Source organism: Salinispora sp. CH2A1_6 (assembly GCF_056820975.1).
In genome coordinates, this window is record NZ_JBXEDG010000001.1 from 961380 (window position 1) to 1019050 (window position 57671).

The window sequence follows — 57671 nt, forward strand, 5'->3', positions numbered from 1 at the left end:
CCGGCCACCCACCGTTGTTCGGGCCAGCACGCTGCCGGGTCTGACCGGAGGCGTGTCTGCCTGCCGGCGGGCCGGCGGTACGTGCAGTGTCGAGATTCGGAAGATCCGGGTAGTGCGTTCCGGTACTCGTGCGCCCCAATAGTCGACGTGAGGCGAGCTATTCGGGGAGTTCGCGCGACCCATTCGATGGGCGCGCCGGTCTATCGGGACTGGCGAAGATCCTGCAAAGGCTGTGCCCTGGCTGAGGGGTTCTGGCCCCTGGCCCTGGGAACGAGAGTAGGGCGCGACCATTCCGGATGCCCCGGTACGTGACCCTTAAATCAATGTGGGTGTCAGCAATGCTGGGGCGGATGCCGAACTGGACCGGGGCTGGCTTCTCGGCCACCTCACAGACGGCTGCGGTCAAGGCATGGTAGAGATGTCGACATCAAGTGGGGAGTTCACCCTTGTGGTGCGGAGCGCAAACATTGGGTGACCAGTGAGGAGCGTGCTGCCCCGCTCGTTCTGATTTGGTGGGCGCTCCTTGTCGAACGTTCCGGACGTGACGTACTCCCTGCGCAGCAGGGAGACTGTGCGATGTGGGGTTGGGGAATCGACTGTCCGGGTGTGTGGAGGAGTGCTCCGTAGTTTCACGGTACGGTGGCTGTTGGTCCCCGATACAGAGATCCCGGAGGCCGCCGAGCACGCCCTGGATGGTCACTGGCCATGAGGTTGGTGGCGCCCCTCGTCGGTATACCTCGGGTTGGCGGCAGTGCCGTGGTCGGACCTCCCACGCCCTGCGTCACCAGGTTCCGCCAGTTCCGGCCCGCTGGTCGGGCCGCAGGTGGCCTGCTGGGGGCCGACGAGGCCTCCCCGCCCGCTCCGCGGCCTCCGCCTCGGGTTGTCCCGGCCGGCGTCGTTCCGACCGTTACGGAGAGAGGGCGCGGCACCCGCGGCCAGTAATCCCGGCCGGCGCCACGATGTAGGGTCCCGGAATGTGTTGCGGCACTCGGTTCTGAAGGCGCCGGTGGTGGCACCGGCGCGCTGACAGTGATGTGTCATTCCCCTAACTGGTCGACAATATCTGTAGTTTTGGCGGCGGTGGTCGACCGAACGGGCGAGGCGCGGCATCCAACCTGCTTCTTGGCTTGCGTCCTCCACTGCTCACTTGCATAGTCGCTTTACGGTTTTGCGCCGCATTGTTAAGGGGGAAGACATGGTAAATATTCGTTTTTCGTCATGACCGGGAACGGGCTGGATGCCGGCGCTAACGCGGTGTCGCTCGTCCGGCATGTGACTCACGTGGTGTCCGCCAGTCACGCGGTGCGGCGGCGGTCGCACAGCTCTGCCTGCATCGGGATGAAGCCGGAAGTATCGTTGGCCTGTCGCCGAACATCGGGACGGCAGGGCGAAAGAGTTCTGATTGGCGTCGCCGTGTGGTGGCAGGTGACCAACGCTCCGTTAACTAACCGTCGTGAACGGTAGACCGTGGCGATTGGCGATCTTGAGGCTCGTTGTAACTTGCACCGGTAGGGAGGGTGGAATCGATGGGGCGGTTGCGCTTTCCGGAGGTGGCCGCCGGCGCTGTCACCCCGCCGTCGAAGGTGTACAGGGTCACCTCCGAGGCGCAGGCGAGCGAGCTTGCCCACCGGTTGCTGACGCCGGGGCGAGGGTGGCCGGTCGCGGTGCTCACCCTGCCCACCGGCTATGACGAGCCGTTCGGTGATCCCGACGCGCTGAAGGAGGCGGTCGGGGACCTGGCTGAGGTGGTGCTCATGCCCACGAGCGATGTCTCATGGGCATTCTCGCGGGTGATGCCGCCGATGACCCAGGTCTACGGCGGTGCGGGCCGGGTGTACCCGGTCGATCACGGCTGGGTGCTTGACCCTGTCCGCAGCAGGTTGCGGTTCGCCTACTCCCCCCAGGACCGTCGCCGCATCACCGAACAGTTGATCAGCGACGCGCTGCAGGCGGCGCTCTCGGCCGGACTGGTCGAACCACGCCCCCGTCCCGGGGCTCAGCTTCGGTCGGGCCGGGTGCAGGGCCTGATCGGATCTCGCGCGCTGGTGACGTTGGACGACCTGGCGGTGGCGACCGTCTGGGAGGAGTTGACGGTCCCCGGTGTCGCCCTGGATCAGCTACTCACCAAGGGTCAGCCGGTTACGGGCAGCTATGACCAGGTCTCGCGTCGTCTGGACCTGCGAGCGGCGCTGCGTTTCGTCGACAGCGCCAGCGCCCTGGCAGCCGTTGGCGAGGCGTACCAGATTGATGATGTGGTGCTGGTTGAGGTGGTGGTGGTGGCCGACGAGGCTGTCACCGTGCGGCTACTGCCGGGGCTGACCGTCGAGGTCGGCCGGGAGGCGGTCACCTCCAACCCGAACGACCGGCTCAGTGGTCTGTTCAGTGTGGGGGAGGTCGTCGCCGGTCGTCTCGTCACCCTCAAGCCGCTGTCGCTGCGGTTCGACGACATCGACGATGCGGAGACGGCGAAGCCTGCACCGAGTCTGCTCCCCGACGGGCCTCCCTGGCTACGTCCGCCCGACCCGCGGCCCGCAGCGGTACCGACGCCTCGACCACCGGAGCCCTCGCTGCCACCGGCCGCGTCACCGCAGCCGGTCGTACGGCGGGTGCCGTCGCGGCAGCCGACGCCGCTGGACGTGGCCCGACGGATTCCCCCGGTTCAGCAACCGGCGCTGGCGCGCCCAGCCGACACTGTGCCAGCGGCGGCGCAGGACCAGGTCGCGCAGCTGAGCAGGGAGTTGGCAGTCGAGCGGGCGACTCGCAGGTCGATCGCCGACGAGTCGACGGCTCTGCGTTTCCGAGCTGCCGAGCTGGAGGCCGACCTGGCCCGGGCGACTGGAGTGATCGAGCAGCTACAGACCCGCTACCGCGGTGCCGACCTGGCTCGGCAGCGGCTGGTCAAGCAGCTCCGGAGCGCGCAGGACCGCGCCGATCAGCCGCCAGCCGCGGAGGCGGCACTCTTCCTCGATCCGGAGGAACAGTTCCGCTATGAGGTCACCTGTGAGTGGACGCAGCGCGTTCCCGCCGCGGAGAAGGCCGACCGGCGGCTCGCCCCGTACGTTCTGGCTCCCGGCTTCCTGGAATCCCTGGAACAGCTGGAGGGCATCAGTCGGACGAAGGTCGTGACCGTCGTGGTCGAGGTGCTCACCGGTCAGGTCCAGCACCTTGCCGGGCGTGACCTGCACCAGATCCGCACCGGCCGGGCCGGCAGCCGCTACGCGCGCCGCGCTGACGGTGCGACCAGCTGGCGGGTGGCCCTGCAACGGGAGTCGGCCGCCGCGCGTCGCCTGCACTACTGGCGTACCCAGAGCGGCTACGAGCTCTCCCGCGTCGTTCACCACGATGACTACCGCCCCTGACGAACCCGCTCGCCACCCTGCGGCGATCGACCGGGCCGGAGAGCCGGCGGTCTCGACCGCGCCGGGGAGATTCCCACGCCCCGTTCGCGGGGGCTGGGTCGGGGCGTGGGACTCGCGGAGTCGGTCAGCGCCCGGTGGCGGTCGGCTGCCGGTAGTTGCCCCGCGGCGGAGTGGACCAGGGGGTCTCGCCACCGGTCTGCTGGGGTAGTGCTTCGGACGGGTCGGACCTCGGGTTGCCCAGGACCGGCTCGGTGCTGTCCCGCTCCGGTGTCGGCGGCCAGTCGCCGAGCGGGGTGTCCGACGGGTTCGGGTTCTCCGCCGTTCTCGGTTCCGCCTCGGTCGTCGGCCACTGCCGCCACCGTTGGCCGCTGAAGCCGGCGACCAGCAGCAGGAGGCCGATCAGGAAGAGCGTCCCGTTCTCCAGCGGCAGCCGTAGCGGTAGCGGGTCGCCGAGGACCTCCCAGTCGGCCGGGATGCGGTTGCGGACGGCGAAGGGACTGACGGCCAATACCAGGTACGGGGTGGCGAGCAGCAGCCCGGCGACGATCGGGCCGATCGGTGAGACGCGCAGAGTGCCGAGGAGTCCGAGCAGGACACCGCCGACGAACAGCCAGACCGCGGGCTCGATCAGATTGGCCGAGTTGAACCGATCGATCTCCACCCAGCGATCAACGGTACGCGCCGATCCATCCTGACCGAGAGTAACCAGGATCCACGTGACGGGTGCCACCACGAGACCCGCGAGGAAGCTCCATAGATGTCGCATCCGCGCACCGTACCGTCTCCGATATGAGTGAGTACCCCGCCACCACCGCACCGGGCCGGCCGACCGCATACTCCAGGGTCACGCTGAGTCGAATCATGACTGCCGTCGATGTGAACCTCTACGGCACCGTGCACGGCGGGGTGTTGATGAAGTTCGTGGACGATGTCGCCGGGGCCGCCGCCGCCCGGCACAGTGGCGGGACGGCGGTGACCGCGGCGATCGACGAGATCGTTTTCTCCGAGGCGGTGCGGGTCGGAGACCTGGTGCACGCCTACGCCCAGGTCAACTGGGCCGGGCAAACCTCGATGGAGGTCGGGGTGCGGGTAACCGCCGAACGGTGGGACTCGGCCGAGGGGACGCCGGTGCGGGTCGCCACGGCGTACCTCGTCTTCGTCGGTGTAGATGTCGGCGGCAGCCCACGGCCCGTCCCACCGGTGTCCCCGGAGACCGTCGCGGACCAGCGGCGCTTCCGGGAGGCGGAGATCCGGCGGGCGCACCGACTCGCCCGCCGGCGGGCGATCCAGGCGCACCGGCACGGCTGAGTCGTCGCCTTCCCGATCGGTGGAAAGCGATGGCGGCGCAGCGCGGCGCCAAGTCCCCGTGCCGGCGATCGTCCGGGCCCGGGTTGCGGCGTCGGCACCCCGGGGTAGGGCAAGATGGCGCCACGGCCGGACAGCGTTGTGCCGGGCCGAGGGAGGGTGGAGCGATGGGTGAGGTGCTGTGGACGCCGCCAGCGGACGTGCGTGAGCGGTCCCGGATCGGGACCTACCTGCGTTGGCTGAGCACACATCGGGGGCTTGACTTCGCCGACTACGACGAACTGTGGCGCTGGTCGGTCACCGACCTGCCCGCCTTCTGGCAGTCGATCTGGGACCACTTCGAGGTCGTGTCGCACACCCCGGCCACGGCCACGCTCGCCGAGCGAACCATGCCCGGTGCCCGCTGGTTCCCCGGCGCCACCCTGAACTATGCGGAGAACGTGCTACGGACGCCAGGCCGGGGCGACGCCGACCCGGTGGTGATCGCCCACGGGCAGACCCGGCCGCCGGTCACCCTCTCCGCCGCCGAGCTGCGGGAGCAGGTCCGTCGGGTCGCCGCCGGGCTACGCCGGCTCGGCGTCGGCGCGGGCGATCGGGTGGCCGCGTACGCGCCGAACATTCCCGAGACGTACGTGCTGTTGCTGGCCACCGCCAGCCTCGGCGCGATCTTCTCCTCCTGCGCACCGGAGTTCGGCACCCGGAGCGTGACCGACCGCTGGCAGCAGATCGAGCCGAAGGTCCTGGTCGCCGTTGACGGCTACCGCTATGGCCAGAAGCCGATTGACCGGCGGGCCGAGGTGGCCGCCATCCGCGCCGCACTGCCGTCGCTGTCGCACACCGTCGGCATCGCGTACCTCGATCCGGCCGGCCCTCCGCCGGCGGACACGATCGCCTGGGCCGATGTCGCCGCGCCCACCGACGAGCCACTCACCTTCACCCCGGTGCCCTTCGATCACCCGCTCTACGTGCTCTACTCCTCCGGCACGACGGGCCTGCCCAAGCCGATCGTGCACGGCCACGGCGGCATCCTGCTCGAGCATCTGAAGATGCTCGCCCTGCACCACGACCTGGGCCCGGCGGACCGGTTCTTCTGGTTCACCACGACCGGCTGGATGATGTGGAACTTCCTCGTCTCCGGGCCGGCCGTGGGGGCGGCGATCGTGCTCTTCGACGGCGACCCGGGCTATCCCGACCTGGGCACGCTGTGGCGGCTGGCGGAGCGCACCGGCACCACCTACCTCGGTACCTCGGCGCCGTTCCTGCTGGCCTGCCGCAAAGCCGGGCTGGTTCCCACCGAGTTCGCCGACCTGTCCGCCCTGCGTGCGGTCGGCTCCACCGGCGCGCCCCTGCCCCCCGAGGGCTTTCACTGGGTCTACCGGAACGTCGGTGCCGCCCTCCAGCTCCAGTCGCTCTCCGGCGGAACCGATGTCTGCACCGGCTTCGTCGGCGGGACGCCGCTGCTGCCGGTGCGGGCGGGCGAGATCGCCTGCCGGGCGCTCGGGGCGAAGGTGGAGGCGCGCTCCGGCGACGGCACCCCGGTCACCGGTGCGCTGGGCGAGCTGGTGATCACTGAACCGATGCCGAGTATGCCGGTCGGGTTCTGGGGCGACACCGACGGCAGCCGCTACCGGGAGGCGTACTTCGACCGCTACCCCGGCGTCTGGCGACACGGCGACTGGATCACGATCAACTCGTGGGGCGGCTGCGTCATCACCGGCCGCTCCGACGCGACGTTGAACCGGGGTGGGGTTCGCCTCGGCACCGCCGAGTTCTATTCCGTCGTGGAAGGGCTGGACGAGGTTGTCGACTCCCTCGTCGTGCACCTGGAGGACGCCGAGGGCGGCGCTGGTGAGCTGCTCCTGTTCGTGGTGCTCGCCGGGGGCGTGGAGTGGGATGACGCGCTGCGGACGCGGATCTGCCGGGAACTGCGGACCGCCCTGTCGCCCCGGCACGTGCCCGACGAGATCCATCCGGTCGGAGCCGTACCGCGGACCCTGTCGGCGAAGAAACTCGAGGTACCGGTCAAGAAGATCCTGACCGGTACCCCGGTCGACTCGGCGGCGGCCCGGGGTGCGCTGGCCAACCCGGAGTCGCTGACCGCATTCGCCGGTCTGGCCCAGCGCCGAGCCAGCCACGACGACACCGCCGGCGGGCGAGCCCGGTGACGGCGGCCCCCGGCTGGGGCTAAGGCCCGGACGGCACCGACCGTGGGATCAGGGCAGGGTGAGGGTGGTCCGCTCGGCGACGGCCCGGGCGCCGAGGCGACTGGTGTCGGCGTGTGCGACCAGGACCGTGGAGGCGTTCGCGGTCAGCGGGGCCAGGAGCCAGTCGATCGGGTCCGGGTAACGGTCAACGTCGATCAGGACCCGCGTGCCGGGGGTGAGCCCGAGGTCCGCGGCGCGCGCCGCCGCCCGGGCGGCCAAGTCCGCCTGGATCGGCCCACCGGGTGCGGGCGCCCCGAAGTGGTCGCCGTGCGTCCGTACCTCGGACGCGAAGTCGGCGTACCCCGGTGGTACCTCCCGCAGCGGCCGGGCGAAGGGGTCCAGCGCGAGTAGGTAGCGGTCCCCGGCGTCGATGCGGTCCGCCTCGGCCAGCCGGCCGGTGGCGACGAAGAGAACGTCCACGTCGTCCGGCGGGTCAGCCACCGTGAGGCCAGCCGACCAGCAACCGAGCAGCACGGCGGCGGTCTGCCAGTGCGGGGGCAGGAGCGCGCCGGCGGTATCGCCGGGTGCGAGTCCCACCCCGTCGACCAGCAGGTTGGCGGTCTTGGCCACCCAGTTCGCGCAGGTCGCGCCGGAGAGTTCGGTACGTTCGCCGGTGTCGTCGTCGTACCAGGTGAGCAGCGGTCGGGTCGGATCGGGTGCGATCGCGTCGGCGAGGACCCGGGCAAGGTTGTCGGCCATCAGCGCGAACGATACGCGCCCACCGCCCGGGGCCGGGGCGACGACGACTTGGCTCGGCGCCGGGTCGCAGTCACCGCCCGGGCGTGGGTGCGGCGTAGGCTTACGGCGAAAGTGTCGTACCCCACACCCCCGAGTGCAAGGAGTCGCCCCTTGACTGCCGGCAGCCCGCCCCGTGTGCTCATTGACGCCACGAGTGTTCCCGCCGATCGTGGCGGCGTCGGTAGATACGTCGACGGCCTCCTCGGCGCGCTCGGGAAGGTCTGCGGCACCGGCGTTGACCTGGTCGTGGTGAGCCTTCGGACGGACCTTGAGCGCTATACCCGGATGTTGCCCGGTGCCGAGATCATTCCCGCCCCGGCCGCGGTGGCGCACCGACCCGCGCGGCTCGCCTGGGAGCAGACCGGCCTGCCGCTGCTCGTCCAGCAGGTCGGCGCCCAGGTGCTGCATTCGCCCTTCTACACCTGTCCGCTGCGGGCGGGCTGTCCGGTCACCGTGACCGTGCACGACGCCACCTTCTTCACCGAGCCGGAGCACTACGACAAGTCACGTCGCACCTTTTTCCGCAGCGCCATCCGGACGTCGCTGCGCCGCGCCGACCGGTTGATCGTGCCCAGCAAAGCCACCCGGGACGAGCTGATCCGACTGCTGGACGCCGACCCGACCCGGATCGATGTCGCCTACCACGGGGTTGATCACGCCGCCTTCCATGCCCCGAGCGCCGAGGAGAAGGCCCGGGTCCGGGCCCGGCTGGGGCTTGGCAGCCAGAGCTACATCGCGTTCCTCGGTGCCAAGGAGCCCCGCAAGAACGTTCCGAACCTCATTCGGGGCTGGGCGCGGGCCGTGGCGGACCGGCACCAACCGCCGGCCCTGGTGATCGCCGGGGGGCAGGGGCACGACGACGAGATCGATCGCGCGGTCGCCGAGGTGCCGTCGCACCTGCGTCTGCTCCGCCCCGGCTACCTGCGCTACGCCGACCTGCCGGGCTTCCTCGGTGGGGCCCTGGTCGCCGCCTACCCGTCGTACGGCGAGGGGTTCGGCCTGCCGATCCTGGAGGCGATGGCCTGCGCCGCCCCGGTGCTGACCACGCCCCGGCTCTCCCTGCCCGAGGTGGGCGGCGAGGCGGTCGCGTACACCAGCGAGGCGTCGGATCAGATCGCCGCCGACCTGGTCGCGTTGCTCGACGACGAGCACCGCCGGCTGGCGCTGGCCCAGGCCGGTTTCGACCGGGCCAAGGAGTTCACCTGGCAGTCCAGCGCCGAGGTGCACCTCGCCGCCTGGTCGAGGGCCCGGTCGTGAACGCGGCGCCTGTTCGGCTAACCCTGCGGCCTCAGTCGATCGATTCAGGCAGAATGTGCGGGTGATCTACGCCGTCATCCCGGCGGGTGGCAGCGGCACCAGGTTGTGGCCGTTGTCCCGCGCCGGGCATCCAAAGTTTCTTCACCAGCTCACCGGCTCCACCGCGTCGCTGCTACAGGCGACCGTGGAGCGGCTCGGTCCGCTGGCAACACCGGAACACACCTTTGTGGTCACGGGCACGGCACACGCCACCGCGGTGGCCCGCCAACTGGCTCGGTTGCCGGAGCAGAACATCCTGGTCGAGCCATCCCCGCGGGACTCGTGCGCGGCGATAGCACTGGCTGCCGCGGTGATCGCCCGCCAGGAGCCGACCGCGGTGATGGGTTCGTTCGCGGCGGACCACCTGATCGGTGACCCGGCCGCGTGGCGGGATACGGTGCGCCAGGCAGCCCGGGGCGCCGAGCAGGGGCTGTTGATGACGGTGGGGATCACCCCGGCGTGGGCGGAGACCGGCTACGGCTACCTGGAAACCGGCGAGCCGACCGGGGACGGGTCGCCGCGGCCGGTGGTCGAGTTCAAGGAGAAGCCGGACGCCGATGTGGCGGAGGCGTACCTTCGGTCCGGGCGGCACCTCTGGAACGCCAGCATGTTCGTGTGGCGGGTGGATGTCTTCCTCGCCGAGTTGGCCCGACAGCAACCGGCGCTACACGCGGGCGTACTCGAGATCGCCGCCGCCTGGGGCACCGAGGAACAGGACGAGGTGCTCGGCACGGTGTGGCCGACGCTGCCGAAGATCTCGGTCGACTACGCGGTGATGGAGGGGGCGGCGACCGCGGGCCGAGTGGCGACGGTCCCCGGCGACTTCGGCTGGAACGACGTCGGCGACTTTCATACCCTCGGCGAGGTTCTGCCGGCGGACTCGGCCGGCAACATGGTCCTGGGCGCGGAGGCGAAGCCCGGTGTCCTGTTGCGGGACAGCACGAACCTGGTGGTTGTCCCGCACTCGGGCCGGCTCGTCGCGACGGTCGGAGTGCATGACCTGATCGTGGTCGACACCCCGGACGCGTTGCTGGTCTGCCCGCGCGCCCGTGCCCAGGACGTGAAGCAGCTCGTTGACGAGCTCAAGGAGCGGGGTGAAGCGGGGCTCGTCTGAGTGCCGCCAGCGCCGGCGTGACCAGCTGGGCGGTGCCGCCGGCCAACGGCGTCGGCAGCTGCTCCGGTGGGAACCAGCCCAGCTCCTCTGACTCCTCGCTGACCTGTGGGCGTGCGCCGGGCGGAGCGAGGACGGCGAAGCGTACGTCGTGGTGAAACGAGCCACCCTGGCAGCTGACCGCGTGAATGTCCACGTCGATCGGCACCGGATCGATCCGCAGGCCGGTCATGCCGGACTCCTCGGTCGCCTCCCGCAGCGCCGCCGCGGCCAGCGTCGAGTCGGCGGGCTCACAGTGCCCGCCGAGCTGCACCCACTTGCGGAACTTGCCGTGCAGGCAGAGCAGCACCCGGGAACCGGTGGCGTCGAGCACCAGCGCGCTGGCGGTGACGTGGCCGGCCCGGTGCGTCCGGCTCATCGCCTCCGGTCCGGCGGCGAGCAGGTCCAGCGTGCGGTCCCGGGCCTCGGCGGCGGCCACCGAGGTGGGCGTCCAGCCGCGCAGCACGGTGAGAGCGTCGGTGTGCAGGGCGGGATTGGGTGGCGAGTCGACGTGCGGCTCGGGCGTTGACAAGGGCCCTCCTCGGCGTTCGGATGCGCCCGCAACCCTACGTGTGCGGTGTTCGTACGCTTGGCTGGTGACTCTGCGACTCCTGGAATTCGTGGTCGGCGACAACGAGGCCAGTGACCTGCTCCCGGTGCGCTCGCCGGTGCTGCTGCGCGCCCACGGTGCCCGGCGTGGCTTCTGGACGGTGCTGGACGAGGGCCCGGTCGAGCAGTGCCTCGCGCTGCTCCTGGAGCGGGACGACGGCACCTGGACGGCTCAGCACGTGACCGGCGACGCCGGAGCCGAGAACGGCCGTACCGAGGACGGCGAGGCGTTGGCCCACCACGACGGGTGGGTGTATGTCTTCGGGTCGAAGGCCGGCCCGCTGCGTCCGCGGCGGGCGTTCGTGGCCCGGTTCCGTGAGCAGGACGCGGCCTCTGGCACGCTGCCGGTACAGGTGGTACGCAACCGGTTCCGGCTCCACCGGGCGGTGAACGACGCCCTCCTCAAGGCCCCGTTCACGCCGCTGCCGCCGGGGGAGCAGGTCCGCTCCCGGTTCATCGGCGCCACCGTGGCGCGGGGGACCGCCCGGTCCAAGGGTTGGGTCGAGCGGCTGGCCGCCGACGATCTGCCGATGAACGTGGAGGCGGTCGCCTTCACCCCGGCCGGCACGGCGCTGCTCGGGCTGCGGTTCCCGGTCACCGCCGAGGGGGACCCGATTCTGGTCGAGCTGGCCGGGGTGCCCCGGATGTTCGCGCCCAGTCCGATCTGGCCGGCGGCGGTGGGCGCGTACGTGCTGACCGGCGTGACCCCACCCGGCGCGCTGGCCGGCTTCCGGGCGATGGCACCCGCCGCGGACGGCGGCTACGCGGCGGTGATCGGTTCGATCGACGCGCTCGGGAAGGGCTCGGTGCTGCTGGCCGACCACCCGGCAGGTGGGGAGGTGACCTCCCGGCACGTCCGCTTTCGACTCCCGGGCCAGGGGCACCGGGTCCCTGGCGAGTTGGTCGCCGACCTCGCGCCGTTTCACCACGTCGAAGGGCTGGCCGAGCTCGACGGGAGCCGGTTCTACGTCACCGACGAGGACCACCGCATCGCGCTCTGGGTGGGCTGACCCGGCTGGGCCGCGGGGCGGCTGCCCGTGGCCCGGTACCACCGACCCTAGAGCGCCAGGGCCGCGGTGGCGGAGGTGCCGGGCGGGGGCGGCAGCAGGGTCGACGGCAGGCCCTCGGCGGCCAGGGCGGCGCGCAGGCGGTGTATGTCCGCGCCGAACCGGACCAGCCCGAACGGGTCCACCGGAGTCGGCGGGGCGACGAGTAGCAGGGTGTTCGCCGTGGTCGGCCAGCCCGGTACCGTTCCGGCCAGCTGGTCGTAGGTCGCCGGGTCGGTGACGTGGGTGAAGATCGTGCCGGGGGCTACCGTCGCACGGACGACGGCGATCGCCCGGCCGATCGCGGCCGGATCGGGTGGCGTCGCGCCGGTTCCGTTCGGCAGGGCGGCGGCCTCGGCCAGCCCGGCGGCCCGCGCCTCGGCGGTGCCGAGCGAGAACAGGTCCAACGACGAGTCCCGGATCAGGGCCCTGGCCCCGAGTCCGTCATCGGCCCGCGGGGTGGTCGGGTAGCCGCGTACCACCGCGACCGGTACCTGGTCACACTTGCCCTTGACCAGTTCGCCGGCGCCGGCCAGTTCGTCAACCACCGCCATCTGGGTGAGTTCCAGCTCGTTGCCGTACGGGTCGACCTCACCCCGGTGGTCGTGGACGGCATCGAGGCCGGCGACGCCGAGCGCGACGTCGGTGAGCCCGTTGCGCCATGGCCGTCCCATGGTGTCGCTGATAATGACCGGCACATCGAGGCCGTACCGCTGTCGTAGCGCGGCGCGCAGCGCCCGGGCGGAGGCGTCCGGGTCAACCGGGAGCAGCACCAGGCGGGTCTTGTCGACGTTGGAGGCGTCGATACCCGCGGCGGCCATCACAAAGCCGTGGTGGGTTTGGACGATCCGGGTCGCGCCGCGGGCGGCGACCACCCGCGCGGTCTCCGTAGCCAAGACCTCGGCCCGAGCCTCGAGCCGCTCCGGCCCATCGGCCGGAACATCTACCAGTCGTCCCTCCGCCTTCGAGACGACCTTGCTCGTCACCACCAGGATGTCGCCGTCGCGTAGCCACGGCGCCGCACTGACGATCATGGCGGCCAGGTCGTCGCCTTCGGACACGTGGCCGATGCCGCGCACCGGCATGATCTCCAGGTTCACATCAACCCCACCGCGGCCTGGACCATCGCCGTGGTCGCCGCTTCGTCTGTCATCCGCAACGGCGCCGCGTGGACCGTCACCCCCGGCACCACCGTCGCCGCATCCTCCTCGGCCACCAGCCAGCCGTCGAGCAGGCCGCCGCTGGCCCGTCCACCATAGAGGCCACCTACCCCGGCGGCGCTGCACTCGATGCCGAGCACGGCCAGGCACCGGTCGGCCATCCCGCGGACCGGGGCGGCGCCGATGATCGGGGACACTCCGATCACCGGTGCGGGACCCGCCACGACCGCGTCCCGCACCCCGGGAACGGCCAGAATCGGGGCGATGCTCACCACCGGGTTGCTCGGTGCGATCAGCAGCAGGTCCGCCGCGGCGATCGCCTCGGTCACTCCCGGCGCCGGCTTCGCGTCCTCCGCGCCGACGAAGACGAACCGGTGGGTGGGAGGCTCGGCCCGGTGCCGTACCCACCACTCCTGGAAGTGGATCGCCCGCTGGCCGCCGTCGAGGTCCACCACCGCGTGGGTCTCCAGGCGGTCGTCGGTCGCCGGCAGCAGGCGTACGCCGGGCTCCCAGCGGGTGGCCAGCGCGGCGGTGACCTGGTGCAGGGGGTAGCCGGCAGTAATCCTGGTGGTGCGGACCAGGTGGGTGGCGAGATCCCGGTCGCCCAGCCCAAACCAGGTTGGCTCCGCCCCGTAGGCGGCCAGCTCCTCCCGCACCGTCCAACTCTCCGCGACCCGTCCCCAGCCACGCTCTGGGTCGGCGCCGCCGCCCAGCGTGTACATGACGCTGTCCAGATCCGGGCAGACCTTCAGGCCGTGTAGATACAGGTCGTCGCCCACGTTGACCACGGCGGTCACCTCGGCGCCGATCGCCCGGGCGTAAGCCCGCACCCCGAGCAGGAACCGGGCGCCGCCGATTCCTCCGGTCAGAACCACGATGCGCATGTCGTCCATCCTCGCCTACCCGCCGCCTCCGGGATCCGGGCCACCCGGGAGACTAGGCTCACGTCGGCAGTTGTCCGAATCCGTTCGAAGGGGGATACCGTGACCAGCCCTGTCGAACCGGCGCCCACCGAACCAACGCCGGCCCGTCAACTGACCCGGCCGTTGCGTGAACCAGCGGCGTTCGTGCTCCTTGGTGCGAATGCCCTCCTCCTCTTTGTCGGCCTGCTCCGGCTCATGACCTCGGCTACCGCTGCCGCCGGGCGTGCCGGCAGTGCGGCTGCCGCATTTACCGGCATCGAGGCGGTCGTCCTGCCGTTACTGGCGGTCCTGCTCGCCACGCACCTGCACCCGGTGCTTCCCCGGGCGAAGCTGATCACCCAGGTGGCGTTGGGTCAGTACGCCTTCAGCGCCTTCTTCGGCGCCCTGACGTTCCTGATCTGGTTCGTTGACCGGCTGGTCTCGGCGGAGCTGCTCATCGCCTTCCTGGGGTTCTTGAGCCAGCTGGCCGGGCTGGGGCTGCTGCTGCTGGCCGGGTTCCCGGTGTATCAGATCTGGCGCCGGCTCTACTACGTGCCCAAGCCCAAGCCCCAGCCCGGGGTTTACGGCGCTCCCCAGCCGGGCTGGCCGGCTCCGCCCCCCGGTGGGCAGCCGGGAGCTCAGCCCGGTTGGCCCGGCCCCGGCCAGGGTGCAGGCTGGCCGGGGCAGAGCGCGGGTTGGCCCGGTCCCGGGACCGGCGGTTGGCCCGCCCCCGGCCCGGGCGCGAGCTGGCCCGCTCCGCCCCAGTCTGGTGCCGTCTACGGCCAGTCCACCGCGCCGCCCGGCGGGGCGTCCCCGCCGGGCCCGCCGTTCGGGCAGCCACCGTCGGTGGAACCGACCCAGGCCATTCCCCGCCAGCCGGTTGAGCCTCCGGCGCCCTCCGCCGACGAGGACCGCACCCGGCGTATCAATCCGTCCGACAGCCCCGACTGACCGTGTCGGTTGCGGCCCGCGCGGTGGCCCGGCCCACGGAGTGATCAAACCGGCAGAGCGAGGAGTCGGGTGGAGCGCCTACGCTGAGCGGATGGTTGATCGCACGGAGCCGGTCCCGACCGAGGCGAGTGTGCGGCGGGCGTTGCGTCGAGCGGCGTCCGGGCGGGCGCTGGACACCGACGAGGCGACGGCGCTGCTGAGCGCGCGCGGTGCCGCGTTGGACGAGTTGTTCGGGGTCGCCGGGGCAATCCGGGACGCGGGGCTGCGCGCGGCCGGGCGGCCGGGGGTGGTGACGTACTCGAAGAAGGTTTTCATCCCACTTACCCGACTCTGCCGGGATCGGTGTCACTACTGCACCTTCGCCACGGTGCCGCACCGGCTGCCGGCGGCGTTCCTCGACCGCGACGAGGTGCTGTCGATCGCCCGGCAGGGCGCGGAGCTCGGCTGCAAGGAGGCACTGTTCACCCTTGGCGACCGGCCGGAGGAGCGCTGGCCGGCGGCGCGCCAGTGGTTGGACGAGCGTGGCTACGACTCGACCCTTGACTATCTGCGCTCCTGCGCGGTGGCCGTGCTGGAGGAGACGGGTCTGCTGCCACACCTCAACCCCGGGGTGCTCAGCTGGTCCGAACTGCAGCGGCTGAAGCCGGTCGCGCCGAGCATGGGCATGATGTTGGAGACCACCGCGACCCGGCTGTGGTCATCCCCGAAAGGCCCGCACTACGGCTCGCCGGACAAGGAGCCGGCCGTTCGGCTGCGGGTGCTCGAGGACGCGGGCCGGGTGAACGTGCCCTTCACCACCGGTGTCCTCATCGGGATCGGGGAGACCCCGGCCGAGCGGGTCGAGGCGCTCTTCGCGATCCGCCGGTCACATCGGGAGTACGGCCACCTCCAGGAGGTGATCGTGCAGAACTTTCGGGCCAAGCCGGACACGGCGATGCGCGGGATGCCCGATGCGGAGCTGCACGATCTCGCCGCCACCGTGGCGGTGGCCCGGGTACTGCTCGGTCCCCAGGCTCGCCTCCAGGCGCCACCGAACCTCATCGCGGGCGAGTACGACCTGCTGCTGCGCGCCGGCATCGACGACTGGGGCGGCGTTTCGCCGTTGACCCCGGACCACGTCAACCCGGAGCGGCCCTGGCCGCAGCTCGACGAGCTGTCCCGCCGCACCGAGCAGGCCGGGTTCGCGCTGCGGGAGCGGTTGACGATCTACCCGGAGTACGTTCGCGCCGGTGACCCGTGGCTCGACCCGCGCCTGCTGCCGCACGTTGCGGCCCTCGCGGACCCGGCGACCGGGCTGGCGGTGCCCACCGCCCGTCTGACGGGGCGGCCGTGGCAGGAGCCGGACGAGGCCTACGGCGGGCGGATCGACCTGCACACCACCATCGACACCACCGGCCGTACCACTGATCGGCGGGGCGACTTCGACCAGGTCTATGGCGATTGGTCGATGGTGGCCGATCGGGTGGGCGCCGGAGCGACCGCCGGAGTCGGCGACCACGACCTGCGGGCCGGTCTGGGCCTCGCCGCCGACGATCCGGCGTCGCTGCTGGAACCCGGGCAGACCGCGGCGGCGCTGGCGCTCTTCGCGGCGGATGGTGCGGCGTTGGACGAGCTGTGCCGGATCGCCGACGAGGTACGCCGCGACGCGGTCGGCGACGACGTCACCTACGTGGTCAACCGCAACATCAACTTCACCAATATCTGCTATGTGGGCTGTCGCTTCTGCGCCTTCGCGCAGCGCGAGCGGGACGCCGACGCGTACCGGCTCTCGGTTGACCAGATTGCCGACCGGGCCGAGCAGGCGTGGCGGGCCGGGGCCAGCGAGGTCTGCCTCCAGGGGGGCATCGACCCGAGGCTGCCGGTGACGGCCTACGCCGACCTGGTGCGGGCGATCAAGACCCGGGTGCCGGGGTTACATGTGCACGCGTTCTCCCCGATGGAGGTCGTCACCGCGGCGGGTAAGGCGGGCGTGTCCATCCGGGAGTGGCTGACCGAGCTGCGGGAGGCCGGACTGGACACCATCCCCGGCACCGCCGCCGAGATTCTTGATGACGAGGTGCGCTGGGTTCTCACCAAGGGCAAGCTGCCGACGGCCGCCTGGGTGGAGGTGGTCACCACCGCGCACGAGCTGGGGATCCGGTCCAGCTCCACGATGATGTACGGGCATGTTGACCATCCCGCGCAGTGGCTTACCCACTTCCGCGTGTTGGCCGACACGCAGGACCGGACGGGTGGTTTCACCGAGTTTGTTGCGCTGCCGTTCGTGCACACCAACGCCCCGATCTACCTGGCCGGTATCGCTCGTCCGGGGCCGACCTGGCGGGAGAACCGGGTGGTGCACGCGATGGCCCGGCTGCTGCTGCACGGTCGGATCCACAACATCCAGTGCTCGTGGGTGAAGTTGGGCGACGAGGGCAGCGCTGAACTGCTCCGTGGTGGCTGCAACGACCTGGGCGGCACCCTGATGGAGGAGACGATCTCCCGGATGGCGGGCTCGGGCAACGGTTCGGCCCGGACCGAGGAGCAACTGATCGCGATCGCGGCGGCGGCCGGGCGGCCAGCACGCAAGCGAACAACCGGGTACGGCCACCGAGCCGGGTAGCGTGCGATTCCCCGCCGCCGTGGACCAGTCCGCCGGCGGCGGACTGCTCGATTCCCGTCGGTCCCGTCATCCCACCGGTCACCTCGGTCGCGGTGCCACGTGCTGGGACTCCCCCGGCAGGTGCCAGTGGTTGCTGTCCATGGTGTACCAATTCTCGAATTCCCTTTTCGGGTCGGCGATCCCATGGACTGTCGTTATTCGAGGCCGAATCTCGGTCCGGCCAGAAGTTCACTCCCTGGACAGGTTCTGGTGCTCCCCGGGCACCCCGGCGGTGGGTGTTGCGGCGGCGGGATAGCCTGGGCCAACCAAGATCAATGTGCTGGTTCGACGTGCTGGCTCGATGGGTTCCGGTGCCGCGCCACGGAGAAAAACTCCGGCAACTCGCCGGGGCGGGCGTTACCCGGCGGGGGTCTGAATCGGTAGGGCAGGTTGCGAGGCTCGGGAGGCCGGAGGGGTCGGACCGGGCGATGCTTGGAGGGCATTCCCAATATCAAGTTTGGCTTGACGGCGCACGTAGGACACACGTGTAATTTGACTTGGGGTTGTTCGCGAAATGTTACTAATCGGTACCGGACGGACAGCACGCCTTTCGCGTGGGGGGTTGCAGCGGCGACGACGCCGGTGCGCGACAAGGAGGCATTGAATGGACGGCCAGCTCGAGGCGGCCGACCTGCTCGGAAACGCCCCGGAGTGGCAGGAGCGGGCGCTCTGCTCGCAGACCGACCCGGAGGCGTTCTTCCCCGAGAAGGGCGGCTCAACCCGTGAGGCGAAGCGGATCTGCACCCGCTGCGAGGTCAAGACCGAGTGCCTCGAATACGCGCTCGGTCACGACGAGCGGTTCGGCATCTGGGGTGGTCTCTCTGAGCGGGAGCGTCGCCGGCTCAAGCGGCGTGCGGCCTGACACCAGGTGGGATCCGGGGTGGTGGGGGCTGCCCCGGATCGAAACCCCGGGGCCGGCTTCGGTAGGCCGGGGCCGGGCTCAGGCCAACTCGTCCGGGTCGGCCCCGAGCAGGTTTGCCACCTGTTCGATGATGACATCATGGACGAGGTCCGCCAGGTCCTCTCGGTCCATCGCCCGAAACTCGAGCGGCCGGCGGTAGAGGACGATCCGCGGCGGCATCTCCTGACGGCCCGGGCGCCCCGGTAGCAGGCGGGCGAGGGGCACCGCGCCGTCCTCGAGGACGTCGGTGTCGTAGACGTTCAGCTCCGGCGGCACATCCTCCACCGCGAACTCGACGCCGGCCAGTTCCTTGGCGAAACGCCGCTCGAGCGTCTCCACCGTGTCTAGCACCAGTTCGTCGAAGACCTCGGCCTTGGTCCGCGCCAGCGGCACCGTCGCGGGCACCAGGCGGCCGCGCAGGCCGCGCCCATGCCGGTCGCGCCGGCTGCGGCGGCCGGTGCCGGGGCGGCGGTGTTCCGGGCTTCCCATGGGCCCAGCGTAGTACCCGATCCGTGCTGGCTCTCGGTAGCGGTGGCGCGCTGGCGCGCCGAATCCGAACGGACGAAATGTGATCACCAAGACGGGCGTGTCGGGTCGCGAACCGGTGCGTCGAAGCCGGTATTGGAGATACCCTGCCGCGGTGAGGTCACCACGGCGCTGCACCCGAAACGGCTGCCCCCGGCAAGCAGTCGCCACGTTGACCTATGTCTACAACGAGTCCACCGCTGTGGTCGGCCCGCTGGCCGCTTTCGCCGAGCCGCACACCTACGACCTCTGTGAGCCGCACGCGCGCAGCCTGACCGCGCCACGGGGCTGGGACGTCGTCCGGCACGAGGGGGAGTTCGAGCCCCCACCGCCGACGACGGACGACCTGGTCGCCCTCGCCGAGGCAGTCCGTGAGGCGGCGCGTCCGGTCGCTCCTCGGCCGCCGGATGACAGCAGCCACGATCCGGCGACCCCGACGTCGTCCACGGGGCGGCGCGGTCACCTCCGCGTGATTCCCCCCAGCCACTGACCGCTGCTCTCACCCTCGTAGCGCGGTGCGGCTGCAGCCGGGACCAGGCCTCCTGGGTGGCGAGACCGCGCAGGAGGACGGTGCGGTGGGGGCGCGTGGCCGGGCGTGGTGGTCTGGTGGGTGAGTGGGGTTGTGCCCGCGCCCGATGCCGCCCGTCCCAGAGCCGAGGGACCCGACCGTCGGGCGCGGCTGGTACCGCGATCAGTCTCCTGTGGTGTCTCACTGGTCGTGTAGGTGGGGCAGCTCGACAGCGGTGGTGTAACCCTGCCTGTCGTTGTTGACCCGGTCTCTCGGCCAGCCGTTCCCCACCCTGTGTCAACGCCGGCTCCAGTGCCTCAGGCGGAGCCGACAACGTGGTCCGTGGGTGCTCGATGCGGTGCCTCAGGGCTCCGAGCTGTGATCCCAAGCAGGTCCTGGGCCCGGGTCCCAAGCAGGTCCTGGGCCCTGGTCCCGAGCCGGGCCACCGCCTTATGCGTGATCGGGGCGGGCGAGGGTGGAGCGAAGGAGGAAACGCAGGCCCTCCGGGGCCTCCAGGGAGAATCCGCTGCCCCGGCCGGGAACCACGTCGATCGTGAGTTTCGTGTGCTGCCAGAGGTCCCACTGGGCGCGCGAGATCCAGAATTCGACTGGCTCTGGCACGCCGTCCACCGTCAGCGCGGCCAGCTGAATGTCCGACGAGCCGGTGCGGAACTCCCCGGCGGGATAGCACATCGGTGCGCTGCCGTCGCAGCAGCCACCGGACTGGTGGAACATCAATGGCCCGTGCTGCTCCCGCAGCGACCGGATCAGCTCGGCCGCTGCGGGGGTCACGGCTACCAGGTCACTCATCAGAAGAAGCCCAGCTTCTTCGGGGCGTAACTGACCAACAGGTTCTTGGTCTGCTGGTAATGGTCCAGCATCATTTTGTGGTTTTCTCGGCCGATTCCGGACTGCTTGTACCCGCCGAATGCGGCGTGTGCGGGGTAAGCGTGGTAGCAGTTCGTCCAGACCCGCCCTGCCTGGATAGCCCGTCCTGCCCGGTACGCCGTATTAATGTCCCGGGTCCAGACGCCGGCACCGAGTCCGTACAAGGTGTCGTTGGCGATCTTCACCGCATCGTCGAGGTCGGCGAAGGAGGTCACCGAAACCACCGGGCCGAAGATCTCCTCCTGGAAGATTCGCATCGAGTTGCTGCCCTCGAAGATCGTTGGCTCGACGTAGTACCCGCCGGAGAGCTCACCGTCCAGCTGCGCCCGTGCGCCACCGGTCAACACCCGGGCGCCTTCCTGCCGGCCGATGTCCAGATAGGAGAGAATTTTCTCGAGTTGGTCGTTGGACGCCTGCGCGCCGACCATGGTCGCGCTGTCCAACGGATGCCCCGGCCTGATCTCCCGGGTCCGCGCGACGGCCGCCGCCAGGAAGTCGGCGTAGTGGCCCTGCTGGATCAGCGCCCGCGAGGGGCAGGTGCAGACCTCGCCCTGATTCAGGGCGAACATGGTGAACCCCTCGAGCGCCTTGTCGCGGAAGTCGTCCGGCGCAGCGCTGACATCGTCGAAGAAAATGTTCGGGCTCTTACCACCCAGCTCCAGGGTGACCGGCTTGATGTTCTCGCTGGCGTACTGCATGATCAGCCGCCCGGTCGTGGTCTCGCCGGTGAACGCCACCTTGGCCACCCGGGGCGAGGACGCCAGCGGCCGACCCGCCTCGACCCCGAACCCATTGACGACGTTGACCACCCCCGGTGGCAGCAGGTCGGCCACCAGGGACAGCAGGTAGTGGATCGACGCGGGCGTCTGCTCGGCGGGCTTGAGCACCACCGCGTTGCCGGCGGCGAGCGCCGGGGCGAGCTTCCAGGTCGCCATGAGCAGCGGGAAGTTCCACGGGATGATCTGCCCGACCACACCGAGCGGCTCATGGAAGTGGTACGCGACGGTGTCATCGTCGATCTCGGCGAGGGAGCCCTCCTGAGCCCGGATCACGCCGGCGAAATAGCGGAAGTGGTCGATCGCGAGCGGAATGTCGGCGGCGAGTGTCTCGCGGATCGGTTTGCCGTTCTCCCAGGTCTCCGCGATCGCCAGGGCCTGCAGGTGCTCCTGCATCCGGTCGGCGACCCGATTGAGGACCAGGGCGCGGTCGGCGGCCGGAGTGCGTCCCCAGGCCCCGGCGGCGCCGTGCGCGGCGTCGATGGCCCGCTCCACGTCCTCCGCGGTACCCCGGGCCACCTCACAGAAGGGCTGCCCGGTCACCGGGGTCGGGTTCTCGAAGTACCGCCCCCCGTGCGGCTTGACGTACTCGCCACCGATGAAGTGGTCGTAGCGGGACTGCCAGTGGGTGGGCGCGTCATAGCGCGTCATGGGTACCTCCGCCGTCAGCGAGGAGTGGACGGCGTCGACCCTATTTTTCTCGACGTTGCAGGGACGTTGCACGGCGGACGCCGTACTCCCGGGCGAGCTGCCGGGCCCGCGCCAGGGCGAGCGGCCGGCGTGGGGCGCCCGGCGGCAGTACCCGCGCCAGGAGCTCCCAAGCGGTCAGGTCGTCGGTGCCGGCGGGGGTCGCGGTCCAGGAGACGAGCAGCGCCGGGTCCGCGGACGCCAGCACGGCCGCACGGAGTTGTCCGTCAACCAGCCGGCGCAGCCGGGCCACTCCCGGCGCCTCCGAGCCGGGCAACAGGCTCCCGGAGTACGCGTCGATCCCTCCCGCCGGATCGCCCCGTTCCAGCCGGTCGGTGACAGTACGGAAGTCGGCGCGTACCCGGCAGCGCAGTCGGTACGGGCGGGAGTCGAGCAACTCCGGGCCGAGTACGCGGCGCAGCCGAGACAGCTCGGCCCGGAGCGTGACAGGGTGCAGCCGGTGCTCGCCGTACAGGTCGAGGGCGAGCTGCTCCCCGGTGCGTCCCTCCGGGTGGTCCACCAGCAACACCAGTAGTTCGCTGTGCCGCCGGCCCAGCCGAATCCGGCGGCCGCCCACCCGTAGCTGGGCCTCGTCCCGGCCGAGCGCGGCCACCTGCACGACGTCCGGCTCGACCGGTGTCATCCCGGCCAGGAACGCCTCGGCGGCCCGGGCCGTGGCCCGGACCAGGGCCAGGCTCTGCGGAGTGGCGAGGTGATCGCCGCCGGTGATGTCGACCGCCCCGAGAATCCGACCGGTGGCCGGATCATGGATCGGCGCGGCGGCGCAGGTCCAGCGCTGGACGCGGCGGCTGAAGTGTTCGGTGGCGAAGATCTGCACGCTGTGGTCCATGGCGAGAGCGGTGCCCGGCGCGTTGGTGCCCGCGTGCGTCTCGTCCCAGCGGGCCCCGGGCACGAAGTTCATCTGTTCGGCCCGGCGCAGTACGCCCGCGTGTCCCTCGACCCAGAGCAGCCGGCCGTGGGTGTCGCAGACCGCCATCAGGTGCGCGCCGTCCTGGGCGATCCCACCGAGCAGGTCCCGGAAGATCGGCAGCACCGGGGCCAGCGGGTGCGCGGCGCGGTAGCTCTCCAGCAGGTCGCCAACGAGGTCGACGGGCGGGGTGGCCTCCGGGTCGAGGGGCATCGACCGTTCCCATGACCGGCGTACCACCTCCCGTACCCGCTGCGGCGTCGCTCCGGTGAGAAAGGCCGCGTGGGCGGCAGCCACCTGCGCGATCCGCTCCGCCGGATCGACGCCGATTTCCAGGGCGAGCCACGGGTCAGCCATGGGTGACCTCCTGGCGCCCATCGTGACGCAGCTCATCCCGGATCGCCAAGCGGTGCCTCGTCTAGGCTGCTTGATGTGGACTCCGTAGCCTTCCATGTCGCCTCCCGCCCCGCCCACGGTGAGCGGGAGCTGACCGTGCGCCATCCGTACGACGGCCGTCTTGTCGGGCGGACCACCTTCGCCACCGGCGATCAGGTTGAGGCCGCCGTCGCGGCGGCAGCCGCGGTGGCCCCGACCGCCGCGACCCTCCCCGCCTACCGGCGCGCGGCGGCCCTGGAGCACGTCTCCCGGCGGCTCGCCGAGCGGGCCGACGAGGTGGCGGCACTGATCACCGCGGAGAACGGCAAGCCGGTGAAGTGGGCGCGCGCCGAAGTGCAGCGGGCGCTCGCGACGTTCCGGTGGGCCGCCGAGGAGGCCCGGCGCTTCTCCGGGGAGTTGCAGCGCCTGGACACCGACCCCGCCGCCGTCGGCCGGCTGGCTCTGGTGCGGCGGACACCGCGGGGCCCCGTGCTGGGGATCTCCCCCTTCAACTTTCCGTTGAACCTGGTGGCGCACAAGGTCGCGCCAGCGATCGCGGTCGGCGCACCTATCGTCGTCAAACCGGCCCCGGCCACTCCGCTGTCCGCGCTGCTCCTCGGTGAGCTGCTGGCCGAGACCGACCTGCCGGAGGGCATGTTCTCGGTACTGCCGCTCCCCAACGAACAGGCCGCCGGCCTCGTCGCCGACCCGCGGCTGCCGGTCGTGTCGTTCACCGGCTCCGGCCCGGTCGGCGCGGCTATCCGCCGGTCGGTACCGGAGAAGCACGTCACCCTGGAGCTGGGTGGCAACGCGGCCGTGGTGATCTGCGAGGACTGGAGCACGGAGGAGGATCTGACCCACGCCGCGCAGCAGATCGCGACGTTTTCGAACTACCAGGCCGGCCAGTCCTGCATCGCGGTGCAGCGGGTCTACGTGCACGAGTGGCTCTACGACGGGTTCCTGCCCCGGTTGGTCGCGGCGGTGCAGGCGCTGCGCACGGGCGACCCCTCGTCCGAGCTGACCGAGGTGGGTCCGCTGGTCTCGGAGTCAGCCGCCCGCCGCGTCGAGGCGTGGGTGGACGAGGCGGTCGCGGCGGGCGCCACCATCGAGGTTGGTGGGCGCCGGGTCGGGGCCGCGTTCCCGCCCACGGTGCTGTCCGGGGTGCCGAGGGACGCCAAGGTCAGTGTCGAGGAGGTGTTCGGGCCGGTGCTGGTGGTCGCCCGGGTGAGCACCGACGACGCCGCGTTCGCCGCGGTCAATGACTCGGCGTACGGGTTGCAGGCGGGCGTCTTCACCCACCGGCTGGATACCGCTTTCCGTGCCGCACAGGTGCTGGAGGTGGGTGGGGTGATCGTCGGGGACGTGCCGTCGTACCGGGCCGATCAGATGCCGTACGGCGGGGTGAAGGACTCTGGCGTCGGGCGGGAGGGGGTCCGCAGCGCGATGGACGACTACACCGAACCCCGGGTCCTGGTCCTCACCGGGATCGCCGGTTAGGTCTGCGACGGCCTGGTCGTGCCGCCGCGTCGGCTGACGGTGCGGGGGTGCGGGACGCCGTCGGGCCACGTGTCGTCGGCTCGCGGTAGTAGCCTGACCGGCGAGCCAGGGCGGGGAGGAACGGCGGGGTGATCATGGCGGTGTGGCGGTCCACGGCACGGCTCGCGGCGGTCTGCGTGGGTGCTGGCACCCTGCTGGCGCTCGGTGTGTCGCCCGCGTTGGCCGCCGAGGACACGGTGCGGGTCAGCGCGGCCGGGAGGTTCAAGGCCGGTGATTCGGCGGAGGAGGTCGCGGTCGAGGTACGCAAGCGCACCGAGGGCTGCGTGCAGCTGCGCGTTGGGCTCGCCCTCTACCTCGACGGCCTCCGGGCGGATCAGGTGCGGGCGCAGGTCAATGCCGGGGGCAGGTGGCAACCGGTGGAGCTGTCCGCCGGCCGGGGCGGGGTGGCTACCGCCGCGACGTCACCAGAGAACCCGCAGCTCTGTAAGGGCAAGCGCGTCAAGCTGCAGTACGAGGTGGCGTTCGCCGCGGACACGGTGGACGGGCAGCTCACCGTGGTCGGTGAGGCCGTCAGCACGGACGGCCAGGTGATCGGTCGAGATTCCGACTCCGCCAAGGTGACCGGCGGTAGCCCCGCCGGCGCTCCGACGTCCAGCGCCGCGCCCGTGCCGACCGTCGCGGCGACGGAGGCCGCCACCGCGGCGGCGTCAACGGCCGTTGACGCGTTAACCGATCCGGGGGGTGCCGCGGACAGCGCGGCACCGGCTCGGTCGTCCGGTGGTTCGGGCTTCCTCTACGCCGGCCTGGCCATGGTCGCGGTCGGCGTCGTCCTGATCGTTCTGCTGGTCCGGCGGTTCCGGGAGGACCGGTCGGTCCCCGCCGGTGGCACCCACCCCGCGGGGGTCGGGTTTTCCGGCCCCGGTCAGCCGCCGGTCCCCGGGCGTCCGGCGACGCCGGGCCTGTACGGCAGCCCGGCAGCGCAGCGCCCTAACCCGGGGCTGTACGGCGGCACCCACCCCGACGGCGCACCGTCGGTGTCGGGCGTACCCGGCACCCCGCCGGTGCCCCCAATTCCCGGCCAGCGCGGGCTGGCCGCGCCGGCGCCGGACGACCGTACCCGGTTCATCCCCCGGTTGCCGGACTGAGCTAGATACCCTCAGCTCTTCGGCTGGGCCGGAGTGATCCTCCGTGCTCCGATACGCTCAGGCCGTTGACGACGCCAGCGCGAGGAGCGGAGCACGGTGACTGACCTGTCCCAGATCGTGAAGGCCTACGACGTGCGTGGGGTGGTGCCGCACCAGTGGGACGAGCAGGTCGCCGCGGCGCTCGGTGCCGCCTTTGCCCAGGTTCTGAACGTTGGCGGGGAGTCCGGCGACGCGGTGCTGATCGCGCACGACATGCGGGACAGCGGCCCCGGGCTCGCGGCAGCCTTCGCCAGCGGAGTCCGGGCCACCGGCCGGGCGGTCATCGAGCTGGGCCTGGCCTCGACCGACATGCTGTACTACGCCTCTGGGTCGCTCGACCTGCCGGGGGCGATGTTCACGGCGAGTCACAACCCGGCCGAGTACAACGGCATCAAGATGTGCCGCGCGGGAGCCCGCCCGATCGGGCAGGACAGTGGCCTGGCGGAGATCCGGGCGCGGGCCCAGGCGCTGCTGGAGGCGGATGATGCCCGGCCGGCGGGTTCGCCGAGCGCACCGGCCCAGCAGCGCGATCTGCTCACGGACTACGCGGCGTACCTGCGCAAGCTGGTTGACCTGACCCGGATTCGACCGTTGAAGGTCGTGGTGGATGCCGGTAACGGCATGGGCGGCTACACGGTCCCGACGGTGCTCGGCGATGCCGCGCTGGCAGCGTTGCCGCTGGAGATTGTGCCGCTCTACTTCGAGCTGGACGGCACCTTTCCCCACCACGAGGCGAACCCGCTGGATCCGAAGAACCTGGTCGATCTGCAACGGGCGGTGCGGGCCGGGGGGGCGGACCTCGGCCTGGCGTTCGACGGCGACGCTGACCGCTGCTTTGTGGTGGACGAGCGAGGGGAGCCGGTGTCCCCGTCGGCGATCACCGCGCTGGTCGCCACTCGGGAGCTGGCCAAGCACCCCGGCTCGACGGTGATTCACAACCTGATCACCTCGGCTGCCGTGCCGGAGATAATCCAGGAGAACGGTGGGCAGCCGGTCCGGTCCCGGGTTGGGCACTCGTTCATCAAGGCCGAAATGGCCAGGACCAATGCCATCTTCGGCGGTGAGCACTCCGCGCACTACTACTTCCGGGACTTCTGGTTCGCCGACACCGGGATGCTCGCCGCGATGCACACGTTGGCAGCACTGGGCGAGCAGTCGTTGCCGCTGTCGGTGCTGGCCGGAGAGTACGAGCGGTACGTCGCCTCCGGCGAGATCAACTCTACGGTGGAAGACCAGGCGGCGCGGGTGGCCGAGGTACGGGCCGCGTACCCGGACGCGGAAGTCGACGAAACCGATGGCCTCACCCTGCGTTTCGCCGACCGTGCCTGGTTCAACCTACGGGCCTCCAACACCGAGCCGTTGCTGCGGCTCAACGTCGAAGCCCCGACCCGGGAACGCATGGCCTCGCTCCGCGATGCGGTGCTCGACCGGGTTCGCCGATAAGATCCCGTGCGCCGGTCGGGCGCCACCGACCGGTAGCCCAGAGGTGGAAGGAGCCGCGCCGTGGCCCTGGATCCGCAGTTGCTGGAGATTCTCGCCTGCCCGGACACACACCATGCCCCACTCGACTATGACGCCGGGGCGCAGACGCTCACCTGCACCGAGTGCGGCCGGATCTTCGAGGTCCGCGACGATGTGCCGGTGCTCCTGCTGGATGAGGCGCGCGGCGGCCCGGCGGAGCGGTCGTGATCGACGGTACGGCCGGGGTCAGTGGCCACCGGGAAGTCGACGAGGCTCTGCTGGATGATCTGAAGGCGCTCGCTGAGCGGGATCCGGGTGGGATGCTGCGGCACATCGCGTCCGGCGGGGCGCAGGTCCGCGAGTCGGCCGCCCTCGCCGCCGAGGCCAACCTGTCGGTGTTGGCCGACGAGGGGCGCCCGCGCGCGGTGGTCATCGCGGGTATCGGCACGGCCGGGCGGACCGGTGACGTGCTGGCGACGGTCGCCGGGCCGCGCTGTCCGGTCCCGGTGATCCCACATCGCAGTGCCGGCGTGCCCGGCTGGGTGGGCGCCGCCGACGTGGTGATCGCGGTCAGCGCCTCCGGCCGTAGCCCGGAGGCGCTCGGTGCGGCCGAGGCGGCCCATCGGCGGGGTGCCCGGCTGGTCGCGGTCGGTGCCCCGGACTCCCGGCTACAGTCGGTCGCGGAGCGGGCCCGTGCGCCGTTCATTCCGGTACCCCGACGGGCCCCGGCGCGAGCGAGTCTCTGGGCGCTGACCGTGCCGGTGCTGCTGGCCGCCCGGATGCTCGGTCTGGTCAAGGTCAACGAGGCGGATCTGGCGGAGACCGCCGCTCGACTGGACGCCGAGGCTGATCGGTGTCGGCCGTCCGCCGAGTCCTTCGTCAATCCGGCCAAGTCCCTCGCGTTGGGTCTGGCCGGCTCGATCCCGATCGTCTGGGGGTCGTCACCACTGGCCACCGTCGCGGCGCGCCGCTTCGGCGACACCCTCTCGGCGAATGCCCGGTATCCGGTTGTCTCCGGGGCGCTGGGTGAGGCCGGTCGCGGCCGGGTCGGCCTGCTCGACGGGGTCTTCGGCGGGCTGGCGGAGGGGGAGCGGGACATTTTCGCCGATCCCGACCTGACGACGGCGGTGGGGACCCGGCTGCGGCTGGTGCTGCTGCGCGACGGTGGCCTCAATCCGGAGGACGACGCCGACGAGCCGCTCGCGGTGGAGGAGCGGCGCGCGGACGCGGTGCAGACCCTCGCCGAGCGGCGGGGGGTGCGCGCGGACGTGGTCACCGCCGAAGGCGGCTCGGCCCTGGAGCGGCTCGCCTCGCTGATCGCGGTGCCGGACTTCGCCTCGATCTATCTCGCGCTGGCGCATGGCCTGGATCCGATGGCCGTTCCCGCGGTCACCGAGATGAAGGAGTTGGCCAGTCAGTGAGCGCAGGTAGGGGCGCCGCAGCCCAGCGAAGTGGGGCCGCGGCGTGAGCGCCAGTGGTGGGACACGGGCAATCATCGCCGCGCTGTTGGCCAACACGGGTATTGCGGTAACGAAGTTCATCGCCTTCGTGCTGACCGGCTCGTCGTCGATGCTGGCCGAATCGATCCACTCGGTCGCAGACGCCGGCAACCAGGGCCTGCTGCTGCTTGGTGGGCGGCGGGCGAGGCGTGCCGCGACCCCACAGCACCCGTTCGGGTACGGCCGGGAACGCTACATTTACGCGTTCATTGTCTCCATTGTCCTGTTCAGTGTTGGTGGCCTCTTCGCCCTGTACGAGGCGTACCACAAGTGGTCGCACCCGGAGGGCATCGAGAGCTGGCAGTGGGTCCCGGTCGTTGTCCTGGTGAGCGCTATCGTCATGGAGACGTTTTCTTTTCGGACCGCGATCGAGGAGTCGAATCGCGTCCGTGGAAAGCAGTCCTGGGTGCGGTTCGTCCGACGGGCCAAGGCTCCCGAGCTGCCGGTGGTGCTCCTGGAGGATCTGGGTGCGCTGGTCGGTCTGATCTTCGCGCTCTTCGGGGTCGGCATGACCCTGGTCACCAAGGATGGCCGGTGGGACGCCGCCGGTACCGCGATGATCGGTGTTCTGCTGGTGGTGATCGCGGTCATCCTCGCCATCGAGACCAAGAGCCTGCTCCTCGGTGAGGGCGCCGAGGCGCACGAGGTCGAGGCGATCGAGAAGGCGATGACCGCCGGTGGAGAGGTCGAGCGAATCATTCACATGAAGACGCTCTACCTCGGCCCCGAGGAGCTGATGGTGGCGGCGAAGGTCGCCGTCACCTCGGTTGGCAGCGCCGAGGCGCTGGCCCGGGGTATCAACGCGGTGGAGGCAAGGGTCCGCGCCGCCGTGCCGATCGCCCGGGTGATCTATCTGGAGCCGGACGTCTTCGTCGCGTCTGGTGCTGAGCGGACCGAAAGTGAACCCGGCGCGAACGTCGGGCTGTCTGGGGGTTGACCCATGGAATTGTTGTACGGGCCGATCCGAAACTATGCCTGGGGCTCACGCTCGGCGATCGCCACCCTTCAGGGGCGACCTACGCCGAGTCCGGAGCCGGAGGCGGAGCTGTGGTTGGGCGCGCATCCGGGCGCACCGGCCAGCGTGGACCGGGACGGGACCCGGGTCAGTCTGGTCGAGTTGTTGTCGGCCGAGCCGGGGCACTGGTTGGGCCAGCAGGTCGTTGATCGGTTCGGCGTTCGGCTGCCGTTCCTGCTCAAGGTCCTCGCCGCCGACGCGCCGCTCAGTCTTCAGGCCCATCCTGACCCGGAGCAGGCCCGCGCCGGCCACGCCGCCGACGCGGCGCGGGAGGCGGGGCAGCGTAACTACGTGGACCCGTTCCACAAGCCGGAGCTGCTGGTGGCGCTGACCCCGATGGAGGCGCTCTGCGGGTTCCGTGATCCGGCAGAGTCCGCGGAGGTGCTTGCCGCTTTCGGCGTACCGTCGCTGGAGCCGGTGGTGGCCGCCCTGCGGACGGGAGCGGCAGGGCTCGCCGACGCGGTTCGTCTCCTGTTGACCTTCCCTACCGATCAGCGCGCCGGGCTGGTGGCGGCGGTGGCGTCGGCGGCGGTGGAGAGTCCGGACGCACGGCTGGCCCGGTCACTCGCCGACAGCTACCCGGGCGACCCCGGCGTGCTGGTGGCGCTGCTGCTCAACTGGGTGCGGATCGCGCCGGGGGAGGCGATCTGGATGCCGGCCGGGAACCTGCACGCGTACCTGCGCGGCACCGGCGTCGAGATCATGGCGGCGAGCGACAACGTGTTGCGCGGGGGGTTGACGCCAAAGCGGATCGACGTCGAGGAGCTCCTGCGGGTGCTGCGATTCGAGGTGTTGGACGACCCGGTGGTGCGGGCGGTACCGGTCGCGCCCGGCGTGGTCTGCTGGCCGGTGCCGGTGGACGACTTCGCGTTGTACCAGGTGCAGGTGGGCCCGGATCAGCCGGAGGTGACGGTGCCGCTGGTCGGGCCGCGGGTGGTGCTCTGCGGTGCCGGCGCCCTCACCGTGGACGATGGTGCCGGCTCGGTGGAACTGGGGCCGGGGCAGGCGGCGGTGAGTCCGGCAGCCGCCGGTGAGCTGCGGATCGCGGGTACGGGCGAGGCGTACGTGGCGAGTGCCGGGCTGCGCTGAGCCGCACTCCAGTAACACGCAAGTCCGACTTTTCCGGAATAGCTTGACTCGCCTGGACCACAGTGTGACTCTTTAAGCGCACAGCGTTGTCGCGACGACGGTCTCGGGGGCGTGTGGGGAACTAAACCGGGGGGATGTGCGGGGCGGTCGGACCAGGGACGGAGCTTTCCTCCCGGGGTCGACCGCCTCGTGCGCTGTCCGGGGAGGGGCGCGGTCGACCGCTACGCGCGCGTAAGGTGTTTATCGCGCTGCACATCGTCGACAGGAGTACTTCATGACCAGCACCCTTCCGGCGTCCGCCAGCGGGACGTCCCAGCCCACCACCGTCTCCGACGGTGACTACAAGGTTGCGGACCTGTCGCTTGCTGCGTTTGGGCGCAAGGAGATTCGGCTCGCGGAGCATGAGATGCCGGGCTTGATGGCGCTTCGGCAGGAGTTTGGGCAGTCGCGGCCGTTGGCTGGTGCGCGGATTTCGGGTTCACTGCACATGACTGTGCAGACGGCCGTGTTGATCGAGACGTTGGTGGTGTTGGGAGCACAGGTCCGGTGGGCGTCGTGCAACATCTTCTCCACCCAGGACCATGCCGCTGCCGCCGTGGTGGTGGGTCCGGAGGGCACCCCGGAGGCGCCGGCGGGAGTGCCGGTCTTCGCCTGGAAGGGCGAGTCGCTGGAGGAGTACTGGTGGTGCACCGAGCAGGCGCTGACCTGGCCGGGTGACGAGGGTCTGAACATGATCCTCGACGATGGTGGCGACGCCACAATGCTGGTGCACAAGGGCGTCGAGTTCGAGCGGGCCGGTGCGGTGCCGGCGGCGGACGCCAGCGACAGCGAAGAATTCACGGTGTTCCTTGACCTGCTGCGTCGGTCGCTGGAGCGCGACGGCGGAAAGTGGACCCGGTTGGCGAGCGGCATCCGTGGCGTGACGGAGGAGACGACCACGGGTGTGCACCGTTTGTATGAGATGCACCGGGCGGGCTCGCTGCTGTTCCCGGCGATCAATGTTAATGATGCGGTAACGAAGAGCAAGTTCGACAACCGGTATGGGTGTCGGCATTCGTTGGTCGATGGGATCAACCGGGCCACCGATGTGCTGATCGGTGGCAAGGTCGCGGTGGTCATCGGCTACGGCGACGTGGGCAAGGGGTGCGCGGAATCGCTGCGTGGCCAGGGCGCCCGCGTGGTGGTGGCCGAGATCGACCCGATCTGTGCGCTCCAGGCGGCGATGGATGGTTACCAGGTTGCCACGGTGGAAGACGTGGTGGAGACCGCCGATATCTTCATCACGGCGACCGGGTGCTTCGATGTGATTACCAACGAGCACATGGCGCGGATGAAGCACCAGGCGATCGTGGGTAACATCGGCCACTTCGACAATGAGATCGACATGGCGGGGCTGGCGCGTCGGACGGATGTGACGCGGGAGAACGTCAAGCCGCAGGTGGATGTGTGGCGGTTCGATGACGGGCACGCGGTGATCGTGCTCTCGGAGGGGCGGCTGCTGAACCTGGGCAACGCCACCGGCCACCCGTCGTTCGTGATGTCCAACAGCTTCGCCGACCAGACGATCGCTCAGATCGAGCTGTTCACGAAGACCGACGAGTACCCGACGGGCGTGCACGTGCTGCCGAAGCACCTGGACGAGAAGGTCGCGCGGCTGCACCTGGACGCGTTGGGTGCGCGGTTGTCGACCTTGACCAAGGAGCAGGCGGCGTACCTCGGGGTGCAGCAGGAGGGTCCGTTCAAGCCGGACCACTACCGCTACTGAGTCGCGCCCCGAAGGGTGTGAACTCGTGTGCTGGCCGGCCCCACCCGATGGGCGGGGCCGGCCAGCCCCCGGCGGCTGCGGCATCACGTGGTCAGCCCCGCGTGCGTACAGAAATGCCTCTTCGGTGCTGGCGCCGGTGGGCACCCCCAGGGATCATGGTGGCAGACTGGTCCGATCAGCTGACCCGCGTGGCCGGCGGTGACGTCCCGGCCGTGGGGTGCTGCGTGACGACGGCCGACGGCATCGACGCCAGCGGACGGTGGATCCCGCCCCGGAGGCGGACGTGGATCCCATGACGGAGATGGGGATGGAAGATTAATCCCATGAGAGCTCGGGTACTGGTGGTTGACGATGACCCCGCCCTCGCCGAGATGCTGGGCATCGTCCTGCGCAGCGAGGGCTTCCTGCCCTCGTTCGTGGCCGATGGCGAACGTGCCCTGGCCGCGTTCCGGGAGAACCGGCCGGACATCGTGCTGCTCGACCTCATGCTGCCGGGCATGAGTGGCATCGACGTGGCCCGGTCGATCCGGGGCGAGTCGGGTGTACCGATCGTCATGCTGACTGCCAAGAGCGACACGGTTGATGTCGTCCTGGGGCTGGAGTCCGGGGCGGACGACTACGTGGTGAAGCCGTTCAAGCCGAAGGAGCTGGTGGCCCGGATGCGGGCCCGGCTACGCCGGGGTGAGGATGCCGCCCCCGAGTTGCTCACCATCGGTCCCCCGGGCAACCAGATCACCATCGACGTGCCGGCGCATACCGTCAGCCGCAACGGCGAGGAGGTGAAGCTCACGCCGTTGGAGTTCGACCTGCTGGTCGCGCTCGCCCGTAAGCCGCGGCAGGTCTTCACGCGGGAGGTCTTGTTGGAACAGGTCTGGGGGTACCGGCATGCCGCCGACACCCGCCTGGTCAACGTGCACGTCCAGCGGCTCCGGGCCAAGATCGAGCCAGATCCGGAGCGGCCGGAAATCATCCTCACCGTGCGCGGCGTGGGCTACAAGGCGGGTACCGGATAACCTGGCCACACTGTGGCCGACTCCCTGGTTCCCGATCCCACCACGACCGGCTCCCCGCGTCGCCTCGCCGTCGGGGAGCTGTGGCGTGCCGTGGGCGCGTGCGGCACGCGACTGGTCGCCGGGCTGCACCAGGCCTGGCGGCGCTCGTTGCAGCTGCGGGTGGTGACCATCACGCTCCTGGCCTCCAGCCTGCTGGTCGGTGGCTTCGCTTACCTCATCGCAGACAAGATCACCAGCATCCTGCTGGAGAACGCCGAGACCGATGTGCAGACCCGGCTGAACAGCGGTGCGGCGTACGCGGCGAAACAGCTCGGGTTCTACCACAAGCCGGAGGAGGCGCAGTTCCAGGAGACCGTTGACGGGACGGTGAACTATCTGGCCGGCGGCGACCCCCAGCAGGCGACGGGGGTGGTGGTCGCCCTGATCGCGGACAACGCCGAAGGAGTGATCCAAACCCGAACCGCCCCGGTGGTGAGCAACCTCAATTCGTTGATCAGCCCGGAGCTGCGCGCCACCGTCGCCGGGGGTGAGGTCGCCAGTCAGATCAGTACCGGCCGCCTCGGCGAGACCGATACGAAGTATCTGGCCTACGGCTCTCCGGTGCCGACCCAGTTCGGTCAGGTCGAGCTCTACTACCTCGTTCCGTTGACCCGGCAGGACGAGACCGCAGCCGACGCCCGGGCGACCGTGGTCGGGACCGGTCTCGCCCTGGTGGTACTGCTCGGGCTGCTCGCCGCCCTGGTGACCCGGCTGGTGGTGACGCCGGTCCGGGTGGCCGCCCGGACCGCGCAACGCCTCTCCGCCGGCCTGCTCGACCAGCGGATGGCGGTCAACGGCGAGGACGATCTGGCGCTGCTCGCCGAGTCCTTCAACCAGATGGCGACCAACCTGCAACGGCAGATCCTCCGGTTGGAGGAGATGTCGCGGCTGCAACGCCGCTTCACCTCGGATGTCTCGCACGAGCTGCGGACTCCGTTGACCACGGTCCGGATGGCCGCAGATTTGATCTTCGCCGAACGGGATGAGTTCGACCCGGCCGTGGCCCGGAGCGCCGAGCTGCTCCAGACGGAGCTGGATCGGTTCGAGGAGCTGTTGACCGACCTCTTGGAGATCAGTCGATTCGACGCCGGCTTCGCCGCCCTGGACGCCGAACCCACCGACCTGGTGCCGGTCGTGCACCGGGTGGTGGGTCGGCTGGCTTCTCTCGCCGAGCGGGTCGGGGTCACCGTCGAGCTGGATCTGCCGGGGGGCCCGGTCATCGCCGAAGTTGACCCACGTCGCGTCGAACGGGTCCTGCGGAACCTGGTCGGCAACGCCGTCGAGCACGGCGAGGGTAAGCCGGTACGCATCACCCTGGGGGCGGACGAGACCGCGGTGGCGGTCACCGTGCGCGACCGCGGGTTGGGGCTCAAACCCGGGGAGGAGAAGTTGATTTTCAACCGGTTCTGGCGGGCCGACCCGTCGCGGGCCCGACAGACCGGGGGCACCGGGTTGGGCCTGTCGATCAGCCTTGAGGACGCCCGGCTGCACCGCGGGTGGCTGGAGGCGTGGGGCGCGCCAGGGCAGGGGGCTCAGTTCCGGCTCACCCTGCCGGCGCGGGCCGGTGACCGGCTGACCTCCTCGCCGCTGCGACTGGTTCCCGGCGACGCGCAGCTGCCGTGCGGCGGCCCACGCGAGGGCGGGTTGCTCGCCATCGGTCAGGGCAGTGCGGGGGCGCTGGCAGTGGGTCCCGCACCGGTCGACGGTGCGGAGGTCCGGTCGTGAGCCGTCAGATACTCGGTGGCCTGCTCGGTGGCGTCCTTCTCGTCACCGCGGCCGGTTGCGGGATCCCAGGCCAGACCGAGGTGCGCATCGAGGGTCCCGGACCGGCGGCCGAGACGGGTACGAGTAGCGGGGGCCGGTCCGCGCCGCCGTCTCGTACCGCGGCGGACAGCCGGGAGGAGTTCGTCGACTACTTCCTCGCTGCCGCGGCCGGGGAGCCGGATGGGGCGTACGACCGGGTCAGCGAGTTCGTCGTCCCGGAGGAGCGAGCCCGGCTGCCGCAGAAGGAGGGGAGCGAGATCGCGCTGACCGTGGTGCGGCTGGTCGAGGAGCCGGTCATCGTCCCCGGGCCGGAGAAGATCCAGGTCACCCTCACGGTGCAGCAGGTCGGGCAGCTGACCGCCGATGGGGTGCTGGCGCCACCGGAGGCCACCCCCGAGACGTACGAGTTCGGGCTGAGCCCGTTCTCGCCGGAGGGCGGGGACGAGGTCGAGTGGTTTGTGACGGACCCGCCAAACGTGCTCCTACTCAGCGTCGAGGCGCTGCAGGAGTACTACAAGCCCTGGACCGTCTACTTCTGGAGTTCCGACCGGCTACGCCTGGTGCCGGACCAGCGCTACCTGGCCCGCGCCGTGCCCGAGGACCGACTGGTCAGTGAGGTGGTCCGGTGGCTGGTCGGAGGCCACTCCGCCTGGCTGAAGCGGGCGATCAGCGGGTTGCCAGACGGCACCAATCTGATCAACAACGCCACCCGGACGGACGATCGTTGGGAGGTCAACCTGGACATGACCGGTGCGGACCGCGACCGGCTGAGGCTGCTCGCCACCCAGCTCGTGTGGTCGTTGCCGGAGTTGACCGGGCAGCTCGAGTTGAAGATCCGCAACCAGTCGCAGTTGACCATCGAGGATATGGGGCAGCACCGGAGGCTGAATCCGGTTTATCAGGTCGAATCCCTCCCGCAGCCCTTCTGCATCTACGAGGGGGCGATCCGTTCCCTCGGCCCAGCGGCGGTGCCAGTGGCGCCGGCCGCGAACGAGAAGGTGCTCTCGGCCGGGCTCAGTCGCTCGGGCCAACGTACTCTCGCGGCACTCACGGTCGATGCCGGGGGCGGGCAGCAACGACTCGCGGTGGAGGTCGGCTCCGCCCCCCTCACCGCGTTCGCGGTGAGTCAGGAGACGTTCCGGACGATGAGCCGCCCGCTCTGGCTACGGTCGGCGCAACCGCAGCGGCCGGTCGGCCTGGTCGTCGCCGACGGCCAGCTGTACCGCTTTGACGAGGCGGCCAAGCTGGACCTGGTGCAGCTGAGCCTGGAGAGCGTGACAGCGGTGGCCGCCGCCCTGGACGGGCATCGGCTGGCGATCGTCAGCGGTGGCGAGCTCTACCTGGCAGCGGTAAGTCACGATGGGGACACGCTCGCCGTCGGGCCGCCCCGCCGCAGCCGCACCTCCCTCACCGGGCTCACCGCAGTCGACTGGTACGACGAGAACAGCCTGGTTCTGGCCGGCGCGAAGGGCGGCAAACGAGTGCTCTACGAGGTCGGAGTAGATGGGGCCCGGGAGACCAACCTGCATGTCACCGGCGCCATCGTCACGCACCTGACGGCGTACCCGGGGCGTCCGGAGGCCCCGTACGGCACGGTGATGTATGAGGCCAACGATGTGGCGTACCAGGGCTTCCCGATGAAGCGGATCACCCCGGACCAGGTTCGGGACATCGCGCCAACCGATGCTCACGCGAGCGACCCGTCCGCGCCCCTCCTGCTCTTCTGACCCGTGATGCGGGGCCTCGGCCGAGTCGTCCAGGACCTTGGCGCACTGGTGCTGCCGGTGGAGTGCGCCGGCTGCCGAGACCGGCGGCCCGGGCTGCGGCAGGGCGTCTGCCCGGACTGCGTCGCGGCGCTGGGCGACCTACGACCGAGGCCGGTACGTCCGACTCCGGCCCCGGAAGGTCTGCCGCCCTGCGTGGCGCTCGGGCCCTATGCGGGCCCGCTGCGCGAGGTGCTGCTCGCGTACAAGGACCAGGGCCGGCATGGGCTGGCGAGGCCGCTTGGTGCGCTGCTCGCCGAGGTGGTGGCGGTCGCGGTCGGCCCGGTGCGCCCGGTGTCGCTGGTGCCGGTGCCGGACACCCCGGCCGCGGCTCGTGCCCGCTACGGCGACCACCTCAGCCGGCTGGCCCGGCACTGCGCGCAGCGGCTGCGGCGGGCCGGCTGGCCGGTCGAGGTCCGCTCCGCGGTGCGGGCGCTGCCCCGGCCGGACTCGGTGACTCTGGACAGCGCGGGCCGGGCGGCGTCGGCCGCCGCGGCGTTTCGGACCCGGCACCGGTGGCGGCCGCTGCCGGCGGGTACGGCGCTGGTCGTCGTGGACGACATCGTTACCACCGGTTCGACGCTCGCCGCGGTGAGCCGCGTGCTGACCGCGACCGGTCGGGTGCCGTCGGTGGCGGCGGTGCTCGCGGCGACCGAGCGGAGGCAGCACCGGTAACCGATCGTGTTTTCTTTCTCCCTCTTGGTGAACGATTCAGGAAAAATCCTGGACTGTCCTGAAAACCAGGGGTGACGGTCGGCGGAACAGGAGTTAGCGTTCTGCTGTCGGGGGAAGGAGGAGTTCTCCCACCTCCCGGCGGTGAAGGGAGGCGTAGCCGCACTGACCGGTCGACGCCGAGTGGGACCGTCCCGAGGGGCGACCGGGGTACCGCAGTAACGACCATCCGAACGAGGGAGGTCACGTGGACATCGTGGTCAAGGGCCGGAACGTCGAAGTTCCAGATCATTTCCGGGTGCACGTAGCGGAGAAGCTCGCCAAGATCGAGCGCTACGATCACAAGATCATCCGGGTTGATGTCGAGCTGTTCCATGAGCGCAATCCGCGTCAGGCGGACCACTGCCAGCGGGTGGAGATCACCTGCTTTTCCCGGGGTCCGGTGATGCGGGCCGAGGCGGGCACGAGCGACTTCTACAGCGCGCTCGATGCGGCCATCGCCCGGCTGGACGCCCGGATGCGCCGGGCAGCCGACCGCCGTCGGGTCCACCACGGCCGGCACGCCCCCATCTCCGTCGCCGCCGCCACCGCCGGGCTTCCGGTGACCGACCTCGTCGCCGGACCCCTGTCCGCCGACGCTGCCACGGCGACGGCGGTCGCCGAGCGGGCCGAGGAGGAGCGCGACGACCAGCCGTGGCACATCGCCCGGGAGAAGGTCCACCCCGCCGAGCCGATGACCATTGACGACGCCCTGTTCCAGATGGAGCTGGTCGGGCACGACTTCTACCTGTTCCAGGACAAGGAGTCCGGTCGGCCCAGCGTCGTCTACCGGCGGCATGCCTACGACTACGGGATCATCTCTCTGGCCGTCTGACGCCCAGGTGCGGGCCGGGGCGCACCGGGCCGGTCAGCGGCTCAGCGTGCTCCGGGTGCCCTGGTGAGGTCGCCCGGGAGCAGGCCGAAGAGCGTACTGTCCGTGCGGTGCCCGTCGCTGGCGGGGAAGCGCCCGCGCACCCGCCCCTCCCGGCGGAACCCGGCCCGTTCCAACACCCGCTCCGAGGCGATGTTGCCGGCGTGGGTGTCCGCCCAGATCCGGCCGAGCCGGACCTCGGTGAATCCCCATGCGGCGAGCAGCCGGACCGCACGGCTGCCGTACCCGCGTCCGCGCCAGGCCGGCAGCAGGCTGTAGCCGACCATGCCCTGGTGGAGCTGCGGGTTGTCGAGGACCAGTTGGCAGATGCCGGCGGTGGCCCCGCTGCTCGCGTCGATGATGGCCAGGTTCGCGACCTGGTCCCGGAGCCATCGGGACTGCCCCTCCCGGCACCTCTGTTCGACGTCCGCCCGCCGCGGCGGCTCCGGCGGCACCAGGATGGCGACCACCTCGGGCTGGGTGTGCAGGTGGTACATGGCCTCCGCGTGCTGCGGGCCGCGCGGCCGGAGCTCCACCACGCCGTCGGTGAGTCGGCCGTCGGGCAGGTCCGGCAGCAACCGTGGAGCCGGCCCCGCGGGGTCGTCGGCGAGCCGGGCCCAGGTGAGGAGATCAGCCCGTTCGCCGTCTCGGCCGCGGCTCGCCAACCGGCGTACGCCCTCGGGGCGGAAGCCGGCGGCCAGCGCCACCCGCTGGCTGGCGATGTTCTCCGGGACGGTGAGGAGCTCCAGCCGGCGGATCCCGTTGGCGAACGCCCAGTCGGCGAGGGTCTGGGTCGCCGCCGTGGCGACGCCGCGCCCCCGCGCCCACGGGGCGACCCAGTAGCCGATCGCCGCCTCCTGGCGGCTGGGGGCCGGGTCGTTCAGCCCGACCGTGCCGAGGAGCCGATCCGTGTCGCGGTCCGCGATGGCGTACGCGGCCCCGCCGTTGGCCCAGGCCGCGGGCGCCCCTTCGGTGATCCACCACCGGGCGTCCGCCTCCGTGTACGGCGACGGCAGCGCCGTCAGGAAGTGTTGGACCAGCGGGTCGGAGCAGGCGGCCATCGTGTCGGGGATGTCCTCGAGGCGGGACAGGCGCAGCCGGATCCCGGGCCCGTCGATGGTCTCCGGCGTCATGCCGCATCCGGTCCCGGCAGGGTGTCGATCCCGGCCGGCCGCTCCGCGGGGAACCCCCCGTCCGGATTAGTGAGCTCGATTCGTCTCATCTGAGCCATCGTGCCGGATCGTTCGCCCACGGCGTAACCGGATTAGGCCCACCCGCTCAGGCCGAGTGCGTTATGTCTGTTTCGGCGGAACGGACCCCGCCACCAGTGACCATCGCCGCGATGGAACGCCTACGATGGTTCGAGACTGTCTAGGGGAGCGTTGATCCGTGTCGATTCTGGAAAAGGTCCTCCGTGCGGGCGAGGGGCGCCTGGTGCGCCGGCTCAAGGCGATTGCCGCCGCCGTCAACTCGATCGAGGACGACTACGTCAACCTCACCGACGACGAGCTGCGGGAGATGACCGCGCAGTTCCGGGAGCGGTTGGAGGGCGGCGAGACCCTTGATGACCTGTTGCCCGAGGCGTTCGCGGTCTGTCGCGAGGGCGCTGCCCGGGTGCTTGGTCAGCGCCCGTACGACGTCCAGGTGATGGGTGGCGCGGCGCTGCACTTCGGCAACATCGCCGAGATGAAGACCGGTGAGGGGAAGACCCTCACCTCGGTCATGCCGGTCTACCTCAACGCGCTCTCCGGCGAGGGCGTGCACGTGATCACGGTCAACGACTACCTGGCCGAGCGGGACGCCGCCTGGATGGGCCGGGTGCACGAGTTCCTCGGGCTCACCGTCGGCGTCGTGCTGCCCAACCGGCCCGCCGCCGAGCATCGCGCCGCCTACGAGTGCGACATCACCTACGGCACCAACAACGAGTTCGGCTTCGACTACCTGCGCGACAACATGGCCTGGTCGAAGGAGGACCTGGTCCAGCGAGGCCACAACTTCGCCGTTGTGGACGAGGTCGACTCGATCCTGATCGACGAGGCCCGCACCCCGCTGATCATTTCCGGTCCGGCCGAACACTCCGCCCGCTGGTATGGCGAGTTCGCCGCGGTGGTCGCCCGGCTCCAGGCCGGCAAGGACGGTGAGGGCGACTACGAGGTCGACTATGCCAAGCGCACGGTCGCAGTGACGGAGCGGGGAGTCGGCAAGGTCGAGGACCGGCTCGGCATCGACAACCTCTACGAGTCGGTCAACACGCCGCTGGTCGGTTACCTGAACAACGCGATCAAGGCGAAGGAACTCTTCAAGCGGGACAAGGACTACATCGTCAGCGAGGGCGAGGTCCTGATCGTTGACCAGTTCACCGGCCGCATTCTGCACGGGCGTCGCTACAACGAGGGCATGCACCAGGCGATCGAGGCCAAGGAGGGGGTGGAGATCAAGCAGGAGAACCAGACCCTCGCGACCATCACCCTCCAGAACTACTTCCGCCTCTACGCGAAGCTCGCCGGGATGACCGGTACCGCCCAGACCGAGGCGGGCGAGTTCAACAAGGTCTACAAGGTCGGGGTGGTGACGATCCCGACGCACCGGCCGATGGTCCGGGAGGACCGCTCCGACGTCATCTACAAGACCGAGAAGGCCAAGTTCAATGCGGTCGTTGACGACATCGTCGAGCGGCACCACGCCGGCCAGCCGGTGCTCGTCGGCACGGTCTCGGTGGAGAATTCCGAGATCCTCTCGCAGCTCCTGCGCCGCCGGGGCATCCCGCACTCGGTGCTGAACGCGAAGTTCCACGCCCGCGAAGCGGAGATCGTCGCCCAGGCCGGTCGCAAGGGTGCGGTCACCGTCGCCACCAACATGGCCGGCCGCGGCACCGACATCCTGCTCGGTGGTAACCCCGAGTTCCTCGCCGCCAACGAGCTGCGCCAGCGCGGGCTCGACCCGGCCGAGCACGAGGAGGAGTACGCCAAGGCGATGGAGGAGGTCCTGCCCACCTGGAAGCAGGCCTGCGACGCCGAGGCGGAGGAGGTCTCCGCCGCCGGCGGCCTCTACGTGCTGGGCACTGAGCGGCACGAGTCCCGGCGGATCGACAACCAGCTGCGCGGCCGGTCGGGCCGCCAGGGCGACCCGGGTGAGTCCCGTTTCTACCTGTCGCTGCAGGACGAGTTGATGAAGCGTTTCCGCTCCGGCGCCGTCGAGGCCGTCATGGAGCGCTTCAACATCCCGGAGGATGTGCCCATCGAGTCGAAGATGGTCACGCGCCAGATCAAGACCGCGCAGTCGCAGATCGAGTCCCAGAACGCCGAGCTCCGCAAGAACGTCCTGAAGTACGACGAGGTCATGAACAAGCAGCGGCAGGTGATCTACGCTGAGCGGCTTCGGGTGCTCAACGGCGAGGACCTGTCGGACCAGGTCCGGAACATGATCGACGACGTCGTCGAGGCGTATGTCCGCGGCGCCACCGCGGAGGGCTACGCCGAGGACTGGGATTTCGAGCAGCTCTGGTCCAGCCTCAAGCAGCTCTACCCGGTGGGCATCACCATCGAGGAGCTGGAGGAGGAGGCCGGCGGATCCAGGGCGAGCATCGATGTCGACTTCCTGCTCAGCCGGCTCAAGGAGGACGCGAACGCCGCGTACGACCGCCGCGAGGAGCAGCTCGGCACGGAGGGTGTCCGCCAGCTTGAGCGGATGGTCCTGCTCCAGGTGATCGACCGCAAGTGGCGTGAACACCTCTACGAGATGGACTACCTCCAGGAGGGCATCAACCTTCGGGCCTACGCCCAGCGGGACCCGGTGGTGGAGTACCAGCGCGAGGGCTTCGACATGTTCGCCACCATGATGGACGGCATCAAGGAGGAGACGGTCGGCTTCCTCTACAACCTGGACGTGCAGGTTCAGGAGCCGGAGCCGGCGGCCGACGAGGTCAAGCTCCTGGAGAAGCCGGTCGAGGTCCGGGCCAAGGGCCTTGGCCGCGCGCCGCAACAGCAGGGCCTGCAATACTCTGCGCCGACTATCGACGGGCAGGCCGGGCGCGGCTCGGTCGCCGTCGAGCGGGCGGACGAGGCGGCACCGCAGGAGGGGCGTCCTGCCATGACCGCTCCGGCTGCCCCCGGGCAGACCGCTCCCACCGCCCCGCAGCGGCGAGGCAGCGGTGGGCGTGGCCATGCCGTCGCCGCCGGCACCGCCCGCCGGGCGGCGCCGGGGCAGGCCGAGGGCGGCAATGGGCCATCGCGCAACGCGCCGTGCCCGTGTGGCTCGGGCCGTAAGTACAAGCGCTGCCATGGCTCGCCCAACGGCGGCGCCTGACCGACCTGTGAAAAGGTGTGCACGCGTTGCGTGCGCACCTTTTCACAGAACGTTGAGAGCGGTGCAGAGCCAGCTGCCGCGACGCCGTTCGAGGCGGATCGCCATCGCCCAGGTCCTGCCGGCTGGCCCGGCCAGTACGGCGGCTGCCTCGACGGCCGCGTCTCGCGGTTCACATACCCGCAGCCGGCGTAGGCGCGTGCCGGGCCGGGAGGAGCGGCGTCGCACCGGCCCCGCGCGGGCGGTGGCGTGGGTCAGCTCGGCCGCCAGCTCGGCCGCCTGGGTGGGGTCAAGCAGTCGCCGCAGTTGGCTGTGGGGCCGATAGCCGTTGATCACCTCCAGGCAGGTGGTGACGAACCGATGCGCAACCCGGGTCGCCTCCGGGGTGGCGGTGGCCGGCGTCGTGGCGGGCAACCGGGTCGGGACGCGCCGGGGCCCGGGCGGGCCCGCTCCGGCCCCGCGGCGCTGACCGGGTGGGCGGGTCAGCGGGCCTGGGCCGGGCTGGAACAGGTCGAGCGCCAGCTGGCCCTCGATCGGCCAGCTGGCGGGGTCATCTTCGACGTAGGGCGGGTCGATTGACGGGGCCGGGCGAAGCCGGACCGGGGGACGAGTCGGCTCGGGGCGGCGGACGGCAGTCATCCCGGCCCTCCAGATCCTTGTGTTTGCTTTCGTTTGCCTACGGCAGACCATGATTCTGGAGGATCAAGGAGGGGATGGTCAATGCCTGTGGATGGGCGGGCGGTGGGGGATGTCGACGCCGGCTCGGGCCGGCTACTCCGGCTCCCGTTCGACGAGGGGGTTGTCCCGAACCCACTCGGCGGTCTCCGCGTACTTGTGGTTGATGTACTCCTCCAGCCGTACGCGCTCCACCCGCCACTGACCGCGTCCGCCGATCTTGATCGCCGGCAGCTCGCCGCTACGTACCATGTGGTAGACCTGCGAGTCCGACACGTTCAGCTCGGCGGCGACCTCGGACAGCAGCAGAAACCTCGGCTCCGCCACACAAACTCCCTGAGTTGGCTGCGTTTGCCTCAGTTTGCCACCAGCGGAGGCGCAACGGCAGCAGGGTCCAATGGGGCGCCGGGAGTGCGCTCGGAAACACTCCGGGAACCCCACTTTCGTCGAGCCCGTCCGGGGTGTATGACAGTCACGGCGTACGGCATGACCAGCGCCCCCAGACCGGCGTCCGCCGGTGGAGCTGAACCCAGGGAGAACCGGTGACCAAAGAGCATGTCCGGGTGTATGTCCCGGCGACCGTGCCGATGCTGACTTTGCTGCGGACGGCCGGGCTCCCCGCGGCCTCCGCGCACGCGGTCACCCCGGCGCTGCGCGAGTGGTACGCCGAGGGGGACGAGGAGGAGTTGGAGTACGTCGCCTTCACCCGGGCCGCCCAGGATGCGCTCCAACTCCTGCAGGCCGACGATGCGGCACCACGCCGCCGGGTCGTCGTCTCGGCTGATCTGCCCGCGGCCACCCCCGTACCGGGCGACGCGGACCTGGGGTCCAGCACGGTCGAGCTGGCCGGCCCGGTGCCGGTGGGGGCGGTGGCCGCCATCCACGTGGACGGGACGGACGCGGTCCACGACATCGCCGCCGCAGCCCGGGTGGTGACCGAGGCGCTCGGCGGTGACCCGGACGCGCAGTTCACCGTTGACGGGGCCGAAGACCACGAGCTGGAGTGGTACGACATCACGGAGTTGGACCAGCTCCTCGGCTTGAGCTAGCCCAGCGGCTCGACGTGGTTGGCCGCCCCCGGAGCTGCTCCGGCTGACCTCGAACGTCCTCCGGCCGGTGCGGCTCACTCCCCGTCCGGGTCGTCCTCGTCCAGCGGGGCAGGTCCGAGGGTCCGGCCGAAGGCGATCATCGCGGTCAGCGCGCCGACGAAGAGCACCCAGATCCCGTTGTCCACCCGGGAGGTGCCGAGAGAGGTCTGTGCCACGGCGTCCGCTTCGCTCAGCGCGCCAGCCAGGTCGAGCAGCCGCCGTCCCCCGATCCGCAGGATCACCTCGGCGACGAGCAGCAGTAGGCCGGGGCCGGCCCCGGCGATCAGGTAGGCGGGCCAGCGCAGGCTGGGCCGATCGCCGAGGTGCGCCGCACGGCGTCGGGACCAGGTCAAGTAGCCGAAGGCCAACAGGCCCGCCACCAGGCCGGCGAGCAGGGACTCGGTACGGGAGACCCACTTCGCGGCGCTGAGCAGCGACTCCTGGGTGTCGCCCGCGCCGAAGAGGTCGAAGAGTGGGTCCCGTGCCCAGCTGAACGCCACGACGAAGACGAGCGTGCCGAGGCCGGCGGCCACCACCGCGCCAACTACCGGGGCGGTCCGCGTCGCGGCGATGCCCCCGCCGATGATGGCGGCGGCGGCGGTAGTGCCGGCGATCACGTTGGTGGTGCCGGTGTCAGCGTAGGTCAGGTTGATGGCGAAGGCGGCGGCGAGCCCGATCAGCAGCCCGCTGGCGACCGCCGCGACAAAGCGCAGGGTGCTCCGGTCCCGACCCCGATGGGCGAGCAGCTCCGCCCCGAACAGCGCGAAGGCGGTGCCGGCGACGAGCGCGGCCGAGATCACCCCGGGTAGGGCGAAGGCGGAGAGGCTGATCGCGGTGATTCCGGCTGCCGCCGAGTCGATTACGGCACGGGTGGACCAGAGCATGGCGGCCAGCCAGCCGAGAGCCAGCAGGCCGAGCGTCGGCGCGCCGGGGGTGGGTAGGCCGGCCGTTGCCGCCGCCGGCGGGCCGGCCGTGAGTGGGTCCGCCGCGTCCGGGAGCTCCGGGCCCGCTGCGCCCCGCTGCTCCCGGCTCGCTGCGTCCAGGTGTGCCGGGCTCGCCTCGTCCGCGTCCGGGCGCGCCTGCGTCGGCTCCGTGGCGGAGTCGCCGGGCTGCTTCGTCATCGTCGTCCCTTCGACCGGCACCCGGCCCACGGCGCGGCCGGTGGTTCACCGGCCCACCAGGGTACGCGTCGTTCGCCGTTCGGCCGGGAGCCGTGTCCGCCGGTGCGGGGAGGGTTGGGTGGTGGGGAAGAGGGTCCAAACGTGGGAGAATCAGTCGCGGTCCCGCCGCCGTAACGGGCCCCTGCGGCCCCGGTGCTCGGCGTCCGGCCACCCGGCCGACGCTCCGCGGGTCCGCTACCCCCACTGCCACGAATGCCCCAGGAGCCTTTTGATGGACGCCGTCTTCTCCGTGCCCGAGCCCCGCAACGAGCCGGTACGCGCCTACGCGCCGGGGGACACCGACCGGGACCGGCTGCAACGGCGGCTGGTCGAGCTGGCCAGCGACCGGATCGACCTGCCGATGACCATCGCGGGCGAGCAACGGATGGCCGGCGGTGCCTCGATCGACGTGGTGCAGCCCCACCGACACGCGCATGTGCTGGGCGTCACCGCCCACGCCACCCACGATGACGCTCGGGCCGCGGTGCAGGCCGCGAAGGACGCGGCGCCCGGGTGGCGGGCGTTGCCGTTCGCGGAGCGGGCAGCGATCTTCCTCCGCGCCGCTGACCTGCTCGCCGGGCCCTGGCGGGACACGCTCAACGCCGCCACGATGCTCGGCCAGTCGAAGACCGCGTTCCAGGCGGAGATCGACTCGGCTTGTGAACTTATCGACTTCCTTCGGTTCAACGTCCACTTCGCTCGCCGACTCCTCGCCGAGCAGCCCCTCTCCTCGTCGGGCACCTGGAACCGGTTCGACCACCGTCCGCTCGAGGGCTTCGTCTACGCGATCACCCCGTTCAACTTCACCGCGATCGCCGGCAACCTGCCTTCGGCCCCGGCCCTGCTCGGCAATACAGTGGTCTGGAAGCCGGCCCCCACCCAGCAGTTCGCCGCGCACTTCACGATGCGGCTCTTCGAGGCGGCAGGCCTGCCCCCCGGCGTGATCAACATGGTCACCGGGCGGGGTGTGGAGGTGTCCGACGTGGTGCTGGCCGACCCGGACCTGGCCGGCATCCACTTCACCGGCTCCACCAAGGTCTTCCAACAGCTCTGGCGGACCGTCGGCGAGAAGATCGCTCACTACCGGACCTACCCACGGCTGGTCGGCGAGACCGGCGGCAAGGACTTCGTGGTCGCCCACCCCAGCGCTGATGTGGACGCGCTGCACACCGCCCTGATTCGGGGCGCGTACGAGTTCCAGGGGCAGAAGTGCTCCGCGGCCTCCCGCGCGTACATTCCACGGTCGTTGTGGGCAGGTGGGCTGCGCGACCGGCTCGCCGCCACCGCGGAGGCGCTCACCTACGGCGACGTCACCGATTTCAGTAACTTCGGTGGTGCCGTCATCGACGCCAAGGCGTACGCGCGGCACACCGCCGCCCTGGAGTTGATCTCAGGGGATGACTCGTGCCAGGTTGTCGCCGGCGGCACCGCTGACGACTCAATCGGCTACTTCGTTCGGCCGACACTCTTCGAGTGCACCGACGCCGCCCACGAGACCTTCACCACCGAGTACTTCGGCCCGATCCTCGGCGTGCACGTCTTCGACGACGACCGCTTCGACGAGGTGGTCACTCAGGCCGAGTCGATCGCGCCGTACGCGTTGACCGGCGCCATTTTCGCCAATGACCGGCAGGTGGTTGATCGGGTCGCCGAGCGGATGCGGTACGCGGCCGGCAACTTCTACATCAACGACAAGCCCACTGGTGCGGTAGTGGGTCAGCAGCCGTTCGGCGGCGCCCGCGCCAGTGGCACCAACGACAAGGCCGGCTCCTGGCAGAACCTGGTCCGGTGGATGTCACCACGCACGATCAAAGAAACCTTCGTTCCGCCGACCGGCCACACCTATCCCCACATGGACTAACCAGAAGGACCCCTTCGCCACGTCGACCGCCCGGCGTGGGGAAGGGGTCCTTTCATCCACTCCATATCGGTGGACAGTGCACATAGGAAGCCCTGATGGGTGCCGAAAACGTGAAATCCTGGACGCCGCGACCGCAAAGTGGCAGCGTGAGAGGCATGGCGGATTCCGGAGTCAATCCCACGGCGGCGGCCCTGCTCGGGCTGCTTCACGAGGGCCCGATGACAGGTGGTCAACTGATGGCCGCCGCCGAGCGCCGGTTGGCGCCGTACTGGTCAATGACCCGCAGCCAGGTCTACCGAGAGCTGCCCGTGCTGGCCGAAAAGGGGCTGGTGCGGCTCGGTAAACCGGGGCCGCGGATGAGTCAGCCGTATGCGATCACCGCTGCGGGTAAACGAACCTTCTCCAGATGGCTGACGGAGGAGCCGGGTCGGGACACCATTCGAAACCCGATCGCGCTACGGTTCGCCTTCGGGAACCTGCACTCGGCCAGTCAGCTCAAGAACCTTCAGACGGCGGCGAACGAGTATCACACGGAGGCCCTGGCCCGGGTTCGGGAGCAGGTAAAGAACGCGAAGAAAGAAGGCGAAACGTACGACGCCAGTGCCCTGGAGTTCGCCGTCGCGTACCACAAGGCCGCTCTCTCCTGGCTCAAGTCCGCCTCGGTCAGCTGACCCGGCAGCAGTCCCCCGGCCCGGAATGAACCCAGTACCCAGGCCGGGCAGTAAGCCCTGCCCCGGCCGGGACCGCCCCCGATGAAGGCCCCGCCTCGCCGTGGGGTGGGTGTGGCGTGGGCTGCGTGGCGCAAGCTCGCGCCTGCTCCGCAAGCTCGCGCCTGCTCCACAAGCTCGCTCCTCGCCCGCGCTGGGTTTGTTGGGCGTGGGCTGCGGGGCTCGCAAGCTCGCTCCTCGCCCGCGCAGTAGTCTTGTCTGTCGTGACCGATGCCGACTACGCCGAACAGCTCAAGGACCTCGACGCCACTCTTCGCAATATCGAGTCGGTGCTCGACATCGACCGGCTTCGGGCGGACAAGGCCCGTCTGGAGGAGGCCGCCTCCGCCCCCGACCTCTGGGACGACCAGGCTCGGGCGCAGCAGGTCACCTCGCAGCTGTCGTACGTGAATGGGGAGATCAACAAGCTCGCTGAGCTTCGTTCTCGCCTCGACGATGCCAAGGTGTTGCTGGAGCTGGCCGAGGCGGAGTCCGACCCGGGCGCCCTCACCGAGGTCGAGACGGAGGTCGCCGGGCTGGCCAAGGCCATCGACGAGATGGAGGTCCGCACCCTGCTCTCCGGCGAGTACGACTCCCGGGAGGCGCTGGTGGCGATCCGCGCCGGTGCCGGTGGTGTGGACGCGGCGGACTTCGCTGAGATGTTGCTGCGGATGTACCTGCGCTGGGCCGAGCGGCACGGCTACCCCACCGAGGTCTACGAGACCTCGTACGCCGAGGAGGCCGGGCTCAAGTCGGCCACCTTCACGGTCAAGGTGCCGTACGCGTACGGCACGCTCAGCGTCGAGTCGGGCACCCACCGGCTGGTCCGGATCAGCCCCTTCGACAACCAGGGTCGGCGACAGACCAGCTTCGCCGGGGTCGAGGTGCTGCCGGTGGTGGAGCAGACCGATCACATCGACATCCCCGAGAACGAGATGCGCTTTGACGTCTACCGGTCGTCCGGCCCCGGTGGGCAGAGCGTGAACACGACCGACTCGGCGGTGCGGATCACCCACATCCCGACCGGCATCGTGGTCACCTGTCAGAACGAGAAGTCCCAGCTGCAGAACAAGGCGTCCGCGCTGCGCGTCCTCCAGGCCCGCCTGCTGGAGCGCAAGCGCCAGGAGGAGCAGGCCAAACTTCAGGGCCTGAAGACCGACGCCGCCGGCTCCTGGGGTGACCAGATGCGTTCATATGTTCTGCATCCGTACCAGATGGTGAAGGACCTTCGAACTGAGCAGGAGACCGGGACTCCCTCCGCGGTCTTCGATGGTGAGTTGGACGCCTTCATTGAGGCCGGTATCCGGTGGCGAAAGCAGCAGCAGCTTGCTGATGACAAAGAGTGACCGATCGTGGGCGCAGCGCGTCATCGAATATCGTGAGTGCAGGCAAATCGACGACGTGCCCCAGAATTGAGGGGCGCGGGATTTGGCACATCGGTTACACCGCGTAGACTCACGACCCGTGATTCAGCTTGAGCAAGTGACGAAGACGTACCCGAAGGCGTCCCGGCCTTCGCTCGACAACGTGTCCGTCGCGATCGAGAAGGGCGAGTTCGTCTTCTTCATCGGCCCATCCGGCTCCGGCAAGTCCACCATCATCAAGATGCTGCTACACGAGGTTGCGCCCAGTAAGGGCCGGATCGTCGTGAACGGCAAGGATGTTACGTCGATGCGCTCCTGGAAGCGGCCCGCCTTCCGACGCTCGATCGGCTGCGTGTTCCAGGACTTCCGGTTGCTGCCGAACCGCACCGCCTACGAGAACGTGGCGTTCGCGCTCGAGGTGATCGGCAAGACCAAGGCGGTCGCCCGTCGGGTGGTGCCGGAGGTGCTGGAGTTGGTCGGGCTTGGTGGCAAGGAGCACCGCTACCCGCAGGAGCTCTCCGGTGGTGAGCAGCAGCGGGTGGCGGTCGCGCGGGCGTTCGTGAACCGTCCGTTGATCCTGCTCGCGGACGAGCCGACCGGAAACCTCGACCCGGACACCTCCATCGAGATCATGCGTCTGTTGGACCGGATCAACCGCACCGGTACGACCGTCGTGATGGTTACCCACGACTCGAACATCGTGAATCAGATGCGCCGCCGGGTCATCGAGATCGAGAGCGGTCGGATCGTCCGCGACCAGGCTCGCGGCGTCTACGGGTGAGCCGGCGCTCCCACCCGACTGACGACCACCACCTGCCGGAGACGCGGAGGAATCTTCGATGCGCTTGAAATACGTCCTGTCCGAGGTCCTGGTCGGACTGTGGCGCAACGTGACCATGACCATCGCAATGATCATTACGATGGCGGTCTCGCTGACCATGCTCGGCGCCAGCGGCCTGATCTACGTCAAGGTCGCCGAGATGAAGGAGCTGTACTTCGAGAACATCGAGGTCTCGATCTTCCTCCAGACCGAGGTCACCGAGGAACAGAAGACAGCGATCCAGGCCGAGCTAGATGCCGACCCACTGATCGAGAGCGTCACGTACGTCAACAAAGAAGAGGCGTACGAGGTCTTCGAGGAGATGTTCCGGGACTCCCCGGACCTGCTCAGTGCGATTAATCCAGAAGTGCTGCCGGAGTCGTACCGGCTGAAGCTGGTGAACCCGCAGGAGTACGAGGCGATCGGGGAGCGGTACGCCGGGATCGAGGGCGTCGACCAGGTGATCGACAAGTCCAGCGTACTCGACAAGATCTTCGACCTGTTCTCCGCCGGTCAGAAGATCGCCCTCGTCGCGGCGATCGCGATGGCTGTCGCCGCACTGCTCCTGGTCGCCAACACCATCCAGGTCGCCGCCTACAGCAAGCGGCGCGAGGTCGCGGTCATGAAGCTGGTCGGCGCGTCGAACTGGTTCATCCAGGCGCCCTTCGTCCTGGAAGCCGTGGTCGCCGGCCTGATCGGATCCCTGCTCGGCCTCGGTGCCCTCGCCGGCCTGAAGGCCTTCCTCTTCGACGGTGCGCTGAAGGCCCTCCAAGGGCTCCTGGCGCCGGTCAGCTGGGGCGAGGTGCTGCTGGCCTTCCCCCTGATGGCCGCCGTCGGAGGCATCATCAGCGCGATCACCGCCTGGGTCACGCTCCGCTTCTACCTGCGGGTCTAGTGCCCGCAGGGCGGCCGTCAGGGCCGCCCGCGCACCCTGTCGGGCCTGGGCTCTCCCGCACCGGAATAATCGGCGCGGGAGAGCCCGTGCGCTCCGGTAGGATGATCGCCGCTGTCCGACCCGGGGGCGCAGCGAGCAGGCTGTTCGGCTCCAAGGGCGCAGCGACCAGGAAGGGAGGTGGCGCCGATGCCACGGGAGAAGGGGCGGAAGGTCGTCGCCTCCAATCGGAAGGCCCGGCACGACTACTCGATCCTCGACACCTACGAGGCGGGCATGGCGTTGACCGGCACCGAGGTCAAGTCGCTGCGGGCGGGGCGGGCGTCGCTGGTGGACGCCTTCGCTCAGGAGCGCAACGGCGAGTTGTATCTGCACGGGATGCACATCCCGGAGTACGTGCAGGGCACCTGGACCAACCACGAGCCCCGACGCACTCGCAAACTACTGCTCAACCGCATCGAGATCGACCGGCTGATCGGCAAGACCCGGGAGAGTGGGCTCACGATCGTCCCGCTGCAGGTCTACTTCTCCGACGGCTGGGCAAAGGTCGAGATCGGTGTCGCCAAGGGCAAGAAGTCGTACGACAAGCGGCAGGACCTCGCCAAGCGGGACGCGCAACGGGAGATCGCCCGGGCCGCCGGCCGGCGGGGCAAGGGGATGGACGACTGAGCTGGCGCCCGGCCGGGGCGGGATGAAACCCGTTGCGTCAGGCGTTAGGCTTGTCGGTGCCGCCAACAGGGGCGGTCCGTTGAGGGGGTGACTGGTTTCGACTTCGTACGTTGCGGCAGGGGAAGCGAGCCGAGGAAGCCAACGTCGTCTCGGAAATCGTTCGTTGGAAAACAATAAGCGCCAAGCAGAATCGCGCTGACTTCGCTCTCGCCGCCTGAGGCGAGTAGCAAGTCTGTCGGCCTGGGAGTGCCTTCGACCCAGTTAGCCGGCATCAGCTAGGAGGCTGGCCAATCGGACCCGGTCGCGGGGGCCGTGCGGCGAGATTAATCAGCGACTGGGCCCGTCACACCGACTCGCTCGCGTGATCGGAGGGGCCGAGTAGAGGCACAGCGAGCTGCGCTCGGAGAAGCCCTGGCAAGGCGGCGAAGGACCCGGGTTCGATTCCCGGCACCTCCACCACCTGACCTGTGCGCCCCGGTCCACCCGGACCGGGGCGCACCGGCGTTTCTGGCCTGGAGACCCCGCTGCCGCCGGGCACCGTCGTCCCGGTGCCGTTCCCGGCGCCACCGCTCCGGTGGGTGCCGCCGGGTGGGACCAGCCCCTGGCGTCGCTGCCGGCGACGAGTGTCTCCGGTGCCTGGAACCGGTGCGCGGCACCGAGCGTCCGAGAAGTATGCGTCGAGTAATCGTCCCCCTGAGCCTGACCCTGCTGCTGGCCGCCGGCTGCGCGCCGGCCGTTCCGGAGCCGGCCGGCGACCCCGCGCCGACCGGCCGGCAGGCGGTGTTCGACGAACGGGCCGCCCAGATCACCGCCGCGTGGCAGCCCGCAGCGGAGTGGAGCGACGGATACATCCCACTCCAGGAACCGACCATGACCGTCGGAAATCCCGGATTCACCCCCGACACTCAGGCCGCCTTCCGGGCCGGCTGGTACCGGGATCAGATCCCGCTGCCGAAGGAGCAGCCCGAAGACGGCACCATCCAGTTCCCCTCCGGCACCCTCACCGTGCCGCTGGTCAGCGCCGCCGAGGCGTACCGGGAACTCGATCGGGGCGACCCGCCGGAGTGCGGCGGGCGGCCGACGAACCCGGCCACCCCACCGGCGCCGGCCGACGGGCCGGACACCGGGGTGAGCACCTCGCCGCAGACCGCCTGCATCCCGCTCACCGTCACCGCCGTCGAGCTGGCCAGCGTGCCGGTGCGGACCAGCCGAGGCGAGGCTGTGGTCCCGGCCTGGCTCTTCACCATTGACGAGCTGACCGCCCCGGTGGCCCGGCTCGCGGTCGCCCCGACCGCCGTCGGAGTGCCGCCGGAGCCGGTCGCACCCACCGCGCCACTGCCCCTGGAACTGGTCGGGGCGCTGGACCTGCGCGCCGTGGGCGACGCGACGCTGACCGTACGGCTCGGCATCGGTGCGTGCGACACCGGCCTCACCCCACTGGTCTACGAACAGGATGACGTCGTGGTGGTCGGCGGCGCGGTGACCCGCAGCACCGGTGTCTGCACCGAGCAGCTCCTGCTCGAACCGGTGACGGTGCAGCTCGCCGCCCCGCTCGGGGAGCGGACCGTCCTCGACGTGCTCGGCGGCGGGCCGCTGCGGCTCACCACCGGCTGACCGGCGATGGCCCGCCGCCCGGATCAGGGCAGCGCGAAGGGAAGCTTGATGCCGTCCAAGGCTGCCCCACAGGCGCAGTCCCGATCCGTCGGCAGCTGGGCCACCGCGGTGAAGAGCAGCTCTCGGAGGCGGGCGGTGTTCTCGCCGAAAACCCGGAACACCTCCTCCTGGGTCACCGATCCGCCGCCCGGCACGCCCGCGTCATGGTCGGTGACCAGCGCGATCGACGAGTAGCAGAGAGCCAGTTCCCGGGCGAGCACGGCTTCCGGGTGGCCGGTCATGTTGACCACCGTTCCGCCGAGGGCGGTAAACCAGCGCGACTCGGCACGGGTGGAGAAGCGGGGACCCTCGACGACCACCACCGTCCCACCGTCCACCGCCGGCACGCCCCACTCGGCGCCGGCGGCGAGCAGCGTACGCCGCCCGACCGGGCAGTACGGGTCGGCGAAGGAGACGTGCACGGCGCCCCGGTCGTAGTAGGTCTGCGCCCGACCACTGGTGCGGTCGATCAGCTGGTCGGGCACGACGAACGTGCCGGGGCCCAGCTCCGGGCGCAGGCCGCCGACCGCGCAGGGGGCGAGCACCTGGCGGACCCCGAGCGAGCGCAGCGCCCACAGGTTGGCCCGGTAGGGGATCTGGTGCGGCGGGTGCCGGTGATCCCGGCCGTGCCGGGGCAGGAACGCCAACCGGCGGCCGGCGACCTCCGCGATGGTGACCGCGTCGGACGGCGGCCCGTAAGGGGTGTCGACTACATGCTCGGTGGCGTCGTCGAGCAGGGCGTACAGACCCGACCCGCCGATCACCGCGAGTTCTGCCGTGGGACTCACCGAACCTCCCTCGTCTCTGTCGCGTCAGACCTTAGCCAGCGACCCAGCAGCAGGCTATGGTGCCAGGCATGGCGTTGACGGGGCGGCTGGCACCGGTGTCCCCGGTTGTCCGGGCACGGTCAGACTGACGGGATGTCCGACATGCAGGAAGAGGGGCGGGCGATCGACGGGCGGGCGACGGAGTCGATGGCCGGGCGGTTGCTGGTCGCGGCACCGACGCTGAAGGATCCGAACTTCGACCGGACCGTGGTGCTGCTGGTCGCCCACGAGCCGGGCGGGGCGCTGGGCGTCGTGCTCAACCGGGCCACCGAGATTCCGGTGGCGGAGGTGCTCGGCGACTGGGGCGAGTTGGCCCGCGACCCCGCCGTGGTCTTCGAAGGGGGCCCGGTGCAGCCGGATTCGGCGATCTGTCTCGCCCGCATGCGCCCCCCGCTACGCCCGATGAAGAGCTTCCAGCAGATCTCCGGTGCGGTCGGCACGCTCGACCTGACGGTGGACCCGGCGCAGCTGCGGGAGAGCATCGCCGGCATCCGGGTCTTCGCCGGCTACTCCGGGTGGGAGTCGGGCCAGCTGGAGCAGGAGATCGCGGGTGGATCTTGGTTCGTCCTGGACGCGTTGCCCGGGGACGCCTTCGTCGATCGTCCGGACGACCTGTGGCCGATGGTGCTGCGTCGACAGGGCGGCATGATGGCGGCGGTGGCGCACTTCCCGGCGGACGTGGCGCTCAACTGAGCCGGCGCGGTGACAGGTACCCCGCGCGCTGACCGTGCCGGCCGTCGTGTGTATAGTTCTCCCGTGCCCGGGCGACCGGGTAATGCACAGGGGGCCGTGGCGCAGCTGGTAGCGCACCACACTGGCAGTGTGGGGGTCAGGGGTTCGAGTCCCCTCGGCTCCACCGACCGCACTATTGTGCGAACCGGTGGCTATTTCGAGGTGCCCTCGTCCGTTTCGGGCGGGGGCATTGTCGTGGCCTTGGGGATTTTGAACACGGGGACGACTCCTTGTTCAGCGGACGGCGCCGTTGCGGTAGGCCCAGATCACGATGTTGACGCGGTCCCGGACGCCGAGTTTGGCCAGCACCCGGCCGACGTGCGTCTTTACGGTGACCTCGGCGAGATGCAGCCGCTGGGCGATCTCGGCGTTGCTCGCTCCCGCCACGATCAGGTCGAACACGTCGCGTTCCCGGCCGGTGAACCCATCGATGGCGGCGGTCGTCCGGGTTGGCCCTGGCTCGGTCCGACTGGCGAGCAGCCGTCGGGTGGTCGAGGGCGCGATGACCGAGCCGCCTCGGTGGACAGTGCGGATGGCTGCGGTGAGTCCTTCGGCGGTCGCGTCCTTGAGCAGGTAGCCACTGGCTCCGGCGCTGAGGCTGCTGGAGCGCTTCGGAGTCGCCGCCGGCCTGGCCGGGAGCAGCCTGAGCCAGAACGCCCGGCGGACCTCCGCGGCCGCGATGGCCGTGGTGGTCGGCTCGGCCCTGATCGCCTGTCTTGCCGTGGCAGCCACCACTGGACGGGCCACCGTGGGCCCGCGCCTCCCGACTAGCCGACACCACCGGTCAGCTGCTCGGTGTGACCTCCGCCGACACGCTCACGGCCCATGGTGTGACGGCGGTCCCCACGGAGGTCTGGGGGGTGGCACGTCCCGGGTTCGACCGTGCCGCTCTTGCCGACAAAGCGAACGCAGTCGTGGCCCGTGACCCGGGAGTGGAGCTGGGCGGCGGCATCACCGAGGGCAGCGACATCGCCGACGTGCTCGCCATCCTGCTCGGGCTGTCGCTCGCGATGCTTGGCGTGACTGTGATCATCGCGCTGCTCGGCATCGCGAACCTGCTGGGCCTGTCGGTCATCGAGCGTACGCAGGAGGTGGCCCTGTTGCGGGCGCTCGGCACCCGGCGCGGACGGTTGCGGGCGGTGCTCGCGATCGAGGCGGTGACCATCACGCTGGTCGGTGCCGCCACCGGTGTCGTGATCGGCGTTCCGGTGGGCCTGGTCGGGGTGACCGCCACCGTAGGCACGACGGCCACACCGGTCATCCGGCTGCCCTGGGCGCAGCTGGCTCTGCTGTTGATCGCGGCTGTCGTGACCGGGGTGCTGGCCAGCGTGGCGCCGGCCCGGCGGGCGACACGGATCGCCCCTGCGCAGGGCCTGACGCGCTAACGTCGGAGTTCAGCAGGCCGACCTCCTGGGCCGGCGGCTCGCCCGGCTACCGATCGACGCGGTGTGGCATTCGGCCTCGCCGCGGGCCCCGGCGGGCGCCCGTGAGATCGCCAAACAATGGCGGACGCGTCGGTCGCCGAGGCGGCCGAGCTCATCGACCATGTGCCCTACGTGCCGCACGCGGACGAGATGCTCCCTGCCTGGGCCGGCTTCTTCGATGGCTACGACGCGGCTGAGACGGCGGCCGGGAAAGGACCGCCGACGCCCTGGTGGCCCGGTTCGCCCAGGCCTCGGAGTGCATTGGGCCGCCGGAGCGGACACCCCAGGCGAACCACTGGACCTGGCCCTGGTTTCGCTGTGTTTGTACGCTCGACGCCCATGGGGAATCTTGCTGCGGCGGGCTTCGGCGCTCTCGCCAGCCTCGTCGTGCTGGCGATCGGCGCCTGGCTCCAAGCGAAGCGTGAGCGTCGGCATTGGCTCCGTGATCAGACGCTTCGCGGAGCTGTGGACTACGTCACCAGCACGCGGTACCTGCTCAACAAGTATTGGACGGTGGGCGAGCAGGGCATGGATCAGGACGATCGGCGGGAGTGGCGGAGGACGATGCAAGTCTCTCGTTCGACTCTTACCCTCTTGTGCACCGCTCGGACAGTTTCACTGGCGAATGATGTCGCGGAGGCGCTCTACCGCCTCGGCCCGGACTCTGACAAGACCCAGCACACGGCGGCGGAAACAGCCTTCCGGAACCTGGTCCGCCAGCTGCGGAAGGAACTCGGTTCACCCCAACTGGGCGGTTGATGTTCCCCAGGTGAGGTGGGAACCTCACGTCACTGACGTCTGGTTGATGCCGGTGTGGGGTGTGGTCGGGGGCACGGTGGTGGTGGAATCTCGGCGGCCGTCGGGGCGTTACACCCTG

The 57671-nt window shown here is 70.3% G+C and carries 50 protein-coding genes, 1 tRNA gene and 1 other RNA gene; 37 read left to right on the forward strand and 15 right to left on the reverse strand.

The window, feature by feature from the left end; genetic code table 11:
• The first annotated feature begins 1526 nt into the window (after positions 1–1526).
• Positions 1527–3359 (forward strand): hypothetical protein, encoded by a 1833-nt coding sequence (locus AC1UKG_RS04555; protein ID WP_482641816.1) that lies wholly within the window; start codon positions 1527–1529, stop codon positions 3357–3359.
• A 124-nt stretch (positions 3360–3483) separates the two neighbouring features.
• On the opposite strand, the gene AC1UKG_RS04560 is transcribed toward AC1UKG_RS04555, so the two are convergent.
• Entirely contained in the window at positions 3484–4092 is a 609-nt protein-coding gene (locus AC1UKG_RS04560) for a hypothetical protein (RefSeq protein WP_482641926.1), read from the reverse strand.
• Positions 4093–4148: 56 nt separating this feature from the next.
• On the opposite strand from AC1UKG_RS04560, the gene AC1UKG_RS04565 reads away from it, so the two are divergent.
• Entirely contained in the window at positions 4149–4667 is a 519-nt protein-coding gene (locus AC1UKG_RS04565) for an acyl-CoA thioesterase (protein ID WP_018742072.1), read from the forward strand.
• Between the two features lie 164 nt (positions 4668–4831).
• Complete coding sequence (locus tag AC1UKG_RS04570; RefSeq protein ID WP_018742073.1) at positions 4832–6829, forward strand: acetoacetate--CoA ligase; 1998 nt, start codon at positions 4832–4834, stop codon at positions 6827–6829.
• A 48-nt stretch (positions 6830–6877) separates the two neighbouring features.
• Here AC1UKG_RS04570 and AC1UKG_RS04575 read toward each other — a convergent pair whose 3' ends face one another.
• Positions 6878–7567 (reverse strand): TIGR03089 family protein, encoded by a 690-nt coding sequence (locus AC1UKG_RS04575; protein WP_018814571.1) that lies wholly within the window; start codon positions 7565–7567, stop codon positions 6878–6880.
• A gap of 150 nt (positions 7568–7717) precedes the next feature.
• Here AC1UKG_RS04575 and AC1UKG_RS04580 point away from each other — a divergent pair, with 150 nt between their 5' ends.
• Both AC1UKG_RS04580 and AC1UKG_RS04585 read left to right on the forward strand, forming a co-directional pair.
• Positions 7718–8863 carry a glycosyltransferase family 4 protein gene (locus tag AC1UKG_RS04580; RefSeq protein WP_026271512.1) on the forward strand — a complete coding sequence of 382 codons (1146 nt, stop codon included), beginning with the start codon at positions 7718–7720 and terminating at the stop codon, positions 8861–8863.
• 55 nt (positions 8864–8918) lie between these two features.
• Positions 8919–10016, forward strand: a complete 1098-nt coding sequence (locus AC1UKG_RS04585; RefSeq protein WP_018814572.1) for a sugar phosphate nucleotidyltransferase — start codon at positions 8919–8921, stop codon at positions 10014–10016.
• On the opposite strand, the gene AC1UKG_RS04590 is transcribed toward AC1UKG_RS04585, so the two are convergent.
• On the reverse strand, positions 9985–10584 hold the full coding sequence (locus tag AC1UKG_RS04590) for an NUDIX domain-containing protein (RefSeq protein WP_018742077.1): 600 nt from the start codon (positions 10582–10584) through the stop codon (positions 9985–9987). The two genes, AC1UKG_RS04585 and AC1UKG_RS04590, sit on opposite strands and share 32 nt — an antisense overlap.
• 64 nt (positions 10585–10648) lie before the next feature.
• Here AC1UKG_RS04590 and AC1UKG_RS04595 point away from each other — a divergent pair, with 64 nt between their 5' ends.
• Entirely contained in the window at positions 10649–11671 is a 1023-nt protein-coding gene (locus AC1UKG_RS04595) for a hypothetical protein (protein WP_482641815.1), read from the forward strand.
• 47 nt (positions 11672–11718) lie between these two features.
• Here AC1UKG_RS04595 and AC1UKG_RS04600 read toward each other — a convergent pair whose 3' ends face one another.
• Both AC1UKG_RS04600 and cofD read right to left on the reverse strand, forming a co-directional pair.
• Positions 11719–12807, reverse strand: a complete 1089-nt coding sequence (locus AC1UKG_RS04600) for a coenzyme F420-0:L-glutamate ligase (RefSeq protein ID WP_018742079.1) — start codon at positions 12805–12807, stop codon at positions 11719–11721.
• Positions 12804–13751 (reverse strand): 2-phospho-L-lactate transferase, encoded by a 948-nt coding sequence (cofD, locus tag AC1UKG_RS04605; protein ID WP_026325074.1) that lies wholly within the window; start codon positions 13749–13751, stop codon positions 12804–12806. The genes AC1UKG_RS04600 and cofD overlap by 4 nt, the downstream gene beginning before the upstream one ends.
• Before the next feature lie 99 nt (positions 13752–13850).
• Between cofD and AC1UKG_RS04610 the strand changes: the two genes are divergently transcribed.
• From AC1UKG_RS04610 to AC1UKG_RS04620, 3 genes are all read left to right on the forward strand, one after another.
• Complete coding sequence (locus tag AC1UKG_RS04610) at positions 13851–14720, forward strand: hypothetical protein (RefSeq protein WP_026325075.1); 870 nt, start codon at positions 13851–13853, stop codon at positions 14718–14720.
• 91 nt (positions 14721–14811) lie between these two features.
• Positions 14812–17322 carry a bifunctional FO biosynthesis protein CofGH gene (locus AC1UKG_RS04615; RefSeq protein WP_482641814.1) on the forward strand — a complete coding sequence of 837 codons (2511 nt, stop codon included), beginning with the start codon at positions 14812–14814 and terminating at the stop codon, positions 17320–17322.
• A 643-nt stretch (positions 17323–17965) separates the two neighbouring features.
• Complete coding sequence (locus AC1UKG_RS04620) at positions 17966–18223, forward strand: WhiB family transcriptional regulator (protein ID WP_018729648.1); 258 nt, start codon at positions 17966–17968, stop codon at positions 18221–18223.
• Positions 18224–18301: 78 nt separating this feature from the next.
• On the opposite strand, the gene AC1UKG_RS04625 is transcribed toward AC1UKG_RS04620, so the two are convergent.
• Positions 18302–18751, reverse strand: coding sequence for a metallopeptidase family protein (locus AC1UKG_RS04625; protein ID WP_018742082.1), 450 nt, complete (start codon positions 18749–18751; stop codon positions 18302–18304).
• Between the two features lie 151 nt (positions 18752–18902).
• Between AC1UKG_RS04625 and AC1UKG_RS04630 the strand changes: the two genes are divergently transcribed.
• Positions 18903–19277, forward strand: a complete 375-nt coding sequence (locus AC1UKG_RS04630; protein WP_033662533.1) for a DUF3499 domain-containing protein — start codon at positions 18903–18905, stop codon at positions 19275–19277.
• 468 nt (positions 19278–19745) lie between these two features.
• Here the strand turns inward: AC1UKG_RS04630 and AC1UKG_RS04635 are convergent, their stop codons facing one another.
• The 3 genes from AC1UKG_RS04635 to AC1UKG_RS04645 are packed head-to-tail and all read right to left on the reverse strand — an operon-like array spanning position 19746 to position 22931.
• Positions 19746–20105, reverse strand: a complete 360-nt coding sequence (locus tag AC1UKG_RS04635; protein ID WP_018742084.1) for a DUF779 domain-containing protein — start codon at positions 20103–20105, stop codon at positions 19746–19748.
• Complete coding sequence (gene exaC, locus AC1UKG_RS04640) at positions 20105–21610, reverse strand: acetaldehyde dehydrogenase ExaC (RefSeq protein ID WP_018729652.1); 1506 nt, start codon at positions 21608–21610, stop codon at positions 20105–20107. Before exaC ends, AC1UKG_RS04635 begins: the two co-directional genes overlap by 1 nt.
• Positions 21611–21650: 40 nt before the next feature.
• Complete coding sequence (locus AC1UKG_RS04645) at positions 21651–22931, reverse strand: GAF domain-containing protein (protein WP_018742086.1); 1281 nt, start codon at positions 22929–22931, stop codon at positions 21651–21653.
• 75 nt (positions 22932–23006) lie between these two features.
• On the opposite strand from AC1UKG_RS04645, the gene AC1UKG_RS04650 reads away from it, so the two are divergent.
• The 13 genes from AC1UKG_RS04650 to hpf all read left to right on the forward strand — a co-directional run bounded on the left by AC1UKG_RS04650 (position 23007) and on the right by hpf (position 38584).
• On the forward strand, positions 23007–24446 hold the full coding sequence (locus tag AC1UKG_RS04650) for an aldehyde dehydrogenase family protein (RefSeq protein ID WP_018814577.1): 1440 nt from the start codon (positions 23007–23009) through the stop codon (positions 24444–24446).
• Positions 24447–24574: 128 nt separating this feature from the next.
• Positions 24575–25591, forward strand: a complete 1017-nt coding sequence (locus AC1UKG_RS04655) for a hypothetical protein (protein WP_482641813.1) — start codon at positions 24575–24577, stop codon at positions 25589–25591.
• A 96-nt stretch (positions 25592–25687) separates the two neighbouring features.
• A complete protein-coding gene (locus AC1UKG_RS04660; RefSeq protein ID WP_482641812.1) occupies positions 25688–27073 on the forward strand; it encodes a phosphomannomutase/phosphoglucomutase in 1386 nt (461 codons plus the stop codon).
• A gap of 60 nt (positions 27074–27133) precedes the next feature.
• Positions 27134–27319: a Trm112 family protein gene (locus AC1UKG_RS04665; protein WP_018254105.1), complete on the forward strand. Its 186-nt coding sequence runs from the start codon at positions 27134–27136 to the stop codon at positions 27317–27319.
• Positions 27316–28512, forward strand: a complete 1197-nt coding sequence (locus AC1UKG_RS04670) for an SIS domain-containing protein (RefSeq protein ID WP_018742090.1) — start codon at positions 27316–27318, stop codon at positions 28510–28512. The genes AC1UKG_RS04665 and AC1UKG_RS04670 overlap by 4 nt, the downstream gene beginning before the upstream one ends.
• Positions 28513–28555: 43 nt before the next feature.
• The gene (locus AC1UKG_RS04675; protein ID WP_482641811.1) at positions 28556–29527 is read left to right on the forward strand and encodes a cation diffusion facilitator family transporter; all 972 of its coding nucleotides are present in this window, start codon (positions 28556–28558) and stop codon (positions 29525–29527) included.
• A 3-nt stretch (positions 29528–29530) separates the two neighbouring features.
• Positions 29531–30694, forward strand: coding sequence for a mannose-6-phosphate isomerase, class I (manA, locus tag AC1UKG_RS04680; RefSeq protein WP_018742092.1), 1164 nt, complete (start codon positions 29531–29533; stop codon positions 30692–30694).
• 274 nt (positions 30695–30968) lie between these two features.
• Positions 30969–32459, forward strand: a complete 1491-nt coding sequence (ahcY, locus tag AC1UKG_RS04685; protein ID WP_018729660.1) for an adenosylhomocysteinase — start codon at positions 30969–30971, stop codon at positions 32457–32459.
• A 323-nt stretch (positions 32460–32782) separates the two neighbouring features.
• Entirely contained in the window at positions 32783–33472 is a 690-nt protein-coding gene (mtrA, locus tag AC1UKG_RS04690; protein ID WP_011904877.1) for an MtrAB system response regulator MtrA, read from the forward strand.
• A gap of 90 nt (positions 33473–33562) precedes the next feature.
• Positions 33563–35236, forward strand: coding sequence for an MtrAB system histidine kinase MtrB (mtrB, locus tag AC1UKG_RS04695; RefSeq protein ID WP_026325077.1), 1674 nt, complete (start codon positions 33563–33565; stop codon positions 35234–35236).
• Entirely contained in the window at positions 35233–37002 is a 1770-nt protein-coding gene (locus tag AC1UKG_RS04700; protein WP_482641810.1) for an LpqB family beta-propeller domain-containing protein, read from the forward strand. Before mtrB ends, AC1UKG_RS04700 begins: the two co-directional genes overlap by 4 nt.
• 6 nt (positions 37003–37008) lie before the next feature.
• On the forward strand, positions 37009–37713 hold the full coding sequence (locus AC1UKG_RS04705) for a ComF family protein (protein ID WP_475888828.1): 705 nt from the start codon (positions 37009–37011) through the stop codon (positions 37711–37713).
• Between the two features lie 244 nt (positions 37714–37957).
• Positions 37958–38584, forward strand: a complete 627-nt coding sequence (gene hpf / locus AC1UKG_RS04710) for a ribosome hibernation-promoting factor, HPF/YfiA family (protein ID WP_018729665.1) — start codon at positions 37958–37960, stop codon at positions 38582–38584.
• Positions 38585–38625: 41 nt separating this feature from the next.
• On the opposite strand, the gene AC1UKG_RS04715 is transcribed toward hpf, so the two are convergent.
• Complete coding sequence (locus AC1UKG_RS04715) at positions 38626–39753, reverse strand: GNAT family N-acetyltransferase (protein ID WP_482641809.1); 1128 nt, start codon at positions 39751–39753, stop codon at positions 38626–38628.
• Between the two features lie 256 nt (positions 39754–40009).
• On the opposite strand from AC1UKG_RS04715, the gene secA reads away from it, so the two are divergent.
• Entirely contained in the window at positions 40010–42925 is a 2916-nt protein-coding gene (gene secA, locus AC1UKG_RS04720; RefSeq protein WP_018742097.1) for a preprotein translocase subunit SecA, read from the forward strand.
• Between the two features lie 42 nt (positions 42926–42967).
• On the opposite strand, the gene AC1UKG_RS04725 is transcribed toward secA, so the two are convergent.
• Entirely contained in the window at positions 42968–43561 is a 594-nt protein-coding gene (locus tag AC1UKG_RS04725) for an Rv3235 family protein (RefSeq protein WP_482641808.1), read from the reverse strand.
• A 132-nt stretch (positions 43562–43693) separates the two neighbouring features.
• Positions 43694–43924, reverse strand: coding sequence for a helix-turn-helix domain-containing protein (locus AC1UKG_RS04730; protein WP_018729670.1), 231 nt, complete (start codon positions 43922–43924; stop codon positions 43694–43696).
• 215 nt (positions 43925–44139) lie between these two features.
• Between AC1UKG_RS04730 and AC1UKG_RS04735 the strand changes: the two genes are divergently transcribed.
• Positions 44140–44646, forward strand: coding sequence for a DUF6912 family protein (locus tag AC1UKG_RS04735; protein ID WP_018742100.1), 507 nt, complete (start codon positions 44140–44142; stop codon positions 44644–44646).
• Between the two features lie 74 nt (positions 44647–44720).
• Here the strand turns inward: AC1UKG_RS04735 and AC1UKG_RS04740 are convergent, their stop codons facing one another.
• A complete protein-coding gene (locus tag AC1UKG_RS04740; RefSeq protein ID WP_482641807.1) occupies positions 44721–45806 on the reverse strand; it encodes a hypothetical protein in 1086 nt (361 codons plus the stop codon).
• 271 nt (positions 45807–46077) lie between these two features.
• On the opposite strand from AC1UKG_RS04740, the gene pruA reads away from it, so the two are divergent.
• The 8 genes from pruA to AC1UKG_RS04780 all read left to right on the forward strand — a co-directional run bounded on the left by pruA (position 46078) and on the right by AC1UKG_RS04780 (position 53772).
• A complete protein-coding gene (gene pruA, locus AC1UKG_RS04745) occupies positions 46078–47706 on the forward strand; it encodes an L-glutamate gamma-semialdehyde dehydrogenase (RefSeq protein WP_018742102.1) in 1629 nt (542 codons plus the stop codon).
• Positions 47707–47861: 155 nt separating this feature from the next.
• Positions 47862–48377 carry a PadR family transcriptional regulator gene (locus AC1UKG_RS04750; RefSeq protein WP_018737112.1) on the forward strand — a complete coding sequence of 172 codons (516 nt, stop codon included), beginning with the start codon at positions 47862–47864 and terminating at the stop codon, positions 48375–48377.
• Between the two features lie 260 nt (positions 48378–48637).
• Positions 48638–49759 (forward strand): peptide chain release factor 2, encoded by a 1122-nt coding sequence (gene prfB / locus AC1UKG_RS04755; RefSeq protein ID WP_018742104.1) that lies wholly within the window; start codon positions 48638–48640, stop codon positions 49757–49759.
• Positions 49760–49877: 118 nt separating this feature from the next.
• Positions 49878–50558 (forward strand): cell division ATP-binding protein FtsE, encoded by a 681-nt coding sequence (gene ftsE, locus AC1UKG_RS04760; protein WP_012181145.1) that lies wholly within the window; start codon positions 49878–49880, stop codon positions 50556–50558.
• Positions 50559–50616: 58 nt separating this feature from the next.
• Positions 50617–51492: a permease-like cell division protein FtsX gene (ftsX, locus tag AC1UKG_RS04765; RefSeq protein WP_018742105.1), complete on the forward strand. Its 876-nt coding sequence runs from the start codon at positions 50617–50619 to the stop codon at positions 51490–51492.
• Between the two features lie 186 nt (positions 51493–51678).
• Entirely contained in the window at positions 51679–52158 is a 480-nt protein-coding gene (gene smpB, locus AC1UKG_RS04770) for an SsrA-binding protein SmpB (RefSeq protein WP_018742106.1), read from the forward strand.
• 83 nt (positions 52159–52241) lie between these two features.
• Positions 52242–52617: a transfer-messenger RNA gene (ssrA, locus tag AC1UKG_RS04775) on the forward strand.
• A gap of 213 nt (positions 52618–52830) precedes the next feature.
• Positions 52831–53772 (forward strand): hypothetical protein, encoded by a 942-nt coding sequence (locus AC1UKG_RS04780; RefSeq protein ID WP_018742107.1) that lies wholly within the window; start codon positions 52831–52833, stop codon positions 53770–53772.
• Positions 53773–53795: 23 nt separating this feature from the next.
• Here AC1UKG_RS04780 and AC1UKG_RS04785 read toward each other — a convergent pair whose 3' ends face one another.
• The gene (locus AC1UKG_RS04785) at positions 53796–54599 is read right to left on the reverse strand and encodes an S-methyl-5'-thioadenosine phosphorylase (protein WP_482641806.1); all 804 of its coding nucleotides are present in this window, start codon (positions 54597–54599) and stop codon (positions 53796–53798) included.
• Between the two features lie 132 nt (positions 54600–54731).
• Between AC1UKG_RS04785 and AC1UKG_RS04790 the strand changes: the two genes are divergently transcribed.
• A complete protein-coding gene (locus tag AC1UKG_RS04790) occupies positions 54732–55331 on the forward strand; it encodes a YqgE/AlgH family protein (RefSeq protein ID WP_018729680.1) in 600 nt (199 codons plus the stop codon).
• 90 nt (positions 55332–55421) lie between these two features.
• Positions 55422–55494 (forward strand) — tRNA-Ala (locus AC1UKG_RS04795).
• A 110-nt stretch (positions 55495–55604) separates the two neighbouring features.
• Here AC1UKG_RS04795 and AC1UKG_RS04800 read toward each other — a convergent pair.
• The gene (locus tag AC1UKG_RS04800) at positions 55605–56117 is read right to left on the reverse strand and encodes a response regulator transcription factor (RefSeq protein ID WP_018742109.1); all 513 of its coding nucleotides are present in this window, start codon (positions 56115–56117) and stop codon (positions 55605–55607) included.
• A 113-nt stretch (positions 56118–56230) separates the two neighbouring features.
• Here AC1UKG_RS04800 and AC1UKG_RS04805 point away from each other — a divergent pair, with 113 nt between their 5' ends.
• Both AC1UKG_RS04805 and AC1UKG_RS04810 read left to right on the forward strand, forming a co-directional pair.
• Positions 56231–56755: an FtsX-like permease family protein gene (locus AC1UKG_RS04805; protein ID WP_475888853.1), complete on the forward strand. Its 525-nt coding sequence runs from the start codon at positions 56231–56233 to the stop codon at positions 56753–56755.
• 378 nt (positions 56756–57133) lie between these two features.
• Positions 57134–57553, forward strand: coding sequence for a hypothetical protein (locus tag AC1UKG_RS04810; protein ID WP_018742111.1), 420 nt, complete (start codon positions 57134–57136; stop codon positions 57551–57553).
• The last annotated feature ends 118 nt before the right edge of the window (positions 57554–57671 follow it).

Excerpts from the sequence above, each read along its gene's own strand:
- exaC (WP_018729652.1), bottom strand. The coding sequence starts at position 21,610 with ATGACGCGCTATGACGCGCCCACCCACTGGCAGTCCCGCTACGACCAC.
- cofD (WP_026325074.1), bottom strand. The coding sequence starts at position 13,751 with ATGCGCATCGTGGTTCTGACCGGAGGAATCGGCGGCGCCCGGTTCCTG.
- smpB (WP_018742106.1), top strand. The coding sequence starts at position 51,679 with ATGCCACGGGAGAAGGGGCGGAAGGTCGTCGCCTCCAATCGGAAGGCC.
- AC1UKG_RS04725 (WP_482641808.1), bottom strand. The coding sequence starts at position 43,561 with ATGACTGCCGTCCGCCGCCCCGAGCCGACTCGTCCCCCGGTCCGGCTT.
- AC1UKG_RS04750 (WP_018737112.1), top strand. The coding sequence starts at position 47,862 with ATGGCGGATTCCGGAGTCAATCCCACGGCGGCGGCCCTGCTCGGGCTG.
- AC1UKG_RS04570 (WP_018742073.1), top strand. The coding sequence starts at position 4,832 with ATGGGTGAGGTGCTGTGGACGCCGCCAGCGGACGTGCGTGAGCGGTCC.
- AC1UKG_RS04635 (WP_018742084.1), bottom strand. The coding sequence starts at position 20,105 with ATGAGTGACCTGGTAGCCGTGACCCCCGCAGCGGCCGAGCTGATCCGG.
- AC1UKG_RS04715 (WP_482641809.1), bottom strand. The coding sequence starts at position 39,753 with ATGACGCCGGAGACCATCGACGGGCCCGGGATCCGGCTGCGCCTGTCC.
- AC1UKG_RS04810 (WP_018742111.1), top strand. The coding sequence starts at position 57,134 with ATGGGGAATCTTGCTGCGGCGGGCTTCGGCGCTCTCGCCAGCCTCGTC.
- AC1UKG_RS04705 (WP_475888828.1), top strand. The coding sequence starts at position 37,009 with ATGCGGGGCCTCGGCCGAGTCGTCCAGGACCTTGGCGCACTGGTGCTG.
- AC1UKG_RS04780 (WP_018742107.1), top strand. The coding sequence starts at position 52,831 with ATGCGTCGAGTAATCGTCCCCCTGAGCCTGACCCTGCTGCTGGCCGCC.
- AC1UKG_RS04620 (WP_018729648.1), top strand. The coding sequence starts at position 17,966 with ATGGACGGCCAGCTCGAGGCGGCCGACCTGCTCGGAAACGCCCCGGAG.
- mtrA (WP_011904877.1), top strand. The coding sequence starts at position 32,783 with ATGAGAGCTCGGGTACTGGTGGTTGACGATGACCCCGCCCTCGCCGAG.
- pruA (WP_018742102.1), top strand. The coding sequence starts at position 46,078 with ATGGACGCCGTCTTCTCCGTGCCCGAGCCCCGCAACGAGCCGGTACGC.
- AC1UKG_RS04790 (WP_018729680.1), top strand. The coding sequence starts at position 54,732 with ATGTCCGACATGCAGGAAGAGGGGCGGGCGATCGACGGGCGGGCGACG.
- AC1UKG_RS04625 (WP_018742082.1), bottom strand. The coding sequence starts at position 18,751 with ATGGGAAGCCCGGAACACCGCCGCCCCGGCACCGGCCGCCGCAGCCGG.
- AC1UKG_RS04615 (WP_482641814.1), top strand. The coding sequence starts at position 14,812 with ATGGTTGATCGCACGGAGCCGGTCCCGACCGAGGCGAGTGTGCGGCGG.
- AC1UKG_RS04740 (WP_482641807.1), bottom strand. The coding sequence starts at position 45,806 with ATGACGAAGCAGCCCGGCGACTCCGCCACGGAGCCGACGCAGGCGCGC.
- AC1UKG_RS04565 (WP_018742072.1), top strand. The coding sequence starts at position 4,149 with ATGAGTGAGTACCCCGCCACCACCGCACCGGGCCGGCCGACCGCATAC.
- ahcY (WP_018729660.1), top strand. The coding sequence starts at position 30,969 with ATGACCAGCACCCTTCCGGCGTCCGCCAGCGGGACGTCCCAGCCCACC.
- AC1UKG_RS04555 (WP_482641816.1), top strand. The coding sequence starts at position 1,527 with ATGGGGCGGTTGCGCTTTCCGGAGGTGGCCGCCGGCGCTGTCACCCCG.
- AC1UKG_RS04645 (WP_018742086.1), bottom strand. The coding sequence starts at position 22,931 with ATGGCTGACCCGTGGCTCGCCCTGGAAATCGGCGTCGATCCGGCGGAG.
- ftsX (WP_018742105.1), top strand. The coding sequence starts at position 50,617 with ATGCGCTTGAAATACGTCCTGTCCGAGGTCCTGGTCGGACTGTGGCGC.
- AC1UKG_RS04575 (WP_018814571.1), bottom strand. The coding sequence starts at position 7,567 with ATGGCCGACAACCTTGCCCGGGTCCTCGCCGACGCGATCGCACCCGAT.
- manA (WP_018742092.1), top strand. The coding sequence starts at position 29,531 with ATGGAATTGTTGTACGGGCCGATCCGAAACTATGCCTGGGGCTCACGC.